Origin of the sequence: Dyella thiooxydans (genome assembly GCF_001641285.1) — a bacterium.
In the GTDB taxonomy this organism is placed as follows: domain Bacteria; phylum Pseudomonadota; class Gammaproteobacteria; order Xanthomonadales; family Rhodanobacteraceae; genus Dyella_A; species Dyella_A thiooxydans.
The window spans coordinates 342145-397139 of sequence record NZ_CP014841.1 but is presented as its reverse complement, the minus strand read 5'-3'; the positions used below and the strand labels follow the sequence as shown (position 1 = coordinate 397139).

Sequence of the window (54995 nt, the reverse complement as noted above, 5' to 3'; positions counted from 1 at the left end):
CACCGGGCGCGGGGCCGGCGCGGTGGACTGGGCCTGGGTGGCGCCAGCGGCGAGCAGGGCCACGGCCATGGCGGCAAACACGGGGGAGAGCGGGCGGGAGCGTGTCATTGTCACACCTGTGCGCGATCATGGCGCGTTGTCATGGATGTGGATCGTAGGTTCCAACGCATGAAATTCCTGTTTCGTTTACTCGCCCTCGCGCTACTGCCGTTCATCGCTGCCTGCGCGGGGTCCCCGGCGCGGGATGCCGCGGACCATCGCCCCGCCCCGCTGCTGCTGATCTCGATCGACGGATACCGCCACGACTACATCGACCGCGGCCTCAGCCCGAACCTGGCCGCGCTGGCCCGCGACGGCGTGCGCGCCCGCAGCATGCAGCCCTCGTTCCCCTCGCTGACCTTTCCGAACCACTACACCCTGGTCACCGGTCTGCGCCCGGATCACCACGGCATCGTGCACAACACCATGGACGACCCGCAGCTCGGCCATTTCGACCTGGGCGATCGCAAGGCGGTGAGCGACGGGCGCTGGTGGGACGAGGCGACGCCGCTGTGGATCACCGCCGACCGCCACGGGCTGAAGACCGCGACGATGTTCTGGCCCGGCACCGAGGCCGACATCCAGGGCATGCATCCGGATCACTGGCGCCCCTACGACGGCGATGTCACCGCCGACCAGCGGGTGGATCAGGTGCTGGCCTGGCTGGATCTGCCGGGTGACCGGCGGCCGGGCTTCCTCACCCTGTATTTCGACGCGGTGGACCACGCCGGCCACGAGCACGGCCCGGACTCGCCCGAAGTGAACCAGGCGCTGCGCGATACCGACGAAGCGCTGGGTCGACTGGTGGCCGGGCTGCGCCGGCGCGGGCTGCTCGAGCGCATGAACATCATCGTGGTGTCCGACCACGGCATGGCCACCGTGCCGATGGGCCACGTGATCACGCTGGACGGGCTGCTGCCGCTGGACCAGGTAAGGCTGGTCACCGCCGGCGTGCTGGCCGGCATCGACCCGAAACCGGGCACCGACTTCGCCGCGATCGAGGCCCGCATGGAGCAGCCGCACGCGCACATGCAGTGCTGGGACAAGTCGCGCGTGCCTACCCGGCTCGCCTACGGCCACAACCCGCGCGTGCCGCAACTGCTGTGCCTGGCGGACGCCGGCTGGACGATCTCCACCGACAGCTACATGCGTCGCCACCCGCAAACCGGGACCCGCGGCGAGCACGGCTACGACAACGCCGACCCGCGCATGGGCGCGCTGTTCGTGGCGCACGGCCCGGCGTTCGAGCGCGGCGTGGTGCATGCCGCGTTCCCGAACGTGGACGTGTATCCGCTGATGGCGCACCTGCTGGGGCTGCCGGCGCAGCCGAACGACGGCGATTACGACCAGGTTGAAGACATGCTGGTACCGGCGGCGCGCTGAGCGCATCGCCGAACCGGCGCAGGCAAACGCCATAGGCCGATCGGGCCATGGCACGCGCAGGGCAAGTGCGCATCATCGGCGTTCCCCATCCATCCCCCCACTCCGAATGCATACGATCCTCCGCTACCTGAGCTGCGCCGCACTCGCCCTCCTGGCAGGCTGCGCCACCCCGGTCACCCGCCACGCCCGGTCGCATGACGCGAAGCCCGCGACGCTGCTGCTGGTATCGCTCGACGGCTTCCGCGCCGATTACCTCGACCGCGGCCTCTCGCCCACGCTCTCGGCGCTTGCCGACCATGGCGTGCGCGCGAAGGCAATGAAGCCGTCGTTCCCCTCGCTGACCTTCCCCAACCACTACACCCTGGTGACCGGGCGTTACCCGGACGACCACGGCATCGTCGACAACTCGATGTCCGTGCCCGGCCTGGGCCACTTCAGCCTGGGCAGCCGCAAGGCGGTGGGCGACGCACGCTGGTGGAACGAGGCCGAGCCGATCTGGGTGACCGCGCAGAAGCAGGGCCTGCACGCCGCCACGCTGTTCTGGCCCGGCTCGGAAGCCGCGATCCACGGCGTGCGGCCGGACCACTGGCTGCCGTATGACGGCGACATGCCGTACGACGCACGCGTGGACAAGCTGCTGTCGTGGCTGGACCTGCCGGCCGCGCAGCGTCCGCAGCTGCTCACGCTGTATTTCGAGGCGGTGGATACCGCCGGGCATTACTACGGCCCCGACTCACCGCAGACCAACGAAGCGATCGGCCAGGTCGACGCGGCGCTGGCGCGGCTGGTGGCCGGCCTGAAGCAGCGCGGCCTGTACGACCGGATCGACCTGATCGTGCTGGCCGACCACGGCATGGCGCAGACACCGCCGGACCAGCGCATCTTCCTCGACGACCTGATCGTGCCGGGGCATGCCGAAGTAGTGTCCACCGGCGCGATCTCCGGCATCATCCCGGCGCCCGGACACGAGGCCGAGGTGGCGGACGCCCTGCTCCGTCCGCACCCGCACATGCAGTGCTGGAGGAAGTCCGACATCCCGGCCCACCTGCACTACGGTCACAACGCACGGGTACCGCCGCTGTTCTGCCTGGCGCAGACCGGCTGGCTGATCACCAGCAACACCCGCAGCATGCTCCACCACGGCAAGCCGATCTGGGGCGAACACGGCTTCGACAACGACGACCCGGCGATGCGCGCGCTGTTCCTGGCGCACGGGCCGGACTTCCGCCAACACCTGGTGGTGCCGGAGTTTCCGAACGTGGACGTCTATCCGCTGATGACGCATCTGCTGCACATCGTGCCGGAGCGCAACGATGGCGATTACCGGCAGGTGGAGGAGATGCTGGTGCCGGCGGCGCGCTGAGGGTTGTTTGCGTTACCGGGATAGCTTGGGCTTGATCAGGTGACCATGGAGGACATCCGCACGGTTGCTTGGGCGCCATGCTGCCGCGGCTGCAAGCGGCTGACGTGGCCAGCAGAAGCTGACCGGACGCGCGCGGGAAAAGCAGGGCTTTCGTGCGCCTTCGGCGCCCGAGTCACTTTCTCTTGGGTCGCCAAGAGAAAGTAACCAAAGAGAAGGCGACCCTCCTCGGCACTTGCCGGGCGCAGCCCGGCAAGTCCGTGAGCCGCGGCCGGGCTTTTCGACAGGGCTTCCTGCCCTGACGAAAAGGCATCGGCGTCCCTGCCGATGCCCCTGCGGGCCTGTCGTCCGCGACTCACTGCCTCACAAGGGAGCGGGGAGATCAAAGGCAACGGCAAAAGCCAAATCAAAAGCCAAATCAAAAGCCAAGGCAAAAGCCAAGGCAAAAGCCAAGGCAAAAGCCAAGGCAAAAGCCAAGGCAAAAGCAGCAAGGCCCAGTTCCAATCCCAGTACCAGGCCAAGGCCAGAGCCAGAACCAGAGCCAGACAAGAGTGCAAAGAGCCAATGCGATGGTGATCGCGCAAGCGATCGCCGAGCCCGCACGCGCGGCTCGCGCGGCTCTTGATCTTCCCTCCCCTCTGCAGCGGCGGCCGGGCGGAGGAATAGCCCGAAGGGTGGCCGGCATGGATGCCGGCCAGTTTGTCGTCAGTCCATGGATGGACTGTCGACAAACCCCGCAGCCCGGACGCGTACCTCGCGGGCCATAGGCCCGCGAGGCGCGGAAGCGGGGTGGCCTTTCTCTTGGTTACTTCTCTTTGGCCAAGCAAAGAGAAGTGACTCGGCCTCCGCAGGAGGACGAAACCGCTCTTGGCTCTGATGCTGAGCACAACGAGAACTGCGGAAAGACACTGGATGGCCGGCTTCCGCCATTGAAACGCGCCTCCCGCTTGACCAGCCTGGGGCTGTTGAAAAGCTCTTCGCGGGAATGACGGCGGTGGGGCGTGTGGCAACGCTTGGCGCGCGACACTCTCACCCCTCAACTGCGACGGCCGAGCCGACGAAAGGCCCACTCACGGCATCGCCCCGCGACTGGTCGGCTGCGGCAGCGTCGCCACGTTGACCAGTGGCGGCAGGCGGTACAGGCGCCACGCCACCAGCAGGCCGGCCAGCACCAGCGCGCCGACGAAACCGACCACCCCGTTCCAGCCGTACGAAGCATAGAACAGCCCGCCGCTGGCACCCGCGATGCTCGAACCCATGTAGTACGAGAACAGGTACACGCTCGAGCCCTGCGCCTTGGCCGCACCGGCGCGACGACCGACCCAGCTGCTGACGATGGAGTGGCCGCCGAAGAAGCCGAAGGTGATCGCCACGATGCCGAGCAGGATCAGCGGCAGCGGCGCGGCGGCGGTGAGCGCCACCCCGGCCAGCATCAGCGCGAACGCGCTCCACAGCACCTTGCGCCGGCCCAGCCGCCCGGCCAGGTGGCCCATCCAGGTGGAGCTGAAGGTGCCGATCAGGTAGATGCCGAAGACCAGGCCGACCGCGGTCTGGCTGAGGCGGTACGGTGCGGCAAGCAGCCGGTAGCCGAGGTAGTTGTAGACGGTGACGAACGCGCCCAGCAGCAGGAAACCCTCGGCGAACAGCCACGGCAGGCCGGCATCGCGGAACAACCCGGCGAAGCGGCCGAGCAGGCTGCGCACGTGGAACGGACGCGGCACGAAATGCCGCGATGGCGGCAGGCTGCGCCAGAACAGCAGGCAGGCGACCAGGCCCACCGCGCCCACGGCGCCCATGCCCACGCGCCAGCCGAACCAGTCGGTGAGCACGCCGGCGATCAGCCGTCCGCTCATGCCGCCGATCGCGTTGCCGCTGATGTACAGGCCCATGCCCAGGCCGATCGAGTCGTGGTGCACCTCCTCGGCGAGGTAGGTCATCGCCACCACCGGCACGCCGCTCAGGGTGAAGCCGAGCAGCATGCGCAGCGCCAGCAGCAGCGGCCACTGCTGCACCATCGTGCTGGCCAGCACCAGCAGCGAGGAGGACAGCAGCGAGGCCACCATCACCGACTTGCGCCCGACCGCGTCGGACACGCCGCCCATGAACAGCATGGCGAAGGCCAGCACGCCGGTGCTCAGCGACAGCGACAAGGCGCTGGACGCGGCATTGATGCCGTAGTCGCGGCTGAACTCGGGCATCAGCGGCTGCACGCAGTACAGCAGGCCGAAGGTGGAGAAGCCGGCGGCGAACAGCGCCAGGTTGGTCCGCCGGAAGGCGGCGGTGCCGTGGCGGATCGGTTCGGATGGGGTGTGCACAAGAGGGTGTGATGCGACGACGCCAGGGGAGCGACTCATGGGGAGGATGGGGGCTGGGGTGGGGAGATGCTAGCGGGGCGCAGTGCCGGTGTCGTTCCCGCGGAAGCAGGAGTACGACGCTCGGCTGGATCCTTCGGGGCGCGAATACGCTGGATCCCGGCGTTCGCCGGGATGACGTGCGGGGTCACTGGACGCGGTCGCTGCGTCCGCGGAAGCTGGCGCCCGGCGCCTTCGAGCGCTTCGCCTGGCGAAGGGGACACAGTCCCGGCATTCGCCGGTGCCGACCATGCGGGGTGGAGCGACCGCACCGGCTCGGGAGGCGTGACGCGACGATCAACCGCCGATGTCGCCGCCCGCCAGCGGCAGGCGCAGGCAAACATCCAGCCCGCCCCCCTCCGCGTTGCGGGCGGTGACCTGTCCGCCATGCACGCGCGCCACCCGCTGCACGATGCCCAGGCCCAGCCCCTGCCCCTCGGCACGCCCCGCATTGCTGCCGCGGAAGAACGGGCGGAACAGCGACGCCAGCTCCGCTTCGGGCACACCCGGCCCGTGGTCGCGGACGCTGAACTCCGCCTCGCTGTCGACGGTGCGCACGCGCAGCTCGACCGTGCCCCCCGCGCTGCTGAACTTCAGGGCGTTGCCGAGCAGGTTGTCGATCGCCCGTTCGAGCAACTGCGCGCTGCCATCGACCCGCACCGATCCGATCGCATCACAGCTCAATGCGACACCGCGCGTGGATGCCTCCAATGCCGCCTGCCCGGCGACATGCCGCACCAGTTCCGACAGATCCACCGACTCGCGCTGGTCGCCCGGCAGGCCGCCCTCCAGACGCGACAGCGCGAGCATCTCGCCGGTCATGCGGTCCAGCCGCTCGATCTCCTGTTCGGCACGGGCGAAGTAGCCGGCGGCTTCGGCCGGATCCTCGCTGCGCCGCGCGAAATCCAGCAGCAGCTGCAGGCGCGCCAGCGGCGAGCGCAATTCGTGGGAGAGGTCCTGCAGCACGCCGCGGTCGTGCGCGACCAGCGCCTCGATGCGCTCGGCCATCGCGTCGAAATCGCCGGCCAGCTGGGCCAGCTCGTCGCGGCCGCGACCGTTCTTCCAGTGCACGCGGGTGGACAGTTCGCCGGCCGCCATGCGCCGGGTCGCCTCGCGCAGCGCCGCCACCGGACGCGCCACGCTGCGCGCGATCCACCAGCCGATCACGCCGATCAGCAACAGCGAGAGCATCGCCTGCACGGCGAGCAGGATGGTCTGCCGGGTGTGCTGGTGCAGGCGGGTGTGGGTGCGACTGAGGGCGACTAGCTGGCGCGTCCGGCCGTCGGCGCCCTGTACCGGCTGCACGGCCAGATAAAGGCCCGGGCGCGGCTGCACCAGCACGTCGTGCCCCGCGGCGAGCCAGCTGGGCAGGTCGCGCAGCATGGTCGGCCCGACACGGAACGGCGTCAGCGGGCGGCCGTCTTCGAACAGCGTCGCCTCGATGCCTTCCCTGTGCTGCTCGCGCGACCACTCGGCCAGCTCACGCCCGCCGCCGGTGTCGTAGGCGTGGCTGGCGTCCCGGGCCAGCGCCGACCAGTCGATCTCCACCGCCGTGGTGTACTCGATGAAGCGCTGCGCCAGCGAGCCGCCGATGAACAGCACCACCAGGTTGGCCACGCAGAAGCCGATCAGCAGGCGCCGGTAGAGCGAGCTGCGCAACGGGTTCATGCGCCACCCGCCCGCAGCAGGTAGCCGGAACCGCGCACCGACTCGATCCGCGGCGCATCGGCGGACGCCTCGGCCAGCTTGTGCCGCAGCCGGCTGACGTGCACGTCGATGCTGCGGTCGAAGCGCTCCAGCTCGCGGCCGAGCGCGAGCCGGGTGAGCGTGGCCTTGTCCACCACCTCGCCGGCGCGCTGCGCCAGCGCGAGGAGCAGGGAGAACTCGGCACCGGTCAGCGTGAGCTCCCGCGCGTCGACGAACGCCTGGCGGTCGCCGGGCTGCAGACGCAGGTGGCCGACCTGCACGTTCGCCGCTGCCTCGGGCGTCTGCCGGCGCAGCTGCGCACGCACGCGGGCGAGCAGTTCACGCGGCAGGCAGGGCTTGGACAGGTAATCGTCCGCGCCCAGCTCCAGTCCGATCACGCGGTCCACCGGCTCACCGCGCGCGGACAGCATGATCACCGGCAGGCGCTGCTGCAGGCGCAGTTCGCGCAGCGTCTCCAGGCCGTCGCGGCCGGGCATCATCACGTCGAGGATCAGCAGGTCCGGACGCTGCGCACCGTCGCGCAGACGCGCCAGCGCGGCCTCGCCGTCGTGCACCACGTCCACGGCGAAGCCTTCGCGCTGCAGGTACTCGGCCAGCAGTTCGGTCAGGGCGCGGTCGTCGTCGGCGATCAGGATCCGTTGCATGGCGGCCATTTCAGTGGGGTCGCGGCGCGGACGCCACGGGCTTTACGCATCTTTACCTACGCGCAAAGAACATACACGCGGGGGTGTCGTCCAATGATCGCCAGTCCTCCACCCACGCAAGAGGTGTTACCCATGCTCAAGACGACCACCCTCGGCCTCATCCTCGCTTCGGCCCTGACGATCACCGGTGCGGCCTTCGCCGCCGCCGGCAACCACGACGGCGGGCAACGCTTCGGCGACCACGGCCATCGCGGCCACCACGGCATGCACGAGGCCTTCGCCAAGCTCAACCTGAGCGACGCCCAGAAGGCCAGCATCAGGCAGATCACCCAGGCCAACCGCGAGCAGAACAAGGGCCAGTGGCAGGCCCTGCGTACGCAACGCGAGGCATTCGGGCAGATGACCCCGGACCAGGTCGGCTACCAGGCCGCAGCGGCCCGGCTGGCTCAGGCCGAAGGCCAGGCGACCCAGGCCCGCGTCGAGCAGCGCGCCAGGGTGAAGGCGCAGATCTACGCGGTGCTGACGGCGCAGCAGAAGGCCCAGCTGGCCACGATGCGCAGCCAGCGCGAGGCGCGCCGCGAACAGTGGAAGGAATTCCGCCAGAGCCATCCGGCGCCGTCGGCCAGTTCGGCGCAGTAACTCCCCGACATCCACTCGAAGCGTCCGGCGCCAGCGTGAGCTGGCGCCTTTTTTCGTGGCACTCACGGGACATCCACGCCGCGGCGACGAGCTGCAGGCGCGGCCTTCATGCGTAGCGCCGGACCATCCCCGCACACCTGGGAGCCGCCGATGAAACGCCTGAGCCTGATCACCGCCAGTTTCGCCTTGCTTGCCGGATGCCACGGCAAGCCGCCGACCGCATCACCTGCGGCGGACTCGACACCCCACCGGTTCACCGCTCCGTCGCTGGGGTTGTCGATACCGATACCGGCCGACATGACGCTGCACCGCGATTTCGATCGCAGCTATCTGGATGCCGCCGCCTGGCAGGCATTCGCCGGGCCGCACGGCCAGGGCCAGCCGCTGGCCGCCCTGGTGCTGAAAGGCTCGGACCGGATCACCGCCGCCGAGCTGCGCATCAGCGAGAGCGGCGACGCCGACGCACTGGCCCACTGCGAGGACACTCCGGCCAGCGCAAAGCCGGGCTCGATCGCCAGCCAGACGCTGGACGGGATCCCGTTCCAGCGCTTCCGTGCCGGCGACGCGGCGATGAGCCACTACCTGCAGGTGGAGGGTTACCGGGCGGTGCGCGACGACCGCTGCGTGGCGATCGACCTGCTGGTGTACGGCACCCGACCGGAGGTCTACGCCCCGCCGCGCACGCCGCCCTTCAGCCAGGACCAGGCGTGGCAGGCGCTGCATGCCGCGCTGGCCGGACTGCATTGGTCACGCTGAGCTCTCAGCGAACGCGCCAGTGGCCGGAAACCCATACATGCGGCGCGGCCCAGTAGCCCGGTATCCACACGCGCGCATGACCGCGGGCCGGCACCACGATGCAGCCGGCCAACAGGGCGCTGGTACCCAGCAAGGCGGTGGAGATCAACAGACGTGATGCGAATCGGCGCATGGCGCACTCCCGACGTGGATGGTGCTGCCAGGAACGGCCCGACGCGCCGCGCGTAGACCACCGCGGAAGCTTGCGGACGGCCGCCGTTCATCGTGCAGGCATCCACCTCACGGGGAGCTCTCCAGCGCCCGCACGCGCTGGCCGTCGACGAGGCGATCGTCCGGATAGGCCACCACGCGGTCGCCTGCCTTGAGCCCGGCGAGAATCTCCACCGCACCGTCCCCCTGCATGCCCGGCGTGACCTCGACCCGGCGTGCGCGCCCGCCGGCGACGCGAAACACCATCCAGCGACGGCCCTCGCGGAACAGGGCGCTGGATGCGACCTGCAACACGTCGTCGCGCCGTGCCACCTCGAACTGGACCTCGACCCGGAAGCCGTCCCCCAGTGCCGCCCACTGCGCCCGCGGCGCGGTGATCCGCAGCCAGACCAGGGTGCGCTGCTCCTCCACGCCGAGCGCGGACACCTTGGTAAAGGCGCCGGGCTCGATCCGAAGCACGCGCGCCGGCAGCGGCTGGTCGCCGCCCCAGCGCAGGATCCGCGCCGCCGAGCCCGGATGCAGGCCGATCGCCTGCTGCGACAGCGCCTGCACCATCACCTGCAATTCGTCGAGGTCGCCGATTTCCAGCAACGACTGCCCGGCCTGCACCGGCACGGTGCTCTCCTGATAGCGATGCAGCACCACGCCGTCGACCGGTGCGCGCAGTTCGATACGCTCGCCGCCGCCCTGCCCCTGTCCCTTCAGCAACGCCGCCAGCGCATCGCGCTGCTGGCCTGCCGCCTGCTGTTCGGCCCGGGCGGCCGCGGCGGCGGCGCGCGCGCGGGCGACCCGCGCCTCGGTCTCGTCCAGCGCGGCCACGCTGACCACGCCGCCGGCACCCAGCGTGCGCATGCGCTGCACATCGCGCGAGGCCAGGTCGGCGTCCGCGTTCGCCGCCGTCAGTCGCTGCCCTGCCGCCTGCATCGAGGCTTCGGCGGCCTGCTGCTCGGCGAGCAGGCGGGCACGGTTGGCCGCATCGAGCAGGGCGCCGTGCATCGGCTCGATCACCGCCACCACCTGACCGGCACTCACCGTATCGCCCTGCAGCAGGTCGATCCGCTGCAGCGTGCCGGCGAGCGGTGCCGAGACCACCCAGCGCCGCGGCAACTGGGTCCGCCCCTCCTCCTCGAAGTGCTGCACCAGCGGACCGCGCTGCACCGTGGCGATATCGACCAGTCGCGGTGAGGTCTGCCATGCCCAGAGAAAGGCCGCGGCAAGCACGACCACCAGGACGGCAAGAGCGATCAGGTACGGGCGTTTCATGCGCACGACGGGTTCCTCATTCGCGGGTCTTCAATACACCGATCAGGTCGAGCCGGTGGATGCGACGACGCACCAGCAGCGCCGACAGCAGGCTGGCCACGCACACCGTCGCCGCGGCGAACGCATAGGTGGCGGTGGTGAGCCGCACCGGCACGCGGAACAGCTCGGACTGGAAGCCCTGCGTCATCAGCCAGCACAGCGCATGGCCGGCGACGAACCCAAGCGGCAGCGACACCAGCACCAGCAGTCCCAGCTGGCCGAGCAGCAGCACGCTGACTTCGCCCTCGGTCATGCCGAGCACGCGCAGGCTGGCCAGCTCGCGCCCGCGCTCGGACAGGCTGATCCGCGCGGCGTTGTAGACCAGCCCGAAATTGATCACCCCGCCGAGCAGCGCCGCCACCCAGGCGAACACCAGCAGGCTCTCGCCCATGGTGGCGTAGAAGCTGCGCACCGCGGCCAGCCGCGAATCGACACCGGCCACCCACGGCCGCCGGTTCAGCTCGGCATAGACGTCCGGCGCGGCACCGGGCATCACGCCCAGCAGCACGCCGGACACCACGTCGCCATCGCCCAGCAGGCGGTTCAGCGCGTCCAGGTCCATGTAGCCCTGGGCGCCGATGTACTCGTGCACGAAGCCGGCCACCGGCACGCTGACATGGTGGCGATGACCGTCCAGCGCCTGCACCTCCACGCGGTCGCCCGGCCGCAGGTCGAGCATCTGGCCCAGGTAGTCGGTGAGCAGCACGCCGTCAGTACGCGGCAACACCGGGCGCAGTGCGGTATCCAGCGGGCGACGCAGTTGCGCATCGGGCGGCAGCCCTTCGAGCACGGTGCGGTAGCTGCGCAGCCCGTGCACCAGACGCACCGGTGCCATCCGCACCGGTTCGGCTGCGCGCACGCCGGGCAACGCGGCCAGTTCCGGTACGGCACTGCGCGGTGCCGGTTCGACGAAACTGACGGCCAGGTCGTGCCGCTGCGCGATGCCGAGCTGGGTGTCGACCATGTACTGCACGGCGTCGCCCTGGAAGCGGCCGACCATCATCACCGCGCTGGCCATAGCCAACCCGAACACGGTGAACGCCGCCCGCCCGGGACGACGGCCGAGGTCGCGCAGCGCCATGCGCACCGCGGGCGTCAGCCAGCGGCGCAACCCCAGTCGCTCGGCCAGGCTCGGCCCGAATCGCGCCGGTGCCGGTGCGCGCATCGCCTCGGCCGGCGGCAGGCGCACGGCAGCGCGCAGCGCCATCAGCGCACCGGCCGCCGCCGCGCCCAGACTGACCGCCAATCCGGTGGCGATCGCCCCCGCGCTCAGCCCGTAGGCCAGGAACGGAAACCGGTAGATCCCCTGGTAGACGTGCGCCAGCCAGCCGCCGAGCGCCGCACCCAGTGCGATGCCGAGCAGCGCGCCGGCACCGGCGATCACCGCGGCGATCAGCAGGTAGTGCCAGGCCAGCGCGCGGTCCGGGTAGCCGAACGCCTTGAGCACGCCGATCTGGTCGCGCTGGGTGCCGAGCAGGCGCATCAGCACCACGTGCACCAGGAACACCGCCACGCCGAGGAAGATCGCCGGGAACAGCCGCGCCATGGTCTGCAGCTGGCGCATCTCCTCCTCCAGGTAGCGCGCAGAGGTCTGTTCGTGGCGACCGTAGGCACCGACGCCGCCGTAGCGCGCCAGCAGCTCGTCCAGCGCGGCGATCACCGCGGCCGGCTTCGCCTCGGGCCGCAGCCGCAGCACCACGCTGTTGAACGCGCCGTCCATCGACAGCGCCTTCTCCATCGCATGCCGGTTCATCCACGCCACGGCATAGCGACGGAAGTCGGGGAACACCGCGCCGGGCGGGCTCTGGTAGACGTACTCCGGCGAGGTCGCCACGCCGACCACGCGCAGCCAGCGCTGGCGCCCGCGCAGGGTCAGACTGAGCGTGTCGCCGGCGCGCAGCGCGTGGGCGGCGGCGAAGGCCTCGCCGAGCACCACCTCGTTGTCCACGTCCGGATCCGGCAGCCGCCCGCTGCGCAGTTGCAGGCGGTTGAGCAGCGGCTGCCCGCCCTCTTGTGGCAACGAGACCAGCTCGACCCGAACCGGCTCGCCGAAGCCGGGCACGCCGAGCGTGCCGGCCGCCATCAGGCGGGTCTGCGCGGTCTGCACGCCGTCGATGGCCGCCAGCCGCGGCGCCAGCGTGTCCGGTGCGCGCTTGAGCGGCGCCCACAAGTCGGCCAACGCACCTTCGCGGTAGAAGCGCTCCCGCGTCACGGTGAGCGACTGGTAGGTGGATTGCGACATCACCAGCGTGGCGACGCCGCCGGCGATCACGAGCGCGATCGCCAGCGCCTGCCCGCGCAGGTGCCACAGGTCGCGCCACGCCTTGCGGTTCAGCGCGCTCACCAGCGCAGCTCCCGCGCCGGGATGCGCTGCTCGGGGCGCGACTCGCGCACGATGCGGCCGTCGCCCAGGTACAGCACCCGGTGCGCCATGCGCGCGATGTCGGCGTTGTGGGTGATCACCACGGTGGTGGTGCCGAGCTCGACGTTGACCCGCTCCAGCGCCTCGAGCACGCGCACGCCGGTGGCCGAGTCGAGCGCGCCGGTGGGCTCGTCGCACAGCAATACCGCCGGCCGCTTGGCGATGGCACGGGCGATCGCCACCCGCTGCTGCTGGCCGCCGGAAAGCTGGGCCGGGAAATGATCCATGCGGTCGGCCAGGTCCACCCGCGCCAGCGCTTCCTCCGGGCTCATCGCGCCGTCGGCGAGGTCGGTGACGATGGCCACGTTCTCGCGTGCGGTGAGGCTGGGAATGAGGTTGTAGAACTGGAACACGAAGCCGACGTGCTCGCGCCGGAACAGGGTCAGCTCGCGCTCGTCGGCACCGGACAGGTGATGGCCCTCGTACCAGACCTCGCCCGCGGTGGGCACGTCCAGCCCGCCGAGGATGTTCAGCAGGGTCGACTTGCCGCTGCCGGACGGCCCCAGCAGCACCACGAACTCGCCGCGGTACAGGTCCAGGTCGACACCGCGCAGCGCATGCACCTCCACCTCGCCCATGCGGTAGACCTTGGTCAGGCCGCGGGCGCGGAAGACGGCATCGCTGTCCGGACGGGCGGGCGTCCCCATGCATGGCTCCATGACACCGCGCGGGGGTGCCGTGCCGACCACCCTAGACGCTGCGCGATCCCGCCGACCTGATCCTGCGCAAATACCGGCCCGATCGCCGGCGCGCGGTCAGGCGCGGGCGGCCAGCGCCGCCACCGTCGCCCGGTAGCGGGCGGCGATGCGCTCCTCGTCGTGATGCACGAAGTCGCGCACCACCCAGCGACCGCCGCACATCACGTGGCGCACCAGTGGCGTGTTGCCGGCGAAAAGGAAGCTGTCCATCGCCGACCCGGCCTCGCGAGCGGCGAGCAGCGGCGCCTGGTCATCCAGCACCAGCAGATCGGCACGCCGCCCCGCTTCCAGTGCGCCGAGCGGCAGGCCGGATGCCTGGGCACCGCCGCGCAGGGCGGCGGACCAGAGCGTTTCGCCCACGCTGGCACCCTCGCCGCGCGAAGCGATGTTGCGATGGCGGGTGACCAGCCGCTGGCCGTATTCGAGCCAGCGCAGTTCCTCCACCGGCGACACCGAGATGTGCGAGTCCGAGCCGACGCCGAGCACGCCGCCGGCATCGAGGTAGTCGGCCAGCGGGAACAGACCGTCGCCGAGATTCGCCTCGGTGGTCGGGCACAGGCCTGCGACCGCACCGCTGCGCGCCAGCCGCGAGGTCTCGTGGCCGGTCAGGTGGGTGGCGTGGACCAGACACCAGCGCGCATCCACGTCGGCGTGATCGAGCAGCCATTCGACCGGTCGCGCGCCGCGCACGGCAAGGCAGTCCTGCACCTCGCCGACCTGCTCGGCGATGTGGATGTGGATCGGCCCGGTCTGCGCCGCGCCGGTCGCCAGCAATGTCCGCATCGCGGTCTCCGGCACCGCGCGCAGCGAATGCATCGCAATGCCCACGCGCAGGTCGGCGGACTCGTGCGCGCGCAGCGCCTCGAGCAGGCGCAGGTAGTCGGACACCTCCGCGTGGCCGAAGCGGCGCTGGCGCGGCGCCAGCGGCCGGCCGTCGAAACCGCCGGTCATGTACAGCACCGGCAGCAGGGTCAGCGCGATGCCGGCTTCCCTCGCCGCCTCGATCAGCGCCAGCGACATCGCCTCGGGCTGCGCGTAGGGCGTGCCGTCCGGCTGGTGATGCACGTAGTGGAACTCGCAGACCTGGGTATAGCCGGCCTTGAGCATCTCCACGTAGAGCTGGGCGGCGATCGCCTGCAGCGATTCCGGATCCAGCGCGGCGGCGAAGCCGTACATCGCCTCGCGCCAGGTCCAGAAGCTGTCGTTGCCGGGACCGCGCCGTTCGGCCAGTCCGGCCATGGCCCGCTGGAAGGCGTGCGAATGCAGGTTGGGCATGCCCGGCAGCACCCAGCGGCCGAGTGGCTCGCCGACCGCATCGGGCGACTCGGCCAAATGCCCGGTGGCATCGACGGCCAGCTGGCCGCCGGCCCGCCAGCCCTGCGGCGTCCAGTGGACATCGGCATACGGGGATTCTTGCGAAACCGGCGACATCATGGGGGCGATCCGTCGAAAAAACCCCAGTGTAGCGGCCCGCGTCGACCCGGCCTTCGCGGCAGTGCGGCATAATGGGCGGATGGCCAGGAAGACTTCCGAGCAAGCACCCAAGCTGCAGCTTCGGCTGGCGGTGCCCGCGGACGTCCCCCAACTGGTCGAGCTGACCGCCCGCGTCTATACCGCCGAGTGGGGTCATTCGGCGGAAATGCTGCGCTCCCAGCAGACGCATTTCCCGGAAGGCCAGTTCGTCGTCGAGTACGAGGGGCGCATCGTCGGTTACTGCGCCACCTTCCGCATCGACGAGGCCACCGCGCTGGCGCCGCACACCTGGGTGCAGATCACCGGCGGCGGCATGGCATCGCGGCACAAACCGGACGGCGACTGGCTGTACGGCATGGAAGTGGTGGTGCACCCGGACTACCGCGGCATGCGCATCGGCCAGCGCCTGTACCAGGCGCGCAAGCGGCTGTGCCAGGAGCTGAAGCTGCGCGGCATCGTGTTTGGCGGACGCATCCCCGGCCTGGCCAGGAACCTCGCCCGCTACGGCAGCGCCGAGGCCTACGTGCAGGCGGTGGTCGAAGGCAGGCGCCGCGACCAGACGCTGAGCTTCCAGCTGCACAACGATTTCGAGCTGGTCGGCCTGCTGCGCAACTACGTGCCGTCGGACTACGACTCGCTCGGCTACGCCGCCCATCTGGTGTGGCGCAACCCACGCCTGATGGATCACCCGGACATGCCCTCGGTGCCGACGCCGCAGCGCCTGCCCGACTCGGTGCGGGTGGCCTCGGTACAGTACCAGCAGCGGCGCATCACCTCGTTCGAGGAATTCGCCACCCAGGTGGAGTACTTCACCGACATCGCCGCCGACTACAGCGCCGACTTCGTCACCTTCCCCGAACTGATCACGCTGCAGCTGCTGTCGATCGAGAACGAGGAGCTGTCGCCGGTCGAGGCGATCCGCAAGCTGAGCCACTACACGCCGCAGGTGAAGGAACTCTTCAGCTCGCTGGCGGTGCGCTACAACATCAACATCATCGGCGGCTCGCACCCGACCGAGCAGCCGAACGGCGACATCCACAACGTCTGCTACGTGTGCCTGCGCGACGGCTCGATCCACGAGCGCGAGAAGCTGCACCCCACGCCCAGCGAGCGCACCGTGTGGAACATCAGCGGCGGCGAGAGCGCGGCGACGATCCAGACCGACTGCGGCCCGATCGGCGTGATGATCTGCTACGACTCGGAGTTCCCCGAGGTCGCCCGCCACCTCACCGACCAGGGCGCGCTGATCCTGTTCGTGCCGTTCTGCACCGACGTGCGCGAGGGCTACCTGCGCGTGCGCTACTGCTCGCAGGCACGGGCGATCGAGAACCAGTGCTACGTGGTGCTGTCCGGCAACGTCGGCAACCTGCCCGGCGTGAACAACTTCGACATCCAGTACGGCCAGAGCTGCATCCTCACGCCCAGCGACTTCCCGTTCGCCCGCGACGGCATCGCCGCCGACTCCACGCCGAACATCGAGACGGTGCTGTTCGCCGACCTTAGCCTGGAGAACCTGGCCAAGGCGCGCAACGCCGGCGCGGTGCAGAACCTCAAGGATCGCCGCTTCGACCTCTACCAGACGCGCTGGCACACGCTGGCGCGCTGACCCCTTCCCTCCATTGCCCGACGACATGACCGACCAGCAGACACCTCCATCGACCTCGTCCAACCCGCGCCTGCAGGCGCTGCTGGGCCACGAATTCTTCGCCCCGGCCCAGTGGAAGCGCCGACTGGCGCTGTGGATCGGCGCCGTGCTGGTGGCGCTGGCGGCGATCGTGTTCGCCAAGGCCAGCGACTGGTCGTTCCACCTGTTCCAGGAAATACTCGGCTACGGCGTGTGGATTCCGCTGATCCTCACGCCGATCGTGTTCGCCGGGCTGGCCTGGGTGACCGAGGGCAAGCTGCGCGCCACGCGCGGCAGCGGTATTCCGCAGGTGATCGGCACCTTGCACATCGAGGACGAGGGCTTCCGCGCGAGGATGCTGGCGCTGCCGATCGCCGCCGGCAAGATGGTGCTCACCCTGATCGCGCTGGGCGTCGGTGCCTCGATCGGTCGCGAAGGTCCGACCGTGCACGTGGGTGCGGGCCTGTTCTACACGCTGGGTCGCCGCTTCGGCTTCACCGACCCGAAGGCGGCCTCGCGCTTCATCCTGGCCGGTGGTGCGGCGGGTATCGCCGCGGCGTTCAACACGCCGCTGGCCGGCGTGGTGTTCGCGATCGAGGAACTGGCCGGCACCTTCGAGCACCGCTTCAGCGGCCTGCTGCTCACCGCGGTGATCGTCGGCGGCGTGGTCTCGCTGGGCATCATGGGCAACTACTCCTACTTCGGCGAGGTGGACGCCAGCCTGCCGCTCGGCCACGCATGGCTGGCGGTGCTGCTCACGGGCATCATCTGCGGCCTGCTCGGCGGCCTGTTCGCGCGACTGATCCTGCTCAGCCGTCGCGGCCCGCTGGCCTACATCGGCCGGCTGCGCTCGCATGCACCGGTGCTGTTCGCCGCCGGCTGCGGCCTGGCGCTGGCGGTGCTCGGCGTGCTCACCCACAACAACATCTACGGCACCGGTTACGACCAGGCCCGCGCCTTCGTGCAGGAGGCCGCCGCCACGCCGGGCCAGGGCTTCGGCATCGCCAAGCTGCTGGCGAACGTGGTCTCGTACTGGGCCGGCATCCCCGGCGGCATCTTCTCGCCGGCGCTGGCCGTGGGCGCGGGCCTGGGCCACAACATCGCCACCTTCCTGCCGGGCGTGCCGGCCGCGGCGGTGGTGCTGCTGGGCATGAGCGCCTACCTCTCCGGCGTGACCGGCGCGCCGCTGACCTCGGCGGTGATCGCGATGGAACTGACCGACAACCAGGACATGGTGATCCCGATCATGGCCGCCTGCCTGCTGGCGCGCGCGGCCGCGTCGATCTTCAGCCCGACCCCGGTCTACAAGGATTTCGCCGAGCGCATGGTGCAGGATTTCGAACGCCAGCACGCCGCCGCCCAGGCGGCCGCCAAGGCCGAGGCCGAAGCGCATGGCGGTGCCCACCCCGCCGCTGCGGCAGAGGATCTGGAGGTCGTGGAACCGATGCCCGCCGGCAAGACCAGCGCCTACGACGAACAAGCCGCTCCGCGCGACTACGAGGAGCCGGCCGCACCGCCGCACGACACCGCACCCGACGCCCACTGAGCCGGAGGTCGCCGTGATGAGCGCAACGCGCTGGGACGTGCTGCTGACCGGAGCCAGGCTGGCGACCCTCGCCGAGGACGCGCCGTTCGGCCTGATCGACGACGGCGCACTGGCGATCGCTGGCGATCGCATCGCCTGGGTGGGGCGACGCACGGAACTGGACACAGTCGACCACCCGTCCGCCGTCGAGACGATCGATCTGGGCGGCGCGCTGGTCACGCCCGGCCTGATCGACTGCCACACCCACCTGGTGTTCGGCGGACAGCGCGCACGCGAATTCGACATGCGCCTGCACGGCGCCAGCTACGAGACCATCGCGCGGGCGGGGGGCGGCATCGTCTCGACCGTGACCGCCACGCGCGCGGCCAGTGAGGACGCGCTGCTGGCCAGCGCCTCCGCCCGTGCCCGCGCCCTGCTGGCCGACGGCGTCACCACGCTGGAGATCAAGTCGGGCTACGGCCTGACCCTGGACGACGAGCGGAAGATGTTGCGCGTGGCGCGCCGCCTCGGCGAGGAACTGGGCATCACCGTGCGCACCAGCTTTCTGGGTCTGCACACGGTGCCACCGGAATTCCGCGAGCGGCGAGCGGCCTACATCGCCGAGGTCTGCGACCGCTGGCTGCCGACGCTGGCCGGAGAGGGGCTGGTGGATGCAGTGGATGCGTTCTGCGAGCGGATCGCCTTCACCGCGGAGGAGACGCGTCGCCTGTTCGAACGGGCGACCGCCCTCGGCCTGCCGGTGAAACTGCACGCCGAGCAGCTGTCCGACCAGGGCGGCGCGGCGCTGGTGGCGGGGTTCGGCGGGCTGTCGGCCGACCATCTGGAACATCTGGACGAGGCCGGCATCGAGGCGATGGCCGGTGCCGGCACCGTGGCGGTGCTGCTGCCGGGGGCGTTCTACGCGCTGCGCGAGACGAAACTGCCGCCGGTGGATGGCCTGCGTGCCGCCGGGGTGCCGCTGGCCGTGGCGACCGACTGCAACCCGGGCACTTCCCCGCTGCTGTCGCTGCGGCTGGCGGCCGGCATGGCCTGCACGCTGTTCCGGCTGACCCCGGAGGAAGCCCTGCGCGGCATCACCGTGCACGCCGCACGCGCGCTGGGGCTGGCCGACCGCGGCACGCTCGCCGCCGGCCAGCGGGCGGATCTGGCCGTGTGGAACGTGCGCGAGCCGGCCGAACTCTGCTACTGGATCGGCGGCACCCTGCTCCGCCAGCGCTGGGTCGGCGGTCGCCGCGCCGGCTGATTCCGCGCCTCGCCTGCCGCGGACACGAAAAACCCCGCCGCAGCGGGGTTTTTTTCGTGCGTCGCCCGGCGCGTGGGCTCAGGCCGACTTCTTCTTCGGTGCCGCCTTCTTGGCTGCCGCCGGCTTGGTCACGGTCGGCTTGCCGCCGGCCACGGCCGGCTGGGCGCCATGAGCGCGGCTGTTGCCGTAGCTGGCACGATTGATCTTGCCGCGGCGGGTCCTGCGATCGCCCTTACCCATGGGAACTCCTCGATGATTCGTTGATGACTGGTACGGCCGACCATCGTAGCAGTGGACCCGCAAATCGCAAGACGGCGCGGCGCCGCCGTTCAGTGCACGCAGGTGGGCCCGTGGATGTGCCCGCTCAGGCGGTCGGCACGCAGGTTGAGGAAGTGCGAGAAGGCCAGCAGCAGGCCACCGATCGTCACCAGCACGCTGTGCAACACGATCGAGTACCCCTCGGCCAGGGTCACGCCGAGCAGCAGCAGGGTCAGTCCCGGCAATGCGAACGTCAACGGCTGGGGCACGTGGTGGCGCCGATAGCCGCGCCCCAGGCTGAACAGGGCAAGCGCGCTGGCGAACATCACGAAGCCGCGCTCGAAAGCATGGCTGGCCAGGAACTCCAGCCCCACCAGCGGCAGGATCGCCAGCACGAACGGCAGCGCGGCGCAGTGGATCGCGCAGAGGAACGAGGCCGTGGCGCCGATGCGATCGGCCACGTGCCACCAGAAGGATTTGTCGGAAGGCTCGGGTTGCATGGGGTCGCCCCAGTCAACGGCGGCGGGGAGGACCGCCTGTCTGGACATGGATGTTACTTTATAACAACACCGCTTGCCAACCCGGAGCCGACGGCCCGCGTGGGTCGGTTCAGTCCTTGCGGCAGTTGCGGCACACGCCGTGCACTTCCAGCGTCTGCGCCTGCGGCCGGAAGCCGAAGCTCTCGGCCTGGGATTCGATCAGTGCCGCAACCCGTTCGTCGCACACTTCCTGCGCGCTGGAGCAGACATCGCAGATCAGGAACGGCACCTGGTGCGCCTCGGCCGGATGGTGGCAGGAGACGAACGCGTTGACCGATTCGAGCTTGTGGATGAAGCCCTGCTCGAGCAGGAAATCCAGCGCGCGGTAGACCGTGGGCGGTGCCGCATTGCCGTGATGCTCGCGCAGCTGGTCGAGCAGGTCGTAGGCCTTGACCGGCTTGCCCGCCGCGGCCACCAGTTCCAGCACTTCCTTGCGCAGCGGCGTGAGCCGCAGGCCGCGCTCCTCGCTCGCGTGCGAAACCGCCTCGACGAAACCCTGCGGGGTCTCCTCGTGGTGCGTGTGGAACTTGCCCGCTGCCTGCTTGCTCAATGGGTTCACCTCGACCGGGATCATACATCGGGCACCGCATGCACCCGATACCGGCAGATGGGGACGAACGGCAGGAACGAAAGTTCGTACGGATCAGCGCGACGGACGCCGTGGCGGCAACGGGGGCGGACGGCTGGCCGAGGGTGGCGGCAGGCGCCAGACCACCCACCAACCGACCGGTCCGAGCAGCAGTGCCCAGACCACGCCCGCCCCGGTGCGTCCGCGCCACCATCCCAGCGCGGCACCGACCACGACGAAGAACAGGCTCCACCAGGTCAGCGCGGCCCAAGGCACCAACGCCATCAGGTTGGCGAAGACGTGCCAGAACGCGCCCGGCGCATCCAGATCCACGCCCTGCGTCGCCTTGGCCAGCAGCTCATCCATGGCGGTGGCCGGGTCGGCGGGGCATGCTCGGGATCGATCAAGCCTGCGCGCGGGTGAGCGCGTCGTCGATGCGCTGCAGCGCCACGTCGCGGCCGGCCAGGTAGATGGTGTGATCGATCGATGGCGAGACCTGGGTGCCGGTCATCGCCACGCGCAGCGGCTGCGCCACCTTGCCCATGCCCAGCTCCAGCTTGGCGGCGACCTGTTCGATCACCGCATGGATCGGCTCGGGCTTCCACGCGCAACCGGCGAGCAGCGCCTTCGCCTCGCTCAGCACGGCGATGGCGCTGTCGCTCTTCAGGTGCTTGGCGACGGCCTTCTCGTCCCATTCGGGGATCGGGCCGAACCAGATCGCCGCGCGTTCGGCCATCTCCTTCAGTGTCTGCACGCGGTCGCGCAGAGCCACGATGAGGTCGGCCGCGGCCGGCCCCTTCGCCGGATCCAGCCCCGCCTGCTGCAGGTGCCACTCGAATTCCGGTGCGATGGCCTGCGGGTCGTCGGTCTTCAGGTAATGCTGGTTCAGCCACTTCAGCTTCTCGGTATCGAAGCGCGAGGCCGCCTTGTTGACGTCGGCGATATCGAACAGTTTCACCATCTCCTCGCGCGAGAAGATCTCCTGGTCGCCGTGCGACCATCCCAGCCGCACGAGGTAATTGAGCAGCGCGTGCGGCAGGTAGCCGTCGCTGCGGTACTCCATCACGCTCACCGAGTTGGTGCGCTTGGAGAGTTTCCTGCCCTCGTGGTCAAGGATCATCGGCAGGTGCGCGAACTCCGGCACCGCGGCGTCGAGCGCGTGATAGATGTTGATCTGGCGCGGGGTGTTGTTGACGTGGTCGTCGCCGCGGATCACCTCGGTGATGCCCATGTCGATGTCGTCCACCACCACGGCGAAGTTGTAGGTCGGCCAGCCGTCGGAGCGGAAGATCACCAGGTCGTCCAGCTCGCTGTTGGCGATCTCGATGCGCCCCTTGACCTTGTCCTCGAACACCACCGAACCCTCGGCGGGATTCCTGAAGCGGATCACCCGGTTCGGGTCCTCACGATACGGTTCGTTGCGGTCGCGGTAGTAGCCGTTGTAGCGGGGCTTCTCGCCGGCCGCCATCGCGGCCTCGCGCATCGCCTCGATCTCGTCCTTCGACTCGTAGGCGTAGTAGGCCTTGCCCTCGGCCAGCAGCCGGTCGGCGACTTCCTTGTAGCGGGCCAGCCGCTGGGTCTGGTAGACGGGCTTCTCGTCGGCATCCAGGTCCAGCCAGTGCATGGCGTCGAGGATCGCCTTGACCGCCTCGTCGGTGGAGCGCTCGCGATCGGTGTCCTCGATGCGCAGCACGAACTCGCCACCGCGACGGCGCGCCTCCAGCCAGCAGTACAGTGCGGTGCGCGCGCCGCCGATGTGCAGGAAACCGGTGGGGCTGGGAGCGAAGCGGGTGCGGACGGTCATGGGATACTGGCGCGATGCGAAAGGGAACGTTCCATTTTAGACCATCCGGCCCGTTGTGCCGGCCTGCGTCCTGGGCGATCGCGCTGGTCGCGTCGGCCGGGCTCGGGATGGTCCACGCGCAGACCCGCAACCCCGGTTACGACCGGCCGGGCATGGGCTTTGCGCCCGCGGTCCTGGATGCCGGCGCGTTCACCGTCGAACAAGGCCTGCCGGATGTCAGCGAAGACCGCGACGGCGCCACGACCACCCGCCTGTACAGCGCCGACACCCTGCTCCGCCTGGGCCTCGGCGGCCCCCTGGAACTGCAGCTGGGCAGCACGCCATGGAACCGGCTGGCCACGCCCGGCGGCGACCTGCGCGGTCGCGGCAGCAGCAGTCTGGGCCTCAAGTTCGCGCGGCCGGCCGGCGACTCGGCGTGGAGCTGGGGTCTCCTCGGCAGCATGACGTTCACCGACGGCAGCCGCGCGTTCCGGGCCGACCGCCGCCAGTACATGCTCGGACTGGAAGTGAACCGGCAGGCGGGAGCAAGGCAGTCGCTGGGGCTGTATCTCGCCGATGCGCGTGCCGCAGGCGACAGCAGCACGCTGGCGCTCAGTGACACCGTGTCCGTCACGCCTGCGCTGAGCGCCTACCTGCAACTGGCGACGCTGCATCCGAGCCATGCGGGAGCCGGGCAGCTCGCCGGTGCAGGCCTTGCCTGGATGGCCACCCCGCGCCTGCAGCTCGACGCGGGCTTCAACCACCGGCTGGCGGGCAGCGCATCACGCTGGCAGGCCAACCTCGGCGCGTCGTACTACTTCGGCGACTGAGCCGGCCGGTCGTCAGCGGCGCAGTTGCGTCTCGCAACCCCTGCCGCGACACAGCTCCATATCGGGATTACGGAACTGGCCGCCGACCGCGCCCCACCCCCGAAGCATCCAGCGACAACGGATGGATGGCAGCCTTCGCGCTGCCCATGTCGATCTGCGGCAAGGGTTCCGGACGCCTGGACGGAGTCGCGCTGATCAGCTCGTAGCGCACCTCGAACAGCGGGTGGTGCGACTTGGCCGGCACCTTGTCCGGGACAACAAACCCGACGCCCTCTTGCTGCGGTAGCGCGACAGCGGCAAGGCAGCCCTTTGGCAGGACCCATCCGAGCAACAGCAATATCGGCTTCATGGCGGCCTTCTGGGCCTCGCGCATGTGGGGACGGCGGGCACCGGGCCGGTGTTAGCCCTACCGGGGCGTCACCAGGACGTCACAACCGCGCCATGCCGCCGAAACCTCGCCTGCCCACGCTATGCCAAGCCAGCCAGAGGCACGCCATGCGTATCGGCATCGTCACCGAAACCTATCCGCCGGAGATCAACGGCGTCGCGCTGACCGTCCACAGCCTTGCCGCCGGGCTCGCGTCGCTGGGGCACTCGGTCGAGGTGATTCGCCCGCGGCAGCCGCAGCCGTTCGTCGACGAACCGGGCACGCTGCCGGTGGAGACCCGCGGCGCCGCACTGCCGCGCTACCCGGGGCTTCGCTTCGGGTTGCCCGCCGGCCGCATGCTGCGCCGCCGCTGGAGCCGTTTGCGGCCGGACGCCATCTACGTGGCCACGGAAGGCCCACTGGGGTGGTCGGCCATGCGCGCTGCGCAACAGCTCGACCTGCCGGTCGCCACCGGCTTCCATACCCGCTTCGACACCTACGCGGCGCACTACGGGGTCGGCTTCCTCACCGAGGCCGTACGCGGCTATCTGCGGCGCTTCCACAATCGCGGCGGCGCCACGCTGGTACCGACCGAAGCGCTGCGACGGGAACTCAACGACATGGGCGTGGCCAACGCGCGCATCCTGCGCCGCGCCGTGGACACCCGGCAGTTCCATCCGCAGCACCGCGACCCGGCCCTGCGCCTGCAGTGGGGCGCCGAAGGCCATGCGCCGGTGATGCTCTACGTCGGCCGCATCGCCGCGGAAAAGAACCTCGATCTCGCCGTGCGCAGTTTCCGCGCGCTGCAGCAGCAGGTGCCCGAGGCCCGCTACGTGTGGGTCGGCGATGGCCCCGCACGCGCGGCGCTGCAGGAAGCCCACCCGGACTTCATCTTCGCCGGCATGCAGCGCGGCGAGGCGCTGGCGCGACACGTGGCCAGCGCGGACCTGTTCGTCTTTCCCAGCCTGAGCGAGACCTTCGGCAACGTGATCCTGGAGTCGCTGGCCGCCGGCGTGCCGGTGGTCGCCTACCGCGAAGGCGCCGCGCGCGAGCACATGACCGACGGCCACAACGGTTACGTGATCGAGCCGGACAACGAGCCGCGCTTCATCGAGGCGGCGATCACCCTGGGCAGCAACCCCAGCCTGATCCGCCACATGGGCCGCGCTGCCCAGGCCAGTGTGGCCGCGCTGTCGCCTGACGCGGTGATCCGCGATTTCGAATCCCTGCTGATGCAGCTCGCCGAGGAGAAGCGCCATGTCCCGCCTGCCGCCGCTGCCCACGCCTGAGCTTGCCATCGGGCCGCGCTTCGCCATCGACCGCCGCATGTGCGTGGCGGCCAACCGCTGGGGCGCGCGTCGCGCGGTGGGCGTGTTCTTCGGTGCGGTCAGCCGGCTCGGCGACGGCGTGTTCTGGTATGCGTTGATGCTCTCGCTGGCGCTGTTCGACGGTTTGCGCGGACTCACCGCCGCCGCGCACATGGCGCTCACCGGGCTCACCGCACTGATGCTCTACCGCCTGCTCAAGCGCTGGACCCGGCGCCCGCGGCCGTTCCGCGCCTGCCCCGGCGTGATCGCGCACGTGCCGCCGCTGGACGAGTTCAGCTTCCCGTCCGGCCACACGCTGCAAGCAGTGGGCTTCACCGTGGTGGCGCTGGCCTGGTATCCGATGCTGGCGCCGCTGCTGCTGCCGTTCACCGCACTGGTCGCCGCCTCGCGGGTGATTCTCGGCCTGCACTACCCCAGCGACGTGCTGGCGGCGATCGGCATCGGCGGCGCGCTCGGTTCGCTCGCGCTGTGGCTGGGTCATCTCGCGCTGCTGGCGTGAGCAGATCCTAGCCAGCACGTGCACGAGTGCTGTGCGATCAGCACGATAGGCCACCTATCCACAGGCTTTTCCCATCGACCTCCACAGCGGCTGTGGAAAACGCGCGCACGGCTGCACAGAAAATGAGCGGCGCGTAGAAAGTGTCTGATCGCAAACATGCGAATCGCGCTTGTCCACAGGCTTTTCCGCAGGACACCCACACCGGCTGTGGACAACACCGGATGCGCCCACAAAAAAGCCGCCGCACCGGAGGGTGCGACGGCTTCGACGGGGCCCCGCGGCGATCCGCGGATCAGGCCGCGCGCGGCGCCTTCATCAGCAGGCCGAGCACATCGGCGAGGCGATCACGCATCTCGCGGCGGTCGACGATCATGTCGATCGCACCGTGCTCGAGCAGGAACTCCGAACGCTGGAAGCCTTCCGGCAGCGTCTCGCGCACGGTCTGCTCGATCACGCGCGGACCGGCGAAACCGATCAGCGCCTTCGGCTCGCCGATGTTGATGTCACCGAGCATCGCCAGGCTGGCCGATACGCCGCCGGTGGTCGGGTTGGTCATTACGCTGATGTACGGCACACCGGCGTCGCGCAGCTTCGCCAGCGCGGCCGAGGTCTTGGCCATCTGCATCAGCGAGAACAGCGACTCCTGCATGCGCGCACCACCGGTCGCCGAGAAGCACACCAGCGCACTGCGCTCGGCCAGCGCCTTTTCCGCCGCGCGGGCGAACTTTTCGCCGACCACCGAACCCATCGAACCGCCCATGTAGGCGAACTCGAAAGCCACGGCGACCAGCGGGCGCTCCTTGAGCTTGCCGCTCATCGCGACCAGTGCGTCCTTTTCGCCGGTGGACTTCTGCGCGCCCACCACGCGGTCGCGGTACTTCTTCGAATCGCGGAATTTCAGCGGGTCGGTCGGCTCGAGATTCGGCCACAACTCGACCGTGCTGCCCTCGTCGAACAGCGCGGCTAGGCGCGCACGCGCGCGGATGGCGTGGTGATGGCCGCACTTGGGGCAGACCATCAGGTTGCGCTCCAGCTCCGGGCGGTAGAGCACCGCGCCACAGCCGCCGCACTTGTCCCACACGCCCTCGGGCACCTTGCCCTTGCCGGCGGCGGGTGCGCCCTGGGTACGGGCGCGCGGGGTCATGATTTTCTGCAGCCAGTTCATTGCAACACCTCAAACGTTCCTGACCGAAACGGCCAGGCGACCGTTTCAGTGTGCATCGAGTGCGGCGCGGATCGGTGCCAGGAAGTCCTTTGCCCGGGCCACGGCTTCGTCCGCCGTGCCTGCCCCGTCCAACCGCTCCACCAGCGCGCTGCCGATCACCACCGCATCGGCGAAGGCGGCAATCTCCTTCGCGCTCTGCGCATCGCGCACGCCGAAACCCACTGCCACCGGCGCCCTGGCGCGCGAGCGGATGTCGGCCACGCGGGACGCGATGTCCCGGGTGCTCAACCGCCCGGCGCCGGTGATGCCGGCAAACGACACATAGTACAGGAAGCCCTCGGCCACCTCGCACAACTGCGCCATACGCGCGGGTGCGGTGGTCGGGGCTGCCAGGCGGATGGTCTTGAGGCCGGCGGCGCGCAGCGGTTCGAGCACCGCAGACTCTTCCAGCGGACAATCCACCAGCAGCACCCCATCCACGCCCGCGGCCGCGGCCTCCGCGGCGAACGCCTCGTAGCCGTGGATCTCGACCGGGTTGAGGTAGCCCATCAGCACCACCGGCGTGTCCGCATCGCGCCGGCGGAATTCACCCACCCAGCGCAGCACGTCGCCCAGGCCTACGCCTTTGGCGATCGCCCGCTCGCTGGCGTGCTGGATCACCGGACCGTCGGCCATCGGGTCGGAGAACGGCACGCCCAGTTCGATCAGGTCCGCACCGCCTTCCACCAGCGCGTGCATCAGCGCGACCACGGCATCAGGCGATGGATCGCCGGCGGTGACGAACGGGATCAGGCCGGTGCGGCCGGCGGCCTTGAGCGAGGCGAAGCGTTGATCGATTCGGGACATGGGAGCCAGGAGCGAGGAGTGAGTGGAGAGGAGTGAGGAGTGAGAGCAGGCAAGTCCGGAAGATTCGAGTGGCGTGGAGCGAAGTGGCTTTCTCTCACTTCTCACTCCTCGACACTCACTCCTGCTCTCAGACGGTGACGCCCTCGCGCGCGGCGATGGTGTGCACGTCCTTGTCGCCGCGACCCGAGAGGTTGCACAGCACCAACCCGTCTTTTGGAAGCTCGCGAGCGAGCTTCATCGCCTGCGCCACCGCGTGGCTGGACTCCAGCGCCGGCAGGATGCCCTCCATGCGCGCCAGCAGGTGGAACGCCTCCATCGCCTCGGCGTCGGTGACGCCCACATAGTCGGCGCGGCCGGTGTCCTTGAGGAAGGCGTGCTCGGGGCCGACGCCCGGGTAATCGAGGCCGGCGGAGATCGAGTGGGTCTCGGCGATCTGGCCGTTGTCGTCGCACAGCACGTAGGTGCGGTTGCCGTGCAGCACGCCGGGGCGACCGGCCGCCAGCGAGGCCGCATGCAGTCCGCTGCCGATGTCCTCGCCCGCCGCCTCGGCGCCGACGATACGCACGTCGCGGTCGTTGAGGAATTCGTGGAACAGGCCGATCGCATTGGAGCCGCCGCCGACGCAGGCGGTGATCGCATCCGGCAGCCGGCCATATTCGGCGAGCATCTGCGCGCGCGCCTCGCGGCCGACGATGGCGTTGAAGTCGCGCACCATCATCGGGTACGGGTGCGGACCGGCCACGGTGCCGATGATGTAGAAGGTGTCGGCCACGTTGGTGACCCAGTCGCGCATCGCTTCGTTCAGCGCGTCCTTCAGCGTCTTCGAGCCGGAGGTCACCGGCACCACCTCGGCGCCAAGCAGCTTCATGCGGTAGACGTTGATCTTCTGCCGCTCGATGTCGGTGGCGCCCATGTACACCACGCACTTCAGGCCCAGCCGCGCGGCCACTGTGGCACTGGCCACGCCGTGCTGCCCGGCGCCGGTCTCGGCGATGATGCGCGGCTTGCCCATGCGCTTGGCGACTAGGCCCTGGCCGATGGTGTTGTTGATCTTGTGCGCGCCGGTGTGGTTCAGGTCCTCGCGCTTGAGGATGATGCGCGCGCCGCCCACGTGCGCCGACAACCGCTCGGCGTGGTACAGCGGGCTGGGCCGCCCGACGTAGTGGGTAAGGTCGCGGTCCAGCTCGGCGAGGAATTCCAGATCCTTGCGCAGGCGCTCGTACGCCTCGGTCAGCTCGGCCAGCGGCGCCATCAACGTCTCGGCCACGTACTGGCCGCCGAAGGGGCCGAAACGACCGTGCGGATCGGGCCAGGCATGGAAGTCGGTGACGGTGGGGACGGCGGTCGACGCGGGCGTGGCCATGGCGATATTCCTGTGCGAAAAACTGCGACGTGCTGGTCCGGCAAACCGGCAAGGTGCCCAGCATAGGCCGGCCACGGCCGGAGAAAAAGCGAGAAGTTCGCAACGATATGTGAGTAAATATCACACATGAGCGCGCGTGACCTGCCCCCACTCAATGCCCTGCGTACCTTCGAAGCCGCCGCGCGACTGGGCAGCATGAGCCTCGCTGCGCGGGAGCTGCACGTGACCCACGGTGCGGTAAGCCGGCAAGTGCGCGTGCTGGAAGAGGCGCTGGGCCAGCCACTGTTCACCCGGGAAGGCCGCGGGATCGCACTCACCACGGTCGGCCAGCAGCTGCACGAGCAATGCAGCACCGCGTTCGGGCAACTGCGCGAGGGCTGGCAGCAATTGCGCCACACTCGCGCCTCGGCGGCCTTCGTGCTCGGCTGCCCGGGCAGCGTGCTCGCGCGCTGGGTGATTCCACGGATGGAGCGCCTGCGCCACGAGCTGCCCACCCTGCCCCTGCATCTGGCGGTGCAGGAGGAACCCGTCGCCGACCATCTGGCAGAAGTGGACGCCGCCCTGCTGCTGGCCGCGCCACCCTGGCCTGCCGGCTGGCAGGTCCACGAACTGGCGCCGGAACGGATCGGCCCGGTACTCAGCCCGCGCTACCCCGGCGCCGAGCGCCTGCGCGAATCCCCCGTCAGCGCGCTGCGTGACGAACCGTTGCTGTATACCGCCTCGCGCCCGCAGGCCTGGCCGGAGTGGGCGCGCGCCACGGGGCTGCCGCCCGCCTCGCTGCAACAGACCCAGGCGCTGCCCCATCTGTACTTCCTGCTGGAAGCCGCCGCGGCGGGCCTGGGCGTGGCGATCGCGCCGCAGCCACTGGTGGCCGACGATCTCGCCGACGGCCGATTGCTGGCCCCCTGGGGGTTCCACCCGACCTCCGCATGCTGGGCACTGGTCTCGGCGCGAGGCAGCGAGGATCCGCGACTCCCGGCCTTGGCACGATGGCTGCGCGGCGAGTTGGCCGCTACCTGAGCGCTTTCCCGGTGGCGCGAATCCGGTCCACCAATCGCAAGCCATCAGGGAGAAACCCGGGCCTCCGGCGAACACTCGCGGCAAGGTTCCCGCACACCGGGACCGCAAGGCGGCTGCATGACGCCCGGGCTTACAGATTCTGCCGCGCGCCTTCCTTCAGCTTCTCCACGATCTCTGGTGTCTGTGGCCCCAACACGCCACGCCGCTGCTCGGGAATGTGCGCCGCGACGTCTTCATCGCCGAATACGTAGTAGTCCAGCATCCGGCGCCACTGTTCGCGTTCCGCCGCCGGCAGTTCGCGGAAAGCCAGCAGGCAATGGAACAGTGCGGCGCGCCCGTGGCCGGAGTTGTAGCCAGGCGCGTCCGTCGAGTTCCACCAGTAGTTCATCAGGGCATTGAGCCGTTGCAGCGACTCCACGTTGTGCCACCACAGCGACGGGATGTAGATCGCGTCGCCAGGGTGCAGCTCGGCCACCTGCGCCGAGGCCAGCGCCTGTTTCAGTCGCGGGTAGCGCGGATCGTCGGGACGGTCCAGCCGCGCCATGCTGATCGCCGCGCCGGTCGGCGCGAAGTCCAGCGGACCGATGTAGAGGTTGGGCAGTTGTTCCGGCGGAAACAGGGTGAAGCGCCGCGCGCCGCACAGCACGCAGGCGATGTTGCGCATCGAGTCGAAATGGGTGGGCGTGGTGGCCTTGTTGCCCACCCACAGGCGCGGCTCCACCGCAGGATCGAGAAACGGCAGGCGATGGTCTTCCAGCAGCCCGGGCAGGCAGTCGCGCACGCGCGCGCTCTGGATCACCAGCGCCGGCGCGTGCTCTCGCCGGCTGTAGCTGGCCAGCCGCTGCAGACCCAGGGTGACCGGCACCTTGAAGTGCTGGTAGTTCATCTGGCCCAGATCCGCCGAATAGCCGACGATGCCGTCGGCTTCCGGTGCCACCATCAGGGTGCTGACGTCGGCGCCGTTGTCCAGCTCGGCCAGGCGTTGCGCGAAGGCGGTGTCCGACTGCAGCGCGAGCTTCACGATCGGCCAGTCGCGCACCAGCCCGCGGATCGCCAGCGGACGTTCCCGGCCGAGCAGGATGCCTGGATCGAACGGATGATCCGCATCGACCCGGACTTCCTCCATCGCGGCCGGTGCCGGCGCCGTGCTGGAAACATGACTCATGACGCTGCCCCTCCTCGGTCCACGGCGCGCACCGCCGCGATGAAGTCCTTCAGCCGCTGCGGATCCTTGATGCCGGGCGAGGCCTCGATGCCGCTGGCCACGTCCACCGCCCACGGCCGAGCCACGCGGATCGCCTCGCCGACATTGCCCGCGTGCAGGCCGCCGGCCAGCAGCAGCGGCTGCGGCAGGTCGGCCGGCATCAGCGACCAGTCGAACGCCTTGCCGCTGCCGCCGGGCTCGCCCAGGCCGTGGCCGTCGAGCAACAGGCCGGATGCACGCGGGTAGTCACGCAGGCGCGGCAGTGCCGCGGCGCCCTCGCCCATGGCGACGGCCTTCAGGTACGGACGCCCGAACTGCGCGCACCACGCGTCGCTCTCGTTGCCATGGAACTGCAGCAGATCCGGCTGCACCTGCTCGATCACCGCGCGCACGGTCTCGGCGCTGTCGTCCATCAGCAGCGCCACGGTGGTCACGAACGGCGGCATCGCGGCGACGATCGCCCGTGCCTGCGCCAGCTCGACCCGGCGCTTGCTGCGCGCGGTGATCACCACGCCGATCGCATCGGCGCCGAGCTCGGCGGCGAGCCGTGCGTCCTCGACGCGGGTCATCCCGCAGCACTTGATCCGTGTCCGCCTCACTGGCTCACCTCCGCCGGCAGGCCCCAAAGCGCCTCGTAGCGTGGACCGATGAATGTGAGTCCCGACGACGGCGCGGTCGGACCGGCGACCTCGCGGTTGCGGCCGGCCAACAGCTCACCCATCCAATCGATGGGCTGTTCACCGCGGCCGATCGGCAGCAGCGAACCGACGATGTTGCGCACCATGTGGTGCAGGAAGGCGTTGGCCTCGATCTCCACGATCACCTGCTCGTCCTCGCGACGTACCGACACGGCGAGCACCTCGCGCCGCGCGTGGGCGGCCTGGCAGGCGATCGCGCGGAAGGCGGTGAAATCGTGCTCGCCGACCAGCGCCTGCGCGGCCTCGTGCATGCGCGCGGCGTCGAGCGGATGGCGCTCCCAGGTCACGTAGCGCGCATCCAGCGCCGCCCGCACCGGCCGGTTGAGGATGCGGTAGCAGTAGCGCCGGCTGCGCGCGGAAAAGCGGGCGTGGAATTCGTCGGAAACCTCCTGCGCCCACAGCACCGCCACCGAGGTCGGCAGGTTGGAACAGGCCCCCAGCACCCAGCCGCGCGGATCGCGTCGGACGTCGGTATCGAAATGCACCACCTGGCAACGGCCATGCACCCCGGCATCGGTGCGACCTGCGCAGGTCACGTCGACCGGCTGCGCGGCAACGAACGACAGCGCCTTCTCCAGCGCGCCCTGCACGCTGTCCCGATGGCTCAGCCGCTGCCAGCCGGAGAAGTCGGTGCCGTCGTATTCGATGCCCAGGGCAATGCGCATGCGGGAGGGAAGCTGCGGTCAAACGGGCGCCGAGCATAGCAGCCGGCAAGAAAAAGCCCGGACCGACGCAGGGTCGATCCGGGCTCGGGTCACGCGGGCGAACCGGTCAGGCGATGCCGTCGAGCAGGCGTCGCGCGGTATCGCGCTGCATCTGCGTGCCCTCGGCCAGCACTTCCTCCAGCATGGCGCGGGCGCCATCGGCGTCGCCCATGTCGAGGTAGGCGCGGGCCAGGTCGAGCTTGGTGTCGATCGGATCGTCGCTGAACTCGCCCATCTCGAAGTCGCCACCGCCCTCGGACGGCTGCCATGCCGGCAGTTCGTCCGCCTCGCCGGCCGGAGCCGCTGCCGGTTCATTGGCGAGCGAATCCAGCGACAGGCTCTCGTCCATGGTGCCGAGCGGATGCTCTTCAGCCTGCTCGCCCGGCTCCTCGTGGTGCCCGGCATCGACCTGCGCACCGGGGCGGGGAGTGAGGTTGAAGTCGAAGTGGTACTCGCTGATCTTGGACGGGCCGGACGGCATCGGCGGCGGTACCGGGGCGCCCTCGTGCAGGTCTTCGGCCGGCTCGTCGAGGTTGAAGCCGCCCAGCGGGGCGCGCTCGGACTCGGGCACAGATGTGTCCACACCGGCGAACAGCGGGTGGCCCGGCACCAGATCCTCGCCCATCGCCGCCACGTCCTGCCATTCGGACTGCTGCGGATCGCTGATGTGTGCGTACATCGCCTCCGCGGCAGCCTCGAAATGCTCCACGTCACGACGGTGGTAGTACAGGCTGACCAGCTCCAGGTGCAGGCTGATGTCATCGGGGTGCTCGGCAAGCTGATCGAGCAGCTCGTCCTGGTCGGGATCGCTGCTGCCGCTGTCATCCAGCGGAGGCACCGAGCCGAAGCGGTCGGCCAGCGAGGACGTGCTCTTGGCCGGAGCCTTGCTGCGCCGGCCGCGCAGGAGGAGGAGCAGCAGCAGCACGATGGCACCGCCACCGGCCGCCCACGCCCACGCCCAGGTCTGCATGTACCAGGGCTCTTCGGTCGCCACGGGCCTGGGCGCAACCTTCGCCGGCACGGGCTTTGTTGCCGGCTTCTCCACGGGCTTGGCGACCGGCGCGCTCGCCTGCGGCCTGGCTGCGGACGGCACGCTCGCGGCGGAAGCGGGAGCGCCGGCGGTGGATGCCGACACCGGAGCTGCGCTGCCAGCAGGGGCCGTCGATGCCGAAGCCGGCTGCAGCGGCGCCGTCGCCTGAGCCGGCTTGGCGACACTGGCCATGGTCGCAGGCGCGGACATGGGCGCCGGAGCCGGGGCGGCGACCGGCTCACTCGCCGGGGCGCCATTGCGGGCTTCGGCCAGCTTGCGCTGCAACTCGGCGATCTCGCTGTCCTTGAGTGCCAGCAGACGCTGGTTCTTGCCGTTGATGTCTTCCAGATCCTTCAGGCGCGAGCGGAGATCGGCACTCTGCTGCTGCAGGTTGGCCACGCTCTCCTGGCTCTGCTGCAGATCCCGACGCAGGTCGGCGGCCTTGCCGCCGCCAGCGCTGGCACCCTTGCTGCCCTTGGCGGACGGTAGCAACTCGAGATGGTCGCTGGCCTTGGTCGCAGGCGCCGTCGGCGAGCTCGAAGCCGAAGCCCGGGTGCCGGCGTCGGCCACGTTGGTCGGCGCAGAGACGGTGCCCGCGCGCCAGTCGCTGTTCTGCCGACGCACTTCGGCCATCGCCGCGGCGATCGAGGTGGCGCGGGCCTCCTCGGCGCTGGGCACGCGCAACACGGCGCCGCGCTTGAGCGCGTTGATGTTGTCGCGATAGAACGCGTCCGGATTGGACTGCTTCAACGCCAGCAGCATCTGGTTCAGGTCGACACCGTCCGGCCGCACCTTGGCGGCGATGGCCGACAGCGTCTGTCCGCTCTGTACCGGACCGATCTGACCGTTCGCAGCCACCTGCGGCGCGGCAGCGGGAGCAGGCGCGGCAGCCCGGGACGGCGCCTTGCGGGACGGCGCCGGGGCGCGGGTGGCCGGCGGGGCCGATGCCATGCCCGGCGGATCGAGCAGGATGGTGTATTCGCGCAGGCTCTTGCCGGAGGCGTTGTCCACCTCGACCAGCAGATCGAGGTAGGGATCGTTGATCGCCTCGGTACTGGTGATACGGATCAGCTTGGTGCCGTGCGGGCCATTGACGATGGCGAAACTCAGCGGAACCGAGGTCCGGCCGTCGGTAATGCCGGCGCGCATGAAATCCGCGTCCGAAGCCAGCTTGGCGCTGAGATTGCGCAGATCCCCCGCCCCCTCGGGCGTCACCGGGATTTCCGCCACCAGCGGCTGTCCCAGCGCCGATTTCACCTGGATCTGGCCCAGCTCGAGCGCTGCCGCCTGGCTGCTCCCCAGCGCCAGCGCCAGCATCAAAGACAGTTTCAACGAACGATTCATCGCGTTTCCCCCGGACTCCCCGTGACGCTTAACCCGGTGGCCGCAAGCTGCGACTACCGCCTGAATGACGCGCCACTTTAGTTATATGCCAGCCAATCAACAATAGGCGCGGCGACCACTTGCACGATGTTTCTGCGCCAGCTTCTCATTATTGTGCCCGATCAGGGGCCGGTGGCGACCGCGTCATCGGACACTCCGGCCGCCTTGAGCTCGCGATGCAGGCGTTCCAGCGCCTGGTCCTGCTCGCGCAGCCGCTGGCTCGCCTGGCGGCTGCGCGCCTCCTGCTCGGCCACCCGGTGCTTCAGCCGGGCGACCTCGGCAGCATGGCTGGCCTCTGCCTGATGGGCCTTGGCCAGACTGGCCTTCCCCGCATCATGCGGCGGCGATACGCCCGAGGCCGCCGCCACTCCCGCGGACAGCAGGCCGCCGAAGACCAGCGAAAACATCGGACCCGGACGCATCATCGATCCACCCTCTTACAGATAGTCCCGGACCAGCAGCTCGGCCACCTGAACGGCATTGAGCGCTGCGCCCTTGCGGATGTTGTCGGACACGACCCACAGGTCCAGTCCGTGCTCGTGCGAGATGTCCTCGCGGATGCGGCCGACGTAGACCGGATCCTTGCCGGCCGCGTCGCCCACCGGGGTCGGGTAGCCGCCGGCCTTGCGCTCGTCGATCACCACCACGCCCTCGGCCTGCTCCAGCAGCGCCCGCGCCTGCTCGGCGGTGATCTTGTCGCGGGTCTCGATGTGCACGGCCTCGGAGTGGCCGAAGAACACCGGCACGCGCACCGCGGTCGGGTTTACCTGGATCGACGCGTCCTCGAGGATCTTGCGCGTCTCCCAGACCATCTTCATCTCTTCCTTGGTGTAGCCGTTGGCCTGGAACTCGTCGATGTGCGGGATCACGTTGAACGCGATCTGCTTGGGGAACTTGCCCGGCTCCACGTCCTGGAAGTTGAGCAGGGCCGCGGTCTGCCTGCCCAGCTCCTCCAGGCCCGAGCGGCCGGCGCCGGACACCGACTGGTAGGTCGCCACGTTGATCCGCTCGATGCCCACCGCCCGGTGGATCGGCGCCAGCGCCACCAGCATGCCCATGGTCGAGCAGTTCGGGTTGGCGATGATGTTGCGCACGGTGTAATCGGCGATGGCGTGCGGATTGACCTCGCTGACCACCAGCGGGATGTCGTCCTGGTAACGGAACTCCGAGGTGTTGTCGATCACCACCGCGCCGGCCGCCGCGGCGCGCGGTGCATGCTCGCGGCTGACCGAGCCACCCGCCGAGAAGAAGGCGATGTCGACGCCGGCGAAGTCATAGTCGGCCAGGTTCTGCACGGTGACTTTCTTGCCGGCGAACTCGACCTGGCCTCCGGCCGAGCGTTCGCTCGCCAGCGGCACCAGCTCGCTCACCGGGAAATCCCGCTCGGCCAGGATCGACAGCAGGGTTTCGCCCACCGCGCCGGTCGCACCGACCATCGCCACCTTGTAACTGCTCTTCTTGCTCATGATTGGTCTGTCTGCCAGGAAAGTCCTAAAAGGCCGCCGGGCCAATGACGTTCCCGCATTCGCGGGAATCTAGCCGGGGCGGAACGCAACTCAAATGCACCAACTGCGCGGCCGTGAAACGGGTCACGCTTTACCGCCACGCTCCCTCATCGCCAGCACGCGGGGGTTGATCGGTGCCGGCGGCCGGCCAGCCCCGGGGCCCACACCCAGGCCAGCCAGCACATTGTCCACGGCCAGCCCGGCCATGTTGCGGCGGGTATCGGCGCTGGCGCTGCCCAGGTGCGGGCTGAGCACCACCTGCTCGAGCGCCAGCAGGTCCGGATGGACCACAGGCTCGTCCTCGAACACGTCCAGGCCTGCCGCGGCCAGCCGTCCCTCGCGCAACGCCGCCGCCAGCGCGGCCTCGTCGACCAGACCGCCGCGGGCGATGTTCACCAGCACGCTGCCCTGCTTCATCGACGCCAGCTCGGCGGCACCGATGATGTGATGGTTCTCCGCGGTGTACGGCAGCACCAGCACCAGGTGGTCCGACTCCCGCAACAGCGAAGCTTTATCCACCCAGTGCGCCGCGCATCCATGCTCGACCAGCTCCGGCAGGCGGCTCCGGTTGTGGTACAGCACGCGCATGTCGAAGCCGCCGGCGCGGCGCGCGATCGCCTGTCCGATCCGGCCCATACCGAGTATGCCGAGCGTCTTGCCGTGCAGGTCCACGCCGAGCCAGTCGTCGAAGCGCATCGCGCCACGCCACCGCCCCGCGCGCAGCCAGCGCTCGGCGGCACCGACCCTTCGGGCAGCCGCCAGCAACAACGCCCAGGCATAGTCGGCGGTGGTCTCGTTGAGCACTTCCGGCGTATTGCAGGCGAGCACGCCGGCCTTCGTCAGCGCCTCGACATCGAGGTTGTTGTAGCCCACGGCGAGATTCGAGATCACCTTGAGGCGATGATTACCGGCGAGCGTCGCGGCATCGACCCGGTCGGCCAGGCCGATGATCGCGCCATCCACCGCGGCCAGGCGCTGCTTCAGCTCCTGCGCGTCATGGACCCGCTCCACCGCCTCGGCGTCGATGTCCACGTACTGCTCGAGCCGCGCCAGCACGTCGGCGAACAGTGGCCGCGACACCCACACCTTGAGACGTTTGCTCATGCCGGAAGCCTGATCGAGGAGCGGCGCGCATGGCGCGCAGCCGCTCAGGGAATGCGGGGAAGCACCGTGCCGACATCGCCGCACTGGGCACGGTGGCGCAGGGCCTGATCCATCAGCACCAGGGCCAGCATGGCCTCGACGATGGGCGTGGCGCGGATCCCGACACAGGGATCGTGGCGCCCCTTGGTCACCACCTCCACCGGCTCGCCGGCAAGGTTCACGCTGGCCCCGGGGACGAGGATGCTGGAGGTCGGCTTGAAGGCCACCGAGACGACCACCGGCTGACCGGTACTGATTCCGCCGAGGATGCCACCGGCATGATTGGACGTAAAGCCGTCCAAACGAATTTCGTCGCGATGCTGCGTGCCGCGCTGGGAGACGGCGGCGAAGCCGTCACCGATCTCCACACCCTTCACCGCGTTGATCGACATCATCGCCGCGGCCAGCTCGCCATCGAGCTTGCCGTAGATCGGCTCGCCCCAGCCCGGCGGCACACCCTCGGCGATCGCGGTGACCCGCGCCCCCACCGAGTCGCCGGACTTGCGCAGCGCATCCATGTAGGCCTCCAGCTCCGGCACCTGGGCGGCGTCCGGCCAGAAGAACGGGTTCTGCTCGACCACGTCCAGATCGATGGCGGCCGGCACGATCCCGCCCAGCTGGGACAGGTAGCCTCGCACGCGCACGCCGTGCCGCTCGCCCAGCCATTTCCTGGCGATCACGCCTGCCGCCACGCGCATGGTGGTCTCGCGCGCCGAGGAGCGTCCGCCACCGCGCGGATCGCGGATGCCGTATTTCTGCCAGTAGGTGTAGTCGGCGTGACCGGGGCGGAAGGTCTCGACGATGTTGCCGTAGTCCTTGCTGCGCTGGTCGGTGTTGCGGATCAGCAGCGCGATTGGCGTGCCGGTAGTGCGCCCCTCGTAGACCCCGGACAGGATCTCGATGTCGTCGTCCTCGCGTCGCTGCGAAGTGTGCCGGGTACGGCCGGTGGCGCGACGCTCCAGATCCGCGCGGAAGTCCTCCGGGGCGATCGCGAGCCCGGGCGGGCAGCCATCCACGACGCAGCCGATGGCCGGGCCGTGGCTTTCGCCGAAGGTGGTGACGGTGAAGAGCTTGCCGAAGGAGTTGCTGGACACGGGCGCTACCGCTGGAAAGAAGGTGCAAGGGCCGGGTCGCCCGGCCTCATGTTGCACTGCATCTTGCCACAGCCGGCGGCCCTGGCGGCCGCCCGCAAACCGGTCAGCGACGGGCCTGGGCCACGGCGCGGATCGCTTCGGCGTGCTCGATCAGGTCGCGGCGCTCCAGCGCGAACACGCCCATCGCGCCGACCTTGAACTCGATCCACACGAACGGCACCTGCGGCAGCAGCTCGGCCAGCGCCCGCTCGCTCTCGCCCACCTCGACGATCAGCAGACCGTCCTCGGTGAGGTAATCGGCGGCCTCGTCGAGCATGCGCAGGCACAGGTCCAGCCCGTCCTCGCCCGAGGTCAGCCCAAGCTTCGGCTCGTGGCTGTACTCGCCTGGCAGCGCGGCGTACTCGTCCTCGGTGACGTAGGGCGGGTTGGAGACGATCAGGTCGTAGCGCCGCCCGGCCAGGCCGGCGAACAGGTCGGACTGGATCGCCTCGACCCGCCCTTCCACGTGCTGGAACACGATGTTCTCGCGCGCCAGCGACAGCGCTTCCAGGCTTATGTCGACGATGTCGACCTGCCAGTCGGGGTTGTACTCGGCCATGGCAATGCCGATGCAGCCCGAACCGGTGCACACGTCCAGCGCACGCTCCACGTGGCGATGATCCAGCCACGGCGCGAACCCGGACTCGATCAGCTCGGCGATCGGCGAGCGCGGCACCAGCGCGCGGCGATCGCTCTTGAACTTCAGCCCGGCGAACCAGGCCTCGCCCACCAGATAGGCCACCGGCACGCGCTCGTTGACGCGGCGCTCGATCAGGCCGAGCACGCGCTCGCGCTCCTCGGCCACCAGCTTGCCCGCACCGTAGGCCGGCGGCAGGTCAGGCGGCAGGTGCAGCGCGGCGAGCACCAGATGGGTGGCCTCGTCGATCGGGTTGTCGTGGCTGTGACCGAAGGTCAGCCCGGCCGCCGAGAAGCGGCTGGCGCCGTAGCGGATGAAGTCGATGATGGTGGACAGTTCGGCGGTCATGGCGCATTCCGGGCAGCATGGGCGAGCCGGCCATTATAGGTGCCCGGCCTCTATACTGGCCGGATGACTTTCAAGGTATTCCTGCAGTACATCCTGCCGCACCGCGCCTTGTCGCGGGTGGTCTACTGGGCCACCCGCTGGACTTTCCGCCCGTGGAAGGACTGGCTGATCGGCACCATCGTGCGCAACTACCAGGTCGACATGGCCGAGGCGGCGCAGCCGGACCCGCGCGCCTACGAGCACTTCAACGCCTTCTTCACCCGTGTGCTGAAGCCCGGCGCGCGCCAGCCCGACCCGGACCCCGCCACGGTGCTGTGCCCGGCCGACGGCCGCATCAGCCAGGCCGGCGCGATCGAGGACGGCCGCATCTTCCAGGCCAAGGGGCAGTCGTTCACCGCCGCCGAACTACTGGGCGACGACGACTCGGCCAAGCCGTACCGCAACGGCCGCTTCGTCACCGTCTACCTGTCCCCACGCGACTATCACCGCGTGCACATGCCGCTGACCGGCACCCTGCGCGAGACCGTGCACATCCCCGGCCGCATCTTCAGCGTGGCGCCGTTCGCGGTGGAGGCGATCCCACGCCTGTTTGCCCGCAACGAACGACTGGTCTGCCACTTCGACGGCGAGCACGGCCCGTTCGCCGTGGTGATGGTCGGAGCGGTGCTGGTCTCCTCCGTCTCCACCGTCTGGGACGGACTGGTGATCCCTCCCTATGCCTCGGATATCCGCCGCAAGTCCTTCTCCGGACAGGACATCCGGCTCGAGCGCTTTGCCGAGATGGGGCGCTTCAACATGGGCTCGACGGTGATCCTGCTGCTCCCCCCGGGCACGGCCGAATGGGACCCGCTCACCTCCCAGCAGCCCGTGAAGGTGGGCCAGCGCCTCGGGCACGGGTGACGCAAAACGGCAGCTGGCGCACATATTCGTGACCATGCGCGGCAGTTTGTGACCACGACCGTACAAAACTGACGCGAGCCCGAGTATTCTCGTGTACAGCGTATGAACACGCTGCCGCCGTGCCCGAGAGTCCCATGCGCCTGCTCACCCAGCTCATCGCCCTGAACCGCGCCCGCCAGCTCAATCGCCAGCTGCGTGACATCCAGCAGGCCATCCAGGGACTGTCGCGGCACAACCGCATGCGCCTGGGCACGCTCGCCCTGCGCGAGATCGGCCAGGCCACCCGCTGCGATTTCCCGCACCTCTACGGCACTCCGCCGGAGGAACGCTACCTGCCATGGGGCCAGGGCACCGAGATCGGCTACACGCGGGCGCGCTCGGAAAACGTCGAGATCGCCATCCGCGGCATCGCACTGTGGCTGGCCGTGGCCTATCACGAGACCAAGGACGCCCAGCTCGGCGGCCTGCAGGCCGTCTATCGCCAGCTGATGCGCCAGTTGCGCGAGCTGAAGGAGATGCGCCAGACAGCACCCGCTGGCGACACGGGCCACGGCTGGACCGGCGAGGCTGCCGCGGCCTGAACCTCAGCGGCGCCGGCAGTCCGGGATCTGCAATACCTGCCCGGGCTTGATCCGGTGACCGTGCAGCTCGTTCGCCTCCACCACGTCCCGCACGCTGGAACAGCGCATCCGGTGCACGATGCCGATCAGCGTGTCTCCCGAGCGCACGCGGTAATGCCGCGTGGGGCCGTGGCGCTGCTGCTTTGCCGGTGAGGGGTCGACCGCCGGCTTGGGCACCACCGCATCGTGCAGGTCGCTGGCGAGGATCGGCCACGGGCCGTCCACACAGCGCGCCGCGTAGGCCCGCTCCAGCGCCTTGGGCAAAGCCAGCGCTGTGCCCGCCGGCTGCTCCGCCTCGGGATCCATCCGCGGGTTGAGGTTGCGCAGGGTGCGGAACCAGCCGCCCGGCAGGTTCGCCGTATTGCCCAGGCAGACGGTCAGCTCCGACAGCGATGCCGGACGCTTGAGCACCACCTGCCCCGGCCGGCCATCCACCTTCGGGAAATGCAGGTTGTAGCTGTCCGGGTGCAGGAACAGCCAGGCTGCAGCCAACACCGCCGGCACGTAGTCGCGGGTCTCCTGCGACAGCTCGTCGTACACCGACGGATCGTAGAAGCTCACTCCGGGCCGATCGCCGGCGATGCGGCGCATGCGACCCTCGCCCGCGTTGTAGGCGGCCAGGGTGAGTTCGAGGTTGTTGTTGAAGGCACCGAGCTGCTCGTTGAGATACTCGGCGTTGGCGCGCGCCGCCTGCTTCGGGTCGAAGCGCGTGTCGAAGCCGTTGTCCGTGCCCAGCCCGAAACGCAGCCCGGTGGAGTACATGAACTGCAGCGGCCCGGCCGCGCCCGAGCGCGATACCGCATGCACCTTGCCGCCGGATTCCTTGGCCATGATGCCGAACAGCAGCGCTTCCGGCAGGTCGGCCTTCTGGTATTGCGGCCACATCTCGAAGCGCATGTACTGGTAATTGACCCAGGCATCCATCAGGTTCGGGCGCCACTGGGTCAGCCACATCTCCAGCGCCGCCTTGACCGGACCGTTCATCGCGATCAGTTCGGACAGCTTCTGGCCGTGCAGCAGCGTCACCGAGCGGCGCGCCTGCGGCAGGCTGGCCGCTCCGGTCGCCAGGCCGTCCGGCCCACCCGACTCGCCTGCGGTATCCAGCCCGTCGACCCCGATGTCGCTGCCGTCCTTCAGCCGCAGCAGGCGGTCATAGACGGCGTAGAACCGCTGGGGATCGCAGCCGCTCGCGACATCGCAACCGGCTGCCGCCTGCTTCAGCTGGTCGAGCGCGGCGGCGAGGGTCTTCTCCGAGCCGGCCTCGTCGCCCGCCCGGGCCTGGCGCAGCGCGTTCTCGTAGCCCTGGCTGGCCGTGTCCAACTGACTGTAAAGCGCATTGAGCGAGGGAGATGCCGGTGCCTTGTCCGGGGCGCTGGCGCAACCGGCCAGCGAAACAGCGACAGCGAACGACAGCGAACGTAACAACGGGACACGCACGGACATGAGGCAGATCGGCAAGGACGAAACCGCCACAGTAGCCGTGTGTGCCCGCTGACTCAATGAAGCCGCTCACGCTGGGTAGAATCGGCCCATTCCCAGGGAGCGAGAACCCATGAGCCAGATCCTGATCGGCCGCAACGACACGACCGGCGTCAGCCTCGACCCGCGCTACGGCAACCGGCACGGCATGATCGCTGGCGCCACCGGCACCGGGAAGTCGGTCTCGCTGATGGTGCTGGCCGAGGGCTTCTCCCGGCTTGGCGTGCCCTGTTTCCTGGCCGACGCCAAGGGCGACCTCGCCGGCCTGGCGATGGCCGCCGGCGAACCGGGCGACAAGCTCAAGGCCCGGCTGGAGAAACTCCGGCTCACCGACTGGAAGCCGCAGGCCAACCCGGTGGTGTTCTGGGACCTGTACGGCAAGCTCGGCCACCCCGTGCGCGCCACCATCAGCGAGATGGGGCCCACCCTGCTCGGCCGCGTGCTGGAGCTCAACGATACCCAGCAGGGCGTGCTCGAAGTGGTGTTCAAGGTGGCCGACGACCAGGGCCTGCTGCTGCTCGACCTGGCCGACCTGCGCAGCATGCTCGGCTTCGCCAGCGAGAACGCCAAGACCATTTCCGCCCAGTATGGGCTGATCAGCCCGACCAGCATCGCCGCGATCCAGCGCGCCCTGCTCAAACTGGAGCAGGACGGCGCCGACCAGTTCTTCGGCGAGCCGGCGCTGGACCTCACCGACCTGATCCGCCAGGACATGAGCGGTCGCGGCGTGATCAACGTGCTGGCCGCCGACCAGCTGATCATGAAGCCCAGGCTCTACTCCACCTTCCTGCTGTGGCTGCTGTCGGAGCTGTTCGAGCAGCTTCCGGAAGTGGGCGATCTGGACCAGCCCAAGCTGGTGTTCTTCTTCGACGAGGCGCATCTGCTGTTCGACGACTGCCCGCCCGCCCTGCGCCAGCGCGTGGAGCAAGTAGTGCGACTGATCCGCTCCAAGGGCGTGGGCGTGTATTTCTGTTCGCAGAATCCGGACGACGTGCCGGGCGAGATCCTCGGCCAGCTCGGCAACCGGGTGCAGCATGCGCTGCGTGCCTTCACCCCACGCGACCAGAAAGCGGTGAAGGCTGCCGCCGAAACCTTCGTCGCCAACCCGAAGCTGGACGTGGTGCAGGCGATCACCCAGCTCGGCGTAGGCGAGGCGCTGGCCTCCACCCTTGGAAGCGGCGGCGTACCGGCGCCGGTCGAACAGGTGCTGGTGACCACGCCGTGCTGCCGCATCGGCGCGATCACCGCCGAAGAACGCCAGACCGTGCGCATGCGCTCGCCAGTGGGCGGGAAGTACGACACCCCGGTGAACCGTGAATCGGCCGCCGAAAAGCTCGCCGCCCGCGCCCAGGACAAGGCTGCCGATGCCGACCAGGTCGCCACCAGCGCCCCGTCCACCGCCGGCACGCCCGGCTCGGCCTGGGGCGAGGCGGTGCACGATGCGCTGTTCGGCACCAAGCGCCGCCAGGGCATGATCGAGGCGCTGGGCAAGTCGGCCGTGCGCACCATGGGCAACCAGCTGGGCCGGCAGATCCTGCGCGGCGTGCTGGGCGGCATTTTCGGCGGCAAGCGTTGAAGCCAGCGCACGTCCGTATCCGCACGGTCGACCCGGCCACGCCGCTGGGCGAGCGCTTCGCCACGGGGCTCGGTTATCCGTTGCGCGGCGCGGCCCTACCCACCCTGGTCGGCCTGGCGCTGGTCCACTACCTCGGCCTGCTGCCGCTGTTCCTCGGCACGGCAGCCAGCCTGCTGGTGTGGGGCGCCACCTGGCGCTATGCCGCCGAGTGCATGCTGCATACCGCGAACGGCTTCGCCGACCCGCCGGACGTCGGGTTGGGCGACAGCGACCGCGCGGCGTGGGGGCTGACCGCCGTGCACGTGCTGGCGGCCGTCGCCTGTGTGGCAGTCCCGCTGTACTCGCCCGGGCTGTTCTGGCCCACCCTGCTGGCCGTGGCGCTGGTACTGCCGGCGATCGACATGGCACTGGCCTTCGACGGCAGCCTGCCGCTGGCGCTCAATCCGCTGCACTGGGGCGAGATCATCCGACGCTTCGGCTGGACCTATCTGCTGCCGGTCGGCATCAACGTGGCTGTGGGCATCCTGGCGGTACTGGCCTCGCTGGTCAGTGCACGGCTGCCGCGCCTGCTGTCGCTGCCGCTGTTCGCGTTCGCCTGCACCTACCTGATCGTGCTCGGCTTCCACCTGATGGGCGCGATGATCCACCGTCGGCACGAACATTTCGGCCTGACGCCGGAGGCCGAAGTGATCACCGAGGCACTGGGCGGCCACGACGACCAGCGGCTGCTCGACCAAGTCCGCGAACTGGCCACGAACGATCCGATGGCGGCGACGCGGCTGCTGGTCCCCCGCCTGCAGGACCGCGAGGCACCGGCCGAACTGCACCAGGCCTACCGCGACCTGCTGCGCCGCCAGCGGCTCAACGACGCGCTGCTGGTGCACGGACAGATCCGCATCGCCGCACTGATGGCGAACAACGAACCGCGCAAGGCGCTGGGCATGGTGCAGGACTGCATGACGATCGACCCCGACTTTCTGCCGGACGATCCCGGCAATGCCGGCGCGCTGGCCGAGACTGCCTCGCGCAGCGGCATGCGCCGGATGGCGCTCAAGCTCTGTCGCGGCTGGCTGGCACGCTGGCCGCGCGACGGGCGCGCGCCCACCGTCGCCCTGCTCGCGGCGCGCGAACTCGAAGCCGAGGGCCAGGCGATGGAGGCCGCCGTACTGCTCGGGCGCATCGCCAGCGCCTGGACCGACCACCCGCAGCACGGCGAGCTGCTCGCCCGCATCCAGCAACTGCATTCCGGAACCCGCGCATGAGCCGTTGGCGCCCCCCTTCGCCGTCGTCGACGGCCATCATCACGCGCGCCGGCTTCGAGCGCCTGAAGGCCGAACTCGACCACCTCTGGCACACCCTGCGCCCCGAAGTGGTCAAGGCGCTGGCCGCCGCCGCCGCCGAGGGCGATCGCTCGGAAAACGCCGAGTACACCTACCGCAAGAAGCAGCTCGGCGAGATCGACCGCCGCGCGCGCTATCTCAGCAAGCGCATCCCTTCGCTGAAGGTGGCCGAGGGCGCGCCGGCCGACCGCGACGCGGTGTTCTTCGGCGCCACGATCGAACTGGAGAACGTCGACAGCGGCGAGATCCTGCGCTACCGCATCGTCGGACCGGACGAGACCGACGCGAAACTCGGCTGGATCAGCATCGACTCACCGCTGGCCCGCGCGGCGATGAAGAAGCGCGTGGACGACGAGTTCTCCGCCACGCTGCCCGGCGGCGAAACCCGCTTTGCCGTGGTTGCCGTCCGCTACGAAGGCGGCACCACCGATTGAATCGACCCATCGGCAACGGAACGAGCCGCATGGATCGGCAATGACCCATCGTTCCATCTCACTCGCAAGGATTCGCACATTTGAAACCGCTTCGCCTCTTCCTCTGCTCTGCCGCCCTGGCTCTGGCCGCAACGGCAGCGGCGCACGCACAAGATCTGCCCGGCCACGATCTCGCCGGCAGCCACGATCATCCGCTGGTATCACGTTTCGCCGGCTCGGTGATCACCGGTTACCAGACGGTCGACTACGACCGGATGCTGCTGCCCTTGGGCAAGACCGTCGATGACAACCTGGTGCAATCGGAGTCGGTCGAGGGACGCATTACGCGCATCGCCTATGTGGCCCCGGCCGGCAAGAGCACGTTGGAAATCTTCCGCAACTTCCAGGCCGCGCTGCAATCGGCCGGCTTCGCGACCCGGTTCAAGTGCGAGGGCGATACCAGCTGCGGCGACGGCTACTATCTTGCCAGCGCCCTGCTGGACCCGGTTCGGGAGGGCATGAGAACGGAGGACGCCAGCCTGTTGGCGCCAAACCTGGAGCCAAGCAATGACGACGTGGATGTGTTGACTGCCCACTTGTCCCGTCCGCAAGGTGATATCGATCTGGTCCTGCTGGTGGCCAAGGCTGACAACAGACTGCCCGGCATCTTTCTGGAGATCTGCGAGCACAAGCCGATGGCCACGGGCGAGGTCAGCGTGGATGCCAAAGCCATGGATGATGGCCTGACCAGCACTGGCCACGTGGCGCTTTACGGCCTGCACTTCGCCAACGACAGCGCCGCGATCGACCCCTCGTCGAAAGCCACGCTGGACGAGATGGCCAAGCTGCTGGCCGGACATCCCGCGCTCAAGGTCTACATCGTCGGCCATACCGACGACACGGGGTCCGCGGCGCACAACCTGGCGCTGTCGCAGCAACGCGCGCAGAGCGTGGTGAAGGCGCTGGTAAACGACTACCACGTCGCCGCCGCGCGCCTCACCGCCGAGGGTGTGGCCTCGTGGGCACCGGTGGCCAGCAATGCCAGCGAGGCCGGGCGCGCGCGCAATCGCCGCGTCGAGCTGGTCGCGCAGTAACCACGGATGCGAGGGCGGAATCCCCGTCGCCCTCGCTCTCCCGTGCACGAGCGGCCAGGCCGGACGTATTGCCACATGGGCGGCGTATCCGGCAGAGCTGTTCCAGCGAATGGCCAGTACATACCCGCCGGGACCCGCCCATGCTCCGCCTTCTCCCGTCCGCCCTGCTCCTGCTCGGCACCACCACGGTCTTCGCCGGTGAACTGGCCGCAGCCCCCGAGCAGGTGCACCCGATCCTGCTCGGCTCCAGGCTGCCGCAGGTGCCGCTGCGCACGCTGGACGGCCAGCCCACCACGCTGCACGACCAGGTCGGCGGCAGGCCGGCGATCCTGGTGTTCTACCGCGGTGGCTGGTGTCCCTACTGCAACCTGCAGCTGAGCCGGCTGCGGCTGATCCAGCAGGACGTCGAGGCATTGGGCTACCGCATCCTCGCGATCAGCCCGGATCGCCCGGAGGAGCTGCGCAAGACCCTGGGCAAGGACAGGCTGGGCTACACCCTGCTGTCGGACAGCCCGGCCAACGCGCTGAAGGCCTTCGGCATCGGCTACCGGGTCGATGCGAAGCTGCTGGCGCAGTACCAGGGTTATGGCGTCGACCTGAAAGCGGCGACCGGCGAGGCGCAGCCGGTGCTGCCGGTGCCCTCGGTGTTCATCGTCGACGGCCACGGCGAACTGCAATTCAGCTACTCGCATCCCGACTACCGTGTGCGCATCCCCGCCTCGGTAGTGCTCGCCGCGGCGAAGGCGATTGCACGACAGGACCAGGTCGAGCATCCCTGAGCCGCGGCACTCCTGCCGATGCCTCACGGATCGACGCGGCGGCGCTTGGCCGGGCCGGGTACGGAGGAGCACAATCGCGCCAGCGCCCCGAATGGAGTCAGCCGATGAAAGCCTTTCGTCATGTCAGCGCGATCGCACCGCTACTCATGTCCCTGGCCGCACTGGCCATCGTGCTCGGTTACCTGGCCCTGTCCGGACCGGTGCGCCAGCCGGACGAGGGCGCCGCCGCCCACCTGTTCCAGTTGCTGATCGTCGGCCAGCTGCCCTTCGTGGCGTATTTCGCCTTCCGCTGGATGCCGAAGGCGCCGGCCCGCGGCCTGGGCGTGCTGGGGCTGCAGGTGCTCGCGGCGAGCGTGGCGATCCTTCCGGTCGCGCTGTTCCAGCTCTAGGCCGATACGCCCGTCCCTGGACGAGCCCACGCTCCCATCGGTCCGGCCATATCCGGAAGCATCCGCGGCGGCGGATAGCCACGGCCTTCGCGCCGCGGCTGGTAGCAGGGCGTGCTGCGATGAAAGGTCTCGTCGCCGTTGTGCGGATGCCAACCCGGGATGCCCGAGAGCGGCAGCGGACGCAGCTCCAGCGGATCGAGCAGCAGGTCGGCGCGCGCGACGCCCGCGGCCAGGTCGGCAACGATCGGCGCCCACGGCGCATCCGCATCGGCCGCCACCACCAACGCCTTGCCAACCAGCAGCTTGCCGGGCGTGAGGGCGTGCTCCAGCAGGGCATGGCCGAACACGGCAGCGTCGATGCGCCCGTCCCTCCAGGCGGCGCGCTCGCGCCAGAACAGGCCGTGCCAGTCGTGTGCGTCCCAAAGCGCCAGCAACGCGGGATCGGTCACGCGCACGATCACCCCGGCCTCGTCGAAATGGGTCATCGCGCATTGCGGGCGCGACCGCTCGCGCGGGCCCATGCGGGCGATCTCCTCGACCTGGCGCTGATTCAGCGCCTGCTTGAGCCGCGGGTAGCGCAGCCACACCAGCGCGTTGAACAGGTCGTGCCAGTTGCGCTCGCGGGTGGCGACGATGCCGCGTTCGGCGATGCGCTGCTCGTAATGCAGGCCGTCGTCGAGCAGGGCGCGGTCCTGCGCGGCGAAGTGCGGGATCGCATCATGGCAACGCCGCGAATTCAGGGCATCGATGCCCGGCCAATCGGCACCCTGCAGCAGCCCGGCATACTCGCTCCACGCGATGAGCGGCGGCATCGCGAACACGGCCGGATCGACCGCCTCGCGCGCCGGGGCGACATAGCGCTGCCGCTTCACACCACCGGCAGCACGGGTTGCGCCAGGCGCGCGTGCAGGTCGTGCTCGCTGGCCGACTCCACCACCACCTGCACGAACTGGCCGGGCTTGAGCTGCTGGCCGTCGGCGATCAGCACGGTGCCGTCGATCTCCGGCGCATCGGCCGCCGAGCGCGCCACCGCACCGGCCTCGTTCACCTCGTCGACCAGCACCTGGATGGTGCGGCCGACCTTGCGCTGCAGCTTGGCGGCGGAGATCTCCGCCTGCACCGCCATGAACTGCTCCAGGCGATCTTCCTTCAGCTCCTCGGACACAGGGTCGGGCAGCTCGTTGGCCTTGGCACCCTCCACCGGCGAGTAGGTGAAGGCGCCGACGCGATCCAGCTCGGCCTCGCGCAGGAAGTCCAGCAGCTCCTCGAACTCGGCGTCGGTCTCGCCGGGGAAGCCGACGATGAAGGTGCTGCGGATCGTCAGGTCCGGCACCGCCTTGCGCCAGTTCTTCACCCGCTCCAGCGTCTTGTCGATGTTGCCCGGGCGCTTCATCAGCTTGAGGATGCGCGGGCTGGCGTGCTGGAACGGGATGTCCAGGTAGGGAAGGATCTTGCCCGCCGCCATCAGCGGCATCAGCTCGTCCACGTGCGGGTACGGGTAGACGTAGTGCAGGCGCGTCCACACGCCGAGCTCGGACAGGCCCTCACAGAGCTCGGTCATCCGCGTGCGGTAGTTCCTGTCGCGCCACAGGTGCTCGGCGTACTTCACGTCCACGCCGTAGGCGCTGGTGTCCTGCGAGATCACCAGCAGCTCCTTCACCCCACCCTTGACCAGCCGCTCGGCCTCGCGCAGCACCTCGTCGACCGGCCGCGAGACCAGGTCGCCGCGCATCGACGGGATGATGCAGAAGCTGCAGCGGTGGTTGCAGCCCTCGGAAATCTTCAGGTACGCGTAGTGCTTCGGAGTGAGCTTGATACCCGTGTCGGGCACAAGATCCAGGAACTTGTTGCGCGACGGCGGCAGCGCCGTGTGCACCGCGCTCATCACGCTGGCGTAGTCCTGCGGACCGCTGATCGACAGCACGTCCGGGTAGGCCTCGCGGATCAGCTCCTCGCGCTTGCCGAGGCAGCCGGTGACGATCACCTTGCCGTTCTCGTGCAGCGCCTCGCCGATCGCGTCCAGCGACTCCTGCACCGCCGCGTCGATGAAGCCGCAGGTGTTCACCACCACCGCGTCGGCCGCGTCGTAGCTGGGCACGATCTCGTAACCCTCCACCTTGAGCTGGGTGAGGATGCGTTCGGAATCGACCAGCGCCTTGGGGCAACCGAGGCTGACAAAACCGATCTTCTGGGAGGTGGACTGGGCGGACATGAGGGTTACCGGGTGGGGCAGCCCGCCATTGTAACGCGACGGTCGCCCCGCGCCTCCGAAAACGGATCCTGCACGTATGCCTGACGCGACAGGTATTAACCTTCTGCCGCTTTCCCCCGTCATCTAAGGAGACCCCATGGGTCGGATGATCGAACTGCCGAGCGCCACACCGATCGGCGCCTACCTCGCCGAACCCGCCGGCACGCCGCGCGGCGGTGTCGTGGTGATCCAGGAAATCTTCGGCGTGAACGCGCACATCCGCGACGTCGCCGACCGCTTCGCCGCCGCCGGCTACTCCGCCATCGCACCGGCGCTGTTCGACCCGGTGAAACCGGGCGTGGAACTAGGCTACGACGCCGATGGCTTGCGCGAGGGCGTGGCGCTGAAGAACCGGATCAGCTTCGAGCGCGCGCTGCAGGACGTGGCCGCGGCGGCCCGGCGCGTGGCCGACGCCGGCAAGGTCGGCACGGTCGGCTTCTGCTGGGGCGGCTCGATCGCCTATGCCGCGGCCATCGAGCTGGCCCTGCCCGGCGTGAGCTACTACGGCGGCAGCAACACCCGCTTCATCGATCGGCCGGCGCGGGCGCCGCTGATCTTCCATTACGGCCTGAAAGACGCCCACATCACCGCCGCCGACCGCGCCGCGGTGGCCGCCGCAAACCCGGACGCGCCCGTATACGAGTACGAGGCAGACCACGGCTTCAACTGCGATCGCCGCAACAGCTTCGACGCGCCCAGCGCGACGATGGCGTGGCAACGCACGCTGGCGTTCCTCGGCGAACACGTGGGCTGATCAGGCGCTGTGCTCGGCCCCGGCGCGTGAAGCGGACTAGACTTGTGGTTTGCCAATCCTCGCGGAGGCGCGCCCATGGGCCAGTCGATCAGCCTCAACACCACCCGCCTGCACTGCATCGGCGCCTACCTCGCCCAGCCGACGGGTAAACCCCGCGGCGGCATCGTGGTGGTGCAGGAGATCTTCGGCGTCAACGCGCACATGCGCGCCGTCACCGACCGCTTCGCCGAGGCCGGCTACACCGCGATCGCGCCGTGCTTCTTCGACCACGTCGAGAGCGGCGTGGAACTGGACTACGACGAAGCCGGCTTCACCCGCGGCCGCACGCTGGTGTCCGAGGTCGACATCGAGCTGGCGGTGGACGATGTGGCCAGCGCGGCCGAGGCGATCGCCTCGGCCGGGCGCATCGGCGTGGTCGGCTTCTGCTGGGGCGGCACGGTGGCGCTGCGCTCGGCACAGCGGCTGGGCCTGCCGGCGGTGAGCTACTACGGTGCGCGCAATCGCGCCTACCTGGACGAGACGCCGAAGGCGCCGGTGATCTTCCACTTCGGCGAGCACGATCCGTCGATCCCGCCGGAGATCGTGCAGCAGCACCGCGAGAAGCTACCGCAGATGACGGTGTACACCTACCCGGCCGGCCACGCCTTCAACCGCGACGTCGATCCGCACGCCTACGATGCCCCCAGCGCGACGCTGGCCTGGCAGCGCACGCTGGATTTCTTCGCCCGCGAACTCGGTGCCACGCCATGAACACGGATTTCACCCTGGACCCCCGCCTGGCCGGCGATTCGGTGCCGGTGATCGAGCTGCCGCTGTGCAGCGTGCGGCTGATGGACGACTCGCGCTTCCCCTGGCTGCTGCTGGTGCCGCGCCGCGCGGCGATGAGCGAGATCCACGAGCTGGACGAGATCGAGCAGGAGCGGCTGTGGCGCGAGATCCGCCTGGCCAGCGACGCGCTGCGCGCGGTCGCGCCGTGCGACAAGCTCAACCTCGGCGCGCTGGGCAACATCGTGCGCCAGTTGCACGTGCACGTGGTCGCGCGCCGCGAGGGCGACGCCGCATGGCCCGGCCCGGTGTGGGGCAGCGGCGCCGCCGAACCGTACGCCGCGCCGGCACGCAAACGCCTCGTCGACGCGTTGCACGGCCAGCTCACCGTCGCGGTCGGCTGAGCCATCGATGGCGCCGATCCGCTTCGAACCGCTGGCCGAAGGCGCCCTCCTGCTGCATTTCGGCGAAGGCATCGACGCAACCACCAGCGACCGCGTGCTGGCCGCGGCCGGGACGCTGGCGCACGCCCTGCCGGAAGTGGAATGCGTGCCGGCCTACGCCAGCCTGCTGCTGCGCTTCGATGCCGGATCGTGGCAAGGCTGCGACGGGCTCGCGCCCCACCTCGCCGTGCGCGACGCCGCGATGGCCGCCCTGGCCTCGCCGCAGGCAGCATCGCCGGACCCGCGCGAAGTGACAGTGCCGGTCTGCTACGGCGGCGACGCCGGCCCCGACCTCGCCGAGGTGGCACGGTTGACCGGGCTGGGGGCCGACGAAGTCGTCGCCCGTCACGCGGCCGGCCACTACCGCGTGGCGATGCTCGGCTTCGCGCCGGGTTTTCCCTACCTGCTGGGCCTGGATCCGTTACTGGCCGTGCCGCGCCGGGCCGATCCGCGCACCCGCGTGCCCGCCGGCAGCGTGGCGATCGGCGGCGCGCAGACCGGCATCTATCCCGACGCCCTGCCCGGCGGCTGGCAGCTGATCGGGCGCACGCCGCTGCGCCTGTTCGACCCGGCCGCGGCCGAGCCGGCGGCGCTTCGGCCCGGCGACCGGGTGCGCTTCGCGCCGATCGACGCCGCGCGCTTCGACGCGCTCCGGGCGGAGTCACGGCCGTGAGCGTGCATGTACTGCGCCCCGGTCTGCTGACCACGCTGCAGGACGCCGGCCGGCCCGGCCACGCGGCGCTCGGCATCGGGCGTGCCGGGGCGGCAGACCCTCCGGCGTGGCGGCTGGCCAACGCACTGGTCGGCAACACCGGCGGCGAAGCCGCGCTGGAGATCACCCTGCAGGGCCCGGCCCTGCGCTTCGACCGCGCGGCGCGGATCGCCCTGACCGGCGCGCCGATCGACGCCCGTGTGGGCGATGACCTGCTCCCGCCCTGGACTGCGGTGGACCTGCCCGCCGGCAGCGTGCTGCGCCTGCGCGCCATGCGCCAGGGCTGCCGCAGTTACCTGGCGGTGCGTGGCGGCTTCGCAGTGCCGCCGGTGCTGGGCAGCCGCAGCGAGGACCTGCACGCGCGGCTCGGGCCGTTCGGCGGGCGCGCGCTGGCCGCCGACGACGTGCTACCGCTGGGCGAGCCCGGCGCCATCGATCCGCCCGAGCATCTGCGCATCCGCCGCTGGGGCGTCGATCCGCAGCCCTGGTTCGATTTCGCGATGGGGCCGCTGGCGCTGCTGCCCGGCAGCCACGCCGGACAGCTCGATGCGAGGTCGCGCGAGCGGCTGTGCGGCGACCGCTTCCGCATCGCCGCCTCCAGCAACCGCACCGGCGCGCGGCTGGAAGGCGGGGCGCTGGCGCTGGCCGCACCGCTGGAGCTGGTGTCCGAGGCCGTGCTGCCCGGCACCGTGCAGTTGCCGCCATCCGGCCAGCCGATCGCCCTGCTGGCCGAGGCGCCGGTCACCGGCGGCTATCCGCGCATCGGCCAGGTCGCCGCCGTCGACCTGCCGACCCTGGCGCAGCGCCGGCCAGGCGACACCGTGCAATTCACAGCGATCACGCTGGACGAGGCGCTGCAGCGGCAGCGCGCGCGCGAGCGCGACCTGCACCGGCTGGTGCAGCGGGTACTCGACCGGGGAGAATCGGAACGATGAAACGCATCGATCTCAACTGCGACCTCGGCGAATCCTTCGGCGCCTGGCGGATGGGCGAGGACAGCGCCCTGCTCGCCCTGGTCAGCTCGGCCAACATCGCCTGCGGCTTCCACGCCGGCGACCCGACCATCATGCAGCGCACGGTGGCCGAGGCGACCGCGCGAGGCGTGGCGATCGGCGCCCACGTCTCGCTGCCCGACCTGCAGGGTTTCGGCCGCCGCGAGATGGCGGTGTCGCCGGCCGAGGTGCACGCGATGACGCTGTACCAGCTCGGCGCCCTGCACGGCTTCGCCCGCGCGGCCGGTGCCGCAGTGGCCCACGTGAAACCGCACGGCGCACTCTACAACATGGCCGCCCGCGACCGCGCGCTGGCCGACGCGATCGCCGACGCGGTGCGCGCGTTCGACCCGTCGCTGCGGCTGTTCGGCCTGGCCGACTCGGCGCTGCTCGACGCCGGGCGGGCGGCGGGGCTGGCGGTGGTGTCCGAGGCCTTCGCCGACCGCCGCTACCGCGCCGACGGTTCACTGCAGCCACGCCGCGAACCGGACGCGGTAATCACCGATGACGCCGAGGCCACCGCGCAGACGCTGCGCATGGCGGTCGATGGCGAGGTCGTTGCGGTGGACGGCAGCACCGTGCGACTGGAAGCGGACACGCTGTGCCTGCACGGCGACGGCGCGCATGCAGTGGCCTTCGCGCGCAGCCTGCGCGCGGCACTGGAACAGGCGGGCCTGCGCATCGTCGCCCCGGGGGTCGCGTGAACGGGTGGCCCCTGCTCGGCGTGGCGGTGATCGCGC

General features: G+C 69.8%; 57 protein-coding genes (2 of these 57 only partly in view). 26 read left to right on the top strand and 31 right to left on the bottom strand.

Annotated features, from left to right (window positions below; all coding sequences use genetic code 11):
* Positions 1 to 108: the start of a hypothetical protein gene (locus tag ATSB10_RS01750; RefSeq protein WP_157468989.1), read on the bottom strand. Its footprint begins 315 nt before the window's first position; only the first 108 of its 423 coding nucleotides appear in the window; its start codon is at positions 106 to 108; its stop codon lies beyond the left edge, outside the window.
* 60 nt (positions 109 to 168) lie between these two features.
* Between ATSB10_RS01750 and ATSB10_RS01745 the strand changes: the two genes are divergently transcribed.
* Together ATSB10_RS01745 and ATSB10_RS01740 are read left to right on the top strand one after the other, a co-directional pair.
* Positions 169 to 1422 (top strand): alkaline phosphatase family protein, encoded by a 1254-nt coding sequence (locus ATSB10_RS01745; protein ID WP_063670149.1) that lies wholly within the window; start codon positions 169 to 171, stop codon positions 1420 to 1422.
* A gap of 106 nt (positions 1423 to 1528) precedes the next feature.
* Positions 1529 to 2785 carry an alkaline phosphatase family protein gene (locus ATSB10_RS01740; protein ID WP_063670148.1) on the top strand — a complete coding sequence of 419 codons (1257 nt, stop codon included), beginning with the start codon at positions 1529 to 1531 and terminating at the stop codon, positions 2783 to 2785.
* 360 nt (positions 2786 to 3145) lie between these two features.
* Here the strand turns inward: ATSB10_RS01740 and ATSB10_RS19160 are convergent, their stop codons facing one another.
* From ATSB10_RS19160 to ATSB10_RS01725, 4 genes are all read right to left on the bottom strand, one after another.
* Positions 3146 to 3286 carry a hypothetical protein gene (locus ATSB10_RS19160; RefSeq protein ID WP_157468987.1) on the bottom strand — a complete coding sequence of 47 codons (141 nt, stop codon included), beginning with the start codon at positions 3284 to 3286 and terminating at the stop codon, positions 3146 to 3148.
* Positions 3287 to 3852: 566 nt separating this feature from the next.
* A complete protein-coding gene (locus tag ATSB10_RS01735; RefSeq protein ID WP_063670147.1) occupies positions 3853 to 5136 on the bottom strand; it encodes an MFS transporter in 1284 nt (427 codons plus the stop codon).
* Between the two features lie 294 nt (positions 5137 to 5430).
* Positions 5431 to 6801, bottom strand: coding sequence for a sensor histidine kinase (locus tag ATSB10_RS01730; RefSeq protein WP_063670146.1), 1371 nt, complete (start codon positions 6799 to 6801; stop codon positions 5431 to 5433).
* The gene (locus tag ATSB10_RS01725) at positions 6798 to 7484 is read right to left on the bottom strand and encodes a response regulator transcription factor (RefSeq protein ID WP_063674295.1); all 687 of its coding nucleotides are present in this window, start codon (positions 7482 to 7484) and stop codon (positions 6798 to 6800) included. The genes ATSB10_RS01730 and ATSB10_RS01725 overlap by 4 nt, the downstream gene beginning before the upstream one ends.
* 132 nt (positions 7485 to 7616) lie before the next feature.
* Between ATSB10_RS01725 and ATSB10_RS01720 the strand changes: the two genes are divergently transcribed.
* Both ATSB10_RS01720 and ATSB10_RS01710 read left to right on the top strand, forming a co-directional pair.
* Positions 7617 to 8123 (top strand): Spy/CpxP family protein refolding chaperone, encoded by a 507-nt coding sequence (locus ATSB10_RS01720; RefSeq protein ID WP_063670145.1) that lies wholly within the window; start codon positions 7617 to 7619, stop codon positions 8121 to 8123.
* Positions 8124 to 8273: 150 nt separating this feature from the next.
* Positions 8274 to 8879, top strand: coding sequence for a hypothetical protein (locus ATSB10_RS01710; protein WP_157468983.1), 606 nt, complete (start codon positions 8274 to 8276; stop codon positions 8877 to 8879).
* A gap of 4 nt (positions 8880 to 8883) precedes the next feature.
* Here the strand turns inward: ATSB10_RS01710 and ATSB10_RS19155 are convergent, their stop codons facing one another.
* From ATSB10_RS19155 to ATSB10_RS01690, 5 genes are all read right to left on the bottom strand, one after another.
* Positions 8884 to 9051: a YXWGXW repeat-containing protein gene (locus tag ATSB10_RS19155; RefSeq protein WP_157468981.1), complete on the bottom strand. Its 168-nt coding sequence runs from the start codon at positions 9049 to 9051 to the stop codon at positions 8884 to 8886.
* 107 nt (positions 9052 to 9158) lie between these two features.
* Complete coding sequence (locus ATSB10_RS01705) at positions 9159 to 10352, bottom strand: efflux RND transporter periplasmic adaptor subunit (protein ID WP_063670142.1); 1194 nt, start codon at positions 10350 to 10352, stop codon at positions 9159 to 9161.
* Between the two features lie 16 nt (positions 10353 to 10368).
* Entirely contained in the window at positions 10369 to 12735 is a 2367-nt protein-coding gene (locus tag ATSB10_RS01700) for an ABC transporter permease (protein WP_063670141.1), read from the bottom strand.
* A complete protein-coding gene (locus ATSB10_RS01695; RefSeq protein WP_063670140.1) occupies positions 12732 to 13460 on the bottom strand; it encodes an ABC transporter ATP-binding protein in 729 nt (242 codons plus the stop codon). Before ATSB10_RS01695 ends, ATSB10_RS01700 begins: the two co-directional genes overlap by 4 nt.
* 108 nt (positions 13461 to 13568) lie before the next feature.
* Entirely contained in the window at positions 13569 to 14945 is a 1377-nt protein-coding gene (locus tag ATSB10_RS01690) for a formimidoylglutamate deiminase (protein WP_063670139.1), read from the bottom strand.
* A gap of 79 nt (positions 14946 to 15024) precedes the next feature.
* Here ATSB10_RS01690 and ATSB10_RS01685 point away from each other — a divergent pair, with 79 nt between their 5' ends.
* Genes ATSB10_RS01685 through hutI form a run of 3 tightly spaced genes read left to right on the top strand, consistent with a single transcriptional unit; the run spans position 15025 to position 19397 of the window.
* A complete protein-coding gene (locus ATSB10_RS01685; RefSeq protein WP_063670138.1) occupies positions 15025 to 16590 on the top strand; it encodes a bifunctional GNAT family N-acetyltransferase/carbon-nitrogen hydrolase family protein in 1566 nt (521 codons plus the stop codon).
* 25 nt (positions 16591 to 16615) lie between these two features.
* Positions 16616 to 18154, top strand: a complete 1539-nt coding sequence (locus ATSB10_RS01680) for a chloride channel protein (protein WP_063670137.1) — start codon at positions 16616 to 16618, stop codon at positions 18152 to 18154.
* A 16-nt stretch (positions 18155 to 18170) separates the two neighbouring features.
* On the top strand, positions 18171 to 19397 hold the full coding sequence (gene hutI, locus ATSB10_RS01675) for an imidazolonepropionase (RefSeq protein WP_063670136.1): 1227 nt from the start codon (positions 18171 to 18173) through the stop codon (positions 19395 to 19397).
* Between the two features lie 78 nt (positions 19398 to 19475).
* On the opposite strand, the gene ATSB10_RS01670 is transcribed toward hutI, so the two are convergent.
* The 5 genes from ATSB10_RS01670 to gltX all read right to left on the bottom strand — a co-directional run bounded on the left by ATSB10_RS01670 (position 19476) and on the right by gltX (position 22566).
* Positions 19476 to 19637, bottom strand: a complete 162-nt coding sequence (locus tag ATSB10_RS01670; RefSeq protein ID WP_017460430.1) for a 30S ribosomal protein THX — start codon at positions 19635 to 19637, stop codon at positions 19476 to 19478.
* A gap of 89 nt (positions 19638 to 19726) precedes the next feature.
* A complete protein-coding gene (locus ATSB10_RS01665) occupies positions 19727 to 20155 on the bottom strand; it encodes a MerC domain-containing protein (RefSeq protein WP_063670135.1) in 429 nt (142 codons plus the stop codon).
* Between the two features lie 109 nt (positions 20156 to 20264).
* A complete protein-coding gene (locus ATSB10_RS01660; protein WP_063670134.1) occupies positions 20265 to 20768 on the bottom strand; it encodes a transcriptional repressor in 504 nt (167 codons plus the stop codon).
* Between the two features lie 69 nt (positions 20769 to 20837).
* Complete coding sequence (locus ATSB10_RS01655) at positions 20838 to 21128, bottom strand: hypothetical protein (RefSeq protein WP_063670133.1); 291 nt, start codon at positions 21126 to 21128, stop codon at positions 20838 to 20840.
* 37 nt (positions 21129 to 21165) lie between these two features.
* Positions 21166 to 22566: a glutamate--tRNA ligase gene (gene gltX, locus ATSB10_RS01650; protein WP_063670132.1), complete on the bottom strand. Its 1401-nt coding sequence runs from the start codon at positions 22564 to 22566 to the stop codon at positions 21166 to 21168.
* Between the two features lie 107 nt (positions 22567 to 22673).
* On the opposite strand from gltX, the gene ATSB10_RS01645 reads away from it, so the two are divergent.
* Positions 22674 to 23375, top strand: coding sequence for a transporter (locus ATSB10_RS01645; RefSeq protein WP_063674294.1), 702 nt, complete (start codon positions 22674 to 22676; stop codon positions 23373 to 23375).
* Positions 23376 to 23442: 67 nt separating this feature from the next.
* Here the strand turns inward: ATSB10_RS01645 and ATSB10_RS01640 are convergent, their stop codons facing one another.
* Entirely contained in the window at positions 23443 to 23748 is a 306-nt protein-coding gene (locus tag ATSB10_RS01640) for a hypothetical protein (protein ID WP_063670131.1), read from the bottom strand.
* A 122-nt stretch (positions 23749 to 23870) separates the two neighbouring features.
* Here ATSB10_RS01640 and ATSB10_RS01635 point away from each other — a divergent pair, with 122 nt between their 5' ends.
* Both ATSB10_RS01635 and ATSB10_RS01630 read left to right on the top strand, forming a co-directional pair.
* A complete protein-coding gene (locus tag ATSB10_RS01635) occupies positions 23871 to 25031 on the top strand; it encodes a glycosyltransferase family 4 protein (protein WP_063670130.1) in 1161 nt (386 codons plus the stop codon).
* A complete protein-coding gene (locus tag ATSB10_RS01630; RefSeq protein ID WP_063670129.1) occupies positions 25000 to 25569 on the top strand; it encodes a phosphatase PAP2 family protein in 570 nt (189 codons plus the stop codon). Before ATSB10_RS01635 ends, ATSB10_RS01630 begins: the two co-directional genes overlap by 32 nt.
* Positions 25570 to 25861: 292 nt before the next feature.
* Here the strand turns inward: ATSB10_RS01630 and accD are convergent, their stop codons facing one another.
* The 3 genes from accD to trpB all read right to left on the bottom strand — a co-directional run bounded on the left by accD (position 25862) and on the right by trpB (position 28943).
* Positions 25862 to 26734: an acetyl-CoA carboxylase, carboxyltransferase subunit beta gene (accD, locus tag ATSB10_RS01625; protein WP_063670128.1), complete on the bottom strand. Its 873-nt coding sequence runs from the start codon at positions 26732 to 26734 to the stop codon at positions 25862 to 25864.
* Between the two features lie 45 nt (positions 26735 to 26779).
* Complete coding sequence (trpA, locus tag ATSB10_RS01620; RefSeq protein ID WP_063670127.1) at positions 26780 to 27580, bottom strand: tryptophan synthase subunit alpha; 801 nt, start codon at positions 27578 to 27580, stop codon at positions 26780 to 26782.
* A gap of 127 nt (positions 27581 to 27707) precedes the next feature.
* The gene (gene trpB / locus ATSB10_RS01615; protein ID WP_063670126.1) at positions 27708 to 28943 is read right to left on the bottom strand and encodes a tryptophan synthase subunit beta; all 1236 of its coding nucleotides are present in this window, start codon (positions 28941 to 28943) and stop codon (positions 27708 to 27710) included.
* Positions 28944 to 29069: 126 nt separating this feature from the next.
* On the opposite strand from trpB, the gene ATSB10_RS01610 reads away from it, so the two are divergent.
* Positions 29070 to 29963 carry a LysR family transcriptional regulator gene (locus tag ATSB10_RS01610; protein ID WP_063670125.1) on the top strand — a complete coding sequence of 298 codons (894 nt, stop codon included), beginning with the start codon at positions 29070 to 29072 and terminating at the stop codon, positions 29961 to 29963.
* 130 nt (positions 29964 to 30093) lie between these two features.
* On the opposite strand, the gene ATSB10_RS01605 is transcribed toward ATSB10_RS01610, so the two are convergent.
* From ATSB10_RS01605 to prmB, 9 genes are all read right to left on the bottom strand, one after another.
* Complete coding sequence (locus ATSB10_RS01605) at positions 30094 to 31128, bottom strand: cupin-like domain-containing protein (protein ID WP_063670124.1); 1035 nt, start codon at positions 31126 to 31128, stop codon at positions 30094 to 30096.
* Positions 31125 to 31736: a phosphoribosylanthranilate isomerase gene (locus ATSB10_RS01600; protein WP_063670123.1), complete on the bottom strand. Its 612-nt coding sequence runs from the start codon at positions 31734 to 31736 to the stop codon at positions 31125 to 31127. The genes ATSB10_RS01605 and ATSB10_RS01600 overlap by 4 nt, the downstream gene beginning before the upstream one ends.
* A gap of 26 nt (positions 31737 to 31762) precedes the next feature.
* A complete protein-coding gene (gene truA / locus ATSB10_RS01595) occupies positions 31763 to 32530 on the bottom strand; it encodes a tRNA pseudouridine(38-40) synthase TruA (protein WP_063670122.1) in 768 nt (255 codons plus the stop codon).
* A gap of 106 nt (positions 32531 to 32636) precedes the next feature.
* On the bottom strand, positions 32637 to 34931 hold the full coding sequence (locus tag ATSB10_RS01590; protein WP_236886469.1) for a motility hub landmark protein FimV: 2295 nt from the start codon (positions 34929 to 34931) through the stop codon (positions 32637 to 32639).
* Between the two features lie 173 nt (positions 34932 to 35104).
* On the bottom strand, positions 35105 to 35407 hold the full coding sequence (locus ATSB10_RS01585; RefSeq protein ID WP_157468976.1) for a hypothetical protein: 303 nt from the start codon (positions 35405 to 35407) through the stop codon (positions 35105 to 35107).
* 12 nt (positions 35408 to 35419) lie between these two features.
* Complete coding sequence (locus ATSB10_RS01580) at positions 35420 to 36448, bottom strand: aspartate-semialdehyde dehydrogenase (RefSeq protein ID WP_063670119.1); 1029 nt, start codon at positions 36446 to 36448, stop codon at positions 35420 to 35422.
* Positions 36449 to 36571: 123 nt separating this feature from the next.
* Complete coding sequence (locus tag ATSB10_RS01575) at positions 36572 to 37591, bottom strand: 2-hydroxyacid dehydrogenase (protein WP_083966035.1); 1020 nt, start codon at positions 37589 to 37591, stop codon at positions 36572 to 36574.
* 44 nt (positions 37592 to 37635) lie between these two features.
* Positions 37636 to 38724 carry a chorismate synthase gene (gene aroC, locus ATSB10_RS01570; protein WP_063670118.1) on the bottom strand — a complete coding sequence of 363 codons (1089 nt, stop codon included), beginning with the start codon at positions 38722 to 38724 and terminating at the stop codon, positions 37636 to 37638.
* Between the two features lie 103 nt (positions 38725 to 38827).
* A complete protein-coding gene (prmB, locus tag ATSB10_RS01565; RefSeq protein ID WP_063670117.1) occupies positions 38828 to 39748 on the bottom strand; it encodes a 50S ribosomal protein L3 N(5)-glutamine methyltransferase in 921 nt (306 codons plus the stop codon).
* A gap of 63 nt (positions 39749 to 39811) precedes the next feature.
* Between prmB and asd the strand changes: the two genes are divergently transcribed.
* Positions 39812 to 40648: an archaetidylserine decarboxylase gene (gene asd, locus ATSB10_RS01560; protein ID WP_063670116.1), complete on the top strand. Its 837-nt coding sequence runs from the start codon at positions 39812 to 39814 to the stop codon at positions 40646 to 40648.
* Between the two features lie 134 nt (positions 40649 to 40782).
* Positions 40783 to 41229, top strand: coding sequence for a hypothetical protein (locus tag ATSB10_RS01555; protein WP_063670115.1), 447 nt, complete (start codon positions 40783 to 40785; stop codon positions 41227 to 41229).
* 3 nt (positions 41230 to 41232) lie between these two features.
* Here ATSB10_RS01555 and ATSB10_RS01550 read toward each other — a convergent pair whose 3' ends face one another.
* Positions 41233 to 42711 carry a transglycosylase SLT domain-containing protein gene (locus ATSB10_RS01550; protein ID WP_063670114.1) on the bottom strand — a complete coding sequence of 493 codons (1479 nt, stop codon included), beginning with the start codon at positions 42709 to 42711 and terminating at the stop codon, positions 41233 to 41235.
* A gap of 109 nt (positions 42712 to 42820) precedes the next feature.
* On the opposite strand from ATSB10_RS01550, the gene ATSB10_RS01545 reads away from it, so the two are divergent.
* From ATSB10_RS01545 to ATSB10_RS01520, 6 genes are all read left to right on the top strand, one after another.
* The gene (locus ATSB10_RS01545) at positions 42821 to 44323 is read left to right on the top strand and encodes a helicase HerA-like domain-containing protein (protein ID WP_063670113.1); all 1503 of its coding nucleotides are present in this window, start codon (positions 42821 to 42823) and stop codon (positions 44321 to 44323) included.
* The gene (locus tag ATSB10_RS01540; protein WP_083966034.1) at positions 44320 to 45585 is read left to right on the top strand and encodes a hypothetical protein; all 1266 of its coding nucleotides are present in this window, start codon (positions 44320 to 44322) and stop codon (positions 45583 to 45585) included. The genes ATSB10_RS01545 and ATSB10_RS01540 overlap by 4 nt, the downstream gene beginning before the upstream one ends.
* A complete protein-coding gene (gene greB / locus ATSB10_RS01535) occupies positions 45582 to 46097 on the top strand; it encodes a transcription elongation factor GreB (RefSeq protein WP_063670112.1) in 516 nt (171 codons plus the stop codon). The genes ATSB10_RS01540 and greB overlap by 4 nt, the downstream gene beginning before the upstream one ends.
* Positions 46098 to 46177: 80 nt before the next feature.
* Positions 46178 to 47170 carry an OmpA family protein gene (locus ATSB10_RS01530; RefSeq protein WP_063670111.1) on the top strand — a complete coding sequence of 331 codons (993 nt, stop codon included), beginning with the start codon at positions 46178 to 46180 and terminating at the stop codon, positions 47168 to 47170.
* Positions 47171 to 47310: 140 nt separating this feature from the next.
* On the top strand, positions 47311 to 47949 hold the full coding sequence (locus ATSB10_RS01525) for a peroxiredoxin-like family protein (RefSeq protein ID WP_063670110.1): 639 nt from the start codon (positions 47311 to 47313) through the stop codon (positions 47947 to 47949).
* Between the two features lie 104 nt (positions 47950 to 48053).
* Positions 48054 to 48338: a hypothetical protein gene (locus tag ATSB10_RS01520; RefSeq protein WP_063670109.1), complete on the top strand. Its 285-nt coding sequence runs from the start codon at positions 48054 to 48056 to the stop codon at positions 48336 to 48338.
* Here the strand turns inward: ATSB10_RS01520 and ATSB10_RS01515 are convergent.
* Entirely contained in the window at positions 48335 to 49210 is an 876-nt protein-coding gene (locus tag ATSB10_RS01515) for a DUF3025 domain-containing protein (RefSeq protein WP_236886468.1), read from the bottom strand. The genes ATSB10_RS01520 and ATSB10_RS01515 overlap by 4 nt on opposite strands.
* Positions 49207 to 50550, bottom strand: coding sequence for a 30S ribosomal protein S12 methylthiotransferase RimO (gene rimO, locus ATSB10_RS01510; protein ID WP_063670108.1), 1344 nt, complete (start codon positions 50548 to 50550; stop codon positions 49207 to 49209). Before rimO ends, ATSB10_RS01515 begins: the two co-directional genes overlap by 4 nt.
* 136 nt (positions 50551 to 50686) lie before the next feature.
* Between rimO and ATSB10_RS01505 the strand changes: the two genes are divergently transcribed.
* The 7 genes from ATSB10_RS01505 to ATSB10_RS01475 all read left to right on the top strand — a co-directional run.
* Positions 50687 to 51343, top strand: a complete 657-nt coding sequence (locus ATSB10_RS01505) for a dienelactone hydrolase family protein (protein WP_063670107.1) — start codon at positions 50687 to 50689, stop codon at positions 51341 to 51343.
* Positions 51344 to 51418: 75 nt separating this feature from the next.
* Positions 51419 to 52093 (top strand): dienelactone hydrolase family protein, encoded by a 675-nt coding sequence (locus ATSB10_RS01500; protein ID WP_063670106.1) that lies wholly within the window; start codon positions 51419 to 51421, stop codon positions 52091 to 52093.
* Positions 52090 to 52512 (top strand): HIT domain-containing protein, encoded by a 423-nt coding sequence (locus tag ATSB10_RS01495; protein ID WP_063670105.1) that lies wholly within the window; start codon positions 52090 to 52092, stop codon positions 52510 to 52512. Before ATSB10_RS01500 ends, ATSB10_RS01495 begins: the two co-directional genes overlap by 4 nt.
* 7 nt (positions 52513 to 52519) lie before the next feature.
* Positions 52520 to 53224 (top strand): 5-oxoprolinase subunit PxpB, encoded by a 705-nt coding sequence (gene pxpB / locus ATSB10_RS01490; protein ID WP_063670104.1) that lies wholly within the window; start codon positions 52520 to 52522, stop codon positions 53222 to 53224.
* Positions 53221 to 54198 (top strand): 5-oxoprolinase subunit C family protein, encoded by a 978-nt coding sequence (locus ATSB10_RS01485; RefSeq protein WP_063670103.1) that lies wholly within the window; start codon positions 53221 to 53223, stop codon positions 54196 to 54198. The genes pxpB and ATSB10_RS01485 overlap by 4 nt, the downstream gene beginning before the upstream one ends.
* Entirely contained in the window at positions 54195 to 54959 is a 765-nt protein-coding gene (locus ATSB10_RS01480; protein WP_063670102.1) for a LamB/YcsF family protein, read from the top strand. Before ATSB10_RS01485 ends, ATSB10_RS01480 begins: the two co-directional genes overlap by 4 nt.
* Positions 54956 to 54995: the beginning of a DUF969 domain-containing protein gene (locus ATSB10_RS01475; protein ID WP_063670101.1), read on the top strand. 647 nt of this gene lie beyond the right edge of the window; the window shows 40 of its 687 coding nt (coding positions 1-40); it begins with the start codon at positions 54956 to 54958; its stop codon lies beyond the right edge, outside the window. The genes ATSB10_RS01480 and ATSB10_RS01475 overlap by 4 nt, the downstream gene beginning before the upstream one ends.

Bases quoted from the DNA above. Each gene is read 5' to 3' on its own strand.
- ATSB10_RS01745 (WP_063670149.1), top strand. From the start codon at position 169: ATGAAATTCCTGTTTCGTTTACTCGCCCTCGCGCTACTGCCGTTCATC.
- ATSB10_RS01740 (WP_063670148.1), top strand. From the start codon at position 1,529: ATGCATACGATCCTCCGCTACCTGAGCTGCGCCGCACTCGCCCTCCTG.
- ATSB10_RS01735 (WP_063670147.1), bottom strand. From the start codon at position 5,136: ATGAGTCGCTCCCCTGGCGTCGTCGCATCACACCCTCTTGTGCACACC.
- ATSB10_RS01730 (WP_063670146.1), bottom strand. From the start codon at position 6,801: ATGAACCCGTTGCGCAGCTCGCTCTACCGGCGCCTGCTGATCGGCTTC.
- ATSB10_RS01725 (WP_063674295.1), bottom strand. From the start codon at position 7,484: ATGCAACGGATCCTGATCGCCGACGACGACCGCGCCCTGACCGAACTG.
- ATSB10_RS01720 (WP_063670145.1), top strand. From the start codon at position 7,617: ATGCTCAAGACGACCACCCTCGGCCTCATCCTCGCTTCGGCCCTGACG.
- ATSB10_RS01710 (WP_157468983.1), top strand. From the start codon at position 8,274: ATGAAACGCCTGAGCCTGATCACCGCCAGTTTCGCCTTGCTTGCCGGA.
- ATSB10_RS19155 (WP_157468981.1), bottom strand. From the start codon at position 9,051: ATGCGCCGATTCGCATCACGTCTGTTGATCTCCACCGCCTTGCTGGGT.
- ATSB10_RS01705 (WP_063670142.1), bottom strand. From the start codon at position 10,352: ATGAAACGCCCGTACCTGATCGCTCTTGCCGTCCTGGTGGTCGTGCTT.
- ATSB10_RS01695 (WP_063670140.1), bottom strand. From the start codon at position 13,460: ATGGGGACGCCCGCCCGTCCGGACAGCGATGCCGTCTTCCGCGCCCGC.
- ATSB10_RS01690 (WP_063670139.1), bottom strand. From the start codon at position 14,945: ATGATGTCGCCGGTTTCGCAAGAATCCCCGTATGCCGATGTCCACTGG.
- ATSB10_RS01685 (WP_063670138.1), top strand. From the start codon at position 15,025: ATGGCCAGGAAGACTTCCGAGCAAGCACCCAAGCTGCAGCTTCGGCTG.
- ATSB10_RS01680 (WP_063670137.1), top strand. From the start codon at position 16,616: ATGACCGACCAGCAGACACCTCCATCGACCTCGTCCAACCCGCGCCTG.
- hutI (WP_063670136.1), top strand. From the start codon at position 18,171: ATGAGCGCAACGCGCTGGGACGTGCTGCTGACCGGAGCCAGGCTGGCG.
- ATSB10_RS01670 (WP_017460430.1), bottom strand. From the start codon at position 19,637: ATGGGTAAGGGCGATCGCAGGACCCGCCGCGGCAAGATCAATCGTGCC.
- ATSB10_RS01665 (WP_063670135.1), bottom strand. From the start codon at position 20,155: ATGCAACCCGAGCCTTCCGACAAATCCTTCTGGTGGCACGTGGCCGAT.
- ATSB10_RS01660 (WP_063670134.1), bottom strand. From the start codon at position 20,768: ATGATCCCGGTCGAGGTGAACCCATTGAGCAAGCAGGCAGCGGGCAAG.
- ATSB10_RS01655 (WP_063670133.1), bottom strand. From the start codon at position 21,128: ATGGATGAGCTGCTGGCCAAGGCGACGCAGGGCGTGGATCTGGATGCG.
- gltX (WP_063670132.1), bottom strand. From the start codon at position 22,566: ATGACCGTCCGCACCCGCTTCGCTCCCAGCCCCACCGGTTTCCTGCAC.
- ATSB10_RS01645 (WP_063674294.1), top strand. From the start codon at position 22,674: ATGGTCCACGCGCAGACCCGCAACCCCGGTTACGACCGGCCGGGCATG.
- ATSB10_RS01640 (WP_063670131.1), bottom strand. From the start codon at position 23,748: ATGCGCGAGGCCCAGAAGGCCGCCATGAAGCCGATATTGCTGTTGCTC.
- ATSB10_RS01635 (WP_063670130.1), top strand. From the start codon at position 23,871: ATGCGTATCGGCATCGTCACCGAAACCTATCCGCCGGAGATCAACGGC.
- ATSB10_RS01630 (WP_063670129.1), top strand. From the start codon at position 25,000: ATGTCCCGCCTGCCGCCGCTGCCCACGCCTGAGCTTGCCATCGGGCCG.
- accD (WP_063670128.1), bottom strand. From the start codon at position 26,734: ATGAACTGGCTGCAGAAAATCATGACCCCGCGCGCCCGTACCCAGGGC.
- trpA (WP_063670127.1), bottom strand. From the start codon at position 27,580: ATGTCCCGAATCGATCAACGCTTCGCCTCGCTCAAGGCCGCCGGCCGC.
- trpB (WP_063670126.1), bottom strand. From the start codon at position 28,943: ATGGCCACGCCCGCGTCGACCGCCGTCCCCACCGTCACCGACTTCCAT.
- ATSB10_RS01610 (WP_063670125.1), top strand. From the start codon at position 29,070: ATGAGCGCGCGTGACCTGCCCCCACTCAATGCCCTGCGTACCTTCGAA.
- ATSB10_RS01605 (WP_063670124.1), bottom strand. From the start codon at position 31,128: ATGAGTCATGTTTCCAGCACGGCGCCGGCACCGGCCGCGATGGAGGAA.
- ATSB10_RS01600 (WP_063670123.1), bottom strand. From the start codon at position 31,736: ATGACCCGCGTCGAGGACGCACGGCTCGCCGCCGAGCTCGGCGCCGAT.
- truA (WP_063670122.1), bottom strand. From the start codon at position 32,530: ATGCGCATTGCCCTGGGCATCGAATACGACGGCACCGACTTCTCCGGC.
- ATSB10_RS01585 (WP_157468976.1), bottom strand. From the start codon at position 35,407: ATGATGCGTCCGGGTCCGATGTTTTCGCTGGTCTTCGGCGGCCTGCTG.
- ATSB10_RS01580 (WP_063670119.1), bottom strand. From the start codon at position 36,448: ATGAGCAAGAAGAGCAGTTACAAGGTGGCGATGGTCGGTGCGACCGGC.
- ATSB10_RS01575 (WP_083966035.1), bottom strand. From the start codon at position 37,591: ATGAGCAAACGTCTCAAGGTGTGGGTGTCGCGGCCACTGTTCGCCGAC.
- prmB (WP_063670117.1), bottom strand. From the start codon at position 39,748: ATGACCGCCGAACTGTCCACCATCATCGACTTCATCCGCTACGGCGCC.
- asd (WP_063670116.1), top strand. From the start codon at position 39,812: ATGACTTTCAAGGTATTCCTGCAGTACATCCTGCCGCACCGCGCCTTG.
- ATSB10_RS01555 (WP_063670115.1), top strand. From the start codon at position 40,783: ATGCGCCTGCTCACCCAGCTCATCGCCCTGAACCGCGCCCGCCAGCTC.
- ATSB10_RS01550 (WP_063670114.1), bottom strand. From the start codon at position 42,711: ATGTCCGTGCGTGTCCCGTTGTTACGTTCGCTGTCGTTCGCTGTCGCT.
- ATSB10_RS01545 (WP_063670113.1), top strand. From the start codon at position 42,821: ATGAGCCAGATCCTGATCGGCCGCAACGACACGACCGGCGTCAGCCTC.
- greB (WP_063670112.1), top strand. From the start codon at position 45,582: ATGAGCCGTTGGCGCCCCCCTTCGCCGTCGTCGACGGCCATCATCACG.
- ATSB10_RS01525 (WP_063670110.1), top strand. From the start codon at position 47,311: ATGCTCCGCCTTCTCCCGTCCGCCCTGCTCCTGCTCGGCACCACCACG.
- ATSB10_RS01520 (WP_063670109.1), top strand. From the start codon at position 48,054: ATGAAAGCCTTTCGTCATGTCAGCGCGATCGCACCGCTACTCATGTCC.
- rimO (WP_063670108.1), bottom strand. From the start codon at position 50,550: ATGTCCGCCCAGTCCACCTCCCAGAAGATCGGTTTTGTCAGCCTCGGT.
- ATSB10_RS01505 (WP_063670107.1), top strand. From the start codon at position 50,687: ATGGGTCGGATGATCGAACTGCCGAGCGCCACACCGATCGGCGCCTAC.
- ATSB10_RS01500 (WP_063670106.1), top strand. From the start codon at position 51,419: ATGGGCCAGTCGATCAGCCTCAACACCACCCGCCTGCACTGCATCGGC.
- ATSB10_RS01495 (WP_063670105.1), top strand. From the start codon at position 52,090: ATGAACACGGATTTCACCCTGGACCCCCGCCTGGCCGGCGATTCGGTG.
- pxpB (WP_063670104.1), top strand. From the start codon at position 52,520: ATGGCGCCGATCCGCTTCGAACCGCTGGCCGAAGGCGCCCTCCTGCTG.
- ATSB10_RS01480 (WP_063670102.1), top strand. From the start codon at position 54,195: ATGAAACGCATCGATCTCAACTGCGACCTCGGCGAATCCTTCGGCGCC.